Origin of the sequence: Streptomyces sp. NPDC087844 (assembly GCF_044742785.1) — a bacterium.
Taxonomy (GTDB): Bacteria; Actinomycetota; Actinomycetes; order Streptomycetales; family Streptomycetaceae; genus Streptomyces.
Genome location: NZ_JBIUVD010000009.1, coordinates 284,814 through 331,231 on the forward strand (window position 1 = coordinate 284,814; position 46,418 = coordinate 331,231).

The 46,418-nt window shown below is 70.2% G+C and carries 34 protein-coding genes (1 of these 34 only partly in view); 22 read left to right on the forward strand and 12 right to left on the reverse strand.

Annotation, left to right across the window (positions count from 1 at the left end):
- The 6 genes from gcvT to ACIOKD_RS20315 form a co-directional block, all read left to right on the forward strand.
- Positions 1 to 893, forward strand: partial view of a glycine cleavage system aminomethyltransferase GcvT gene (gcvT, locus tag ACIOKD_RS20290; protein WP_402085611.1) — the 3' portion only. It extends 235 nt beyond the left edge of the window; the window shows 893 of its 1,128 coding nt (coding positions 236-1,128); its start codon lies off the left edge, out of view; its stop codon occupies positions 891 to 893.
- A gap of 108 nt (positions 894 to 1,001) precedes the next feature.
- Complete coding sequence (gene gcvH, locus ACIOKD_RS20295) at positions 1,002 to 1,379, forward strand: glycine cleavage system protein GcvH (RefSeq protein ID WP_402085614.1); 378 nt, start codon at positions 1,002 to 1,004, stop codon at positions 1,377 to 1,379.
- Positions 1,380 to 1,409: 30 nt separating this feature from the next.
- Positions 1,410 to 2,672 (forward strand): serine hydroxymethyltransferase, encoded by a 1,263-nt coding sequence (gene glyA / locus ACIOKD_RS20300; protein ID WP_402085616.1) that lies wholly within the window; start codon positions 1,410 to 1,412, stop codon positions 2,670 to 2,672.
- Between the two features lie 126 nt (positions 2,673 to 2,798).
- A complete protein-coding gene (locus ACIOKD_RS20305; RefSeq protein WP_402085619.1) occupies positions 2,799 to 4,184 on the forward strand; it encodes an L-serine ammonia-lyase in 1,386 nt (461 codons plus the stop codon).
- A gap of 261 nt (positions 4,185 to 4,445) precedes the next feature.
- Positions 4,446 to 5,060: a type IV toxin-antitoxin system AbiEi family antitoxin domain-containing protein gene (locus tag ACIOKD_RS20310; RefSeq protein WP_402085622.1), complete on the forward strand. Its 615-nt coding sequence runs from the start codon at positions 4,446 to 4,448 to the stop codon at positions 5,058 to 5,060.
- Positions 5,060 to 5,959 (forward strand): nucleotidyl transferase AbiEii/AbiGii toxin family protein, encoded by a 900-nt coding sequence (locus tag ACIOKD_RS20315; protein WP_402085625.1) that lies wholly within the window; start codon positions 5,060 to 5,062, stop codon positions 5,957 to 5,959. Before ACIOKD_RS20310 ends, ACIOKD_RS20315 begins: the two co-directional genes overlap by 1 nt.
- Positions 5,960 to 5,979: 20 nt before the next feature.
- Here the strand turns inward: ACIOKD_RS20315 and ACIOKD_RS20320 are convergent, their stop codons facing one another.
- The 3 genes from ACIOKD_RS20320 to ACIOKD_RS20330 all read right to left on the reverse strand — a co-directional run bounded on the left by ACIOKD_RS20320 (position 5,980) and on the right by ACIOKD_RS20330 (position 8,302).
- Positions 5,980 to 6,258: a hypothetical protein gene (locus ACIOKD_RS20320; protein ID WP_402085628.1), complete on the reverse strand. Its 279-nt coding sequence runs from the start codon at positions 6,256 to 6,258 to the stop codon at positions 5,980 to 5,982.
- 102 nt (positions 6,259 to 6,360) lie between these two features.
- Positions 6,361 to 6,552, reverse strand: coding sequence for a transposase (locus ACIOKD_RS20325; RefSeq protein WP_402085629.1), 192 nt, complete (start codon positions 6,550 to 6,552; stop codon positions 6,361 to 6,363).
- A gap of 511 nt (positions 6,553 to 7,063) precedes the next feature.
- A complete protein-coding gene (locus tag ACIOKD_RS20330) occupies positions 7,064 to 8,302 on the reverse strand; it encodes a hypothetical protein (protein WP_402085632.1) in 1,239 nt (412 codons plus the stop codon).
- A gap of 123 nt (positions 8,303 to 8,425) precedes the next feature.
- On the opposite strand from ACIOKD_RS20330, the gene ACIOKD_RS20335 reads away from it, so the two are divergent.
- Positions 8,426 to 9,055: a hypothetical protein gene (locus ACIOKD_RS20335; protein WP_402085634.1), complete on the forward strand. Its 630-nt coding sequence runs from the start codon at positions 8,426 to 8,428 to the stop codon at positions 9,053 to 9,055.
- Positions 9,056 to 9,071: 16 nt separating this feature from the next.
- On the opposite strand, the gene ACIOKD_RS20340 is transcribed toward ACIOKD_RS20335, so the two are convergent.
- A complete protein-coding gene (locus ACIOKD_RS20340; RefSeq protein ID WP_402085726.1) occupies positions 9,072 to 9,980 on the reverse strand; it encodes a radical SAM protein in 909 nt (302 codons plus the stop codon).
- Positions 9,981 to 10,234: 254 nt separating this feature from the next.
- On the opposite strand from ACIOKD_RS20340, the gene ACIOKD_RS20345 reads away from it, so the two are divergent.
- The 6 genes from ACIOKD_RS20345 to ACIOKD_RS20370 all read left to right on the forward strand — a co-directional run bounded on the left by ACIOKD_RS20345 (position 10,235) and on the right by ACIOKD_RS20370 (position 19,723).
- A complete protein-coding gene (locus tag ACIOKD_RS20345; RefSeq protein WP_402085637.1) occupies positions 10,235 to 12,322 on the forward strand; it encodes a hypothetical protein in 2,088 nt (695 codons plus the stop codon).
- Positions 12,323 to 12,390: 68 nt separating this feature from the next.
- Positions 12,391 to 12,702, forward strand: coding sequence for a hypothetical protein (locus tag ACIOKD_RS20350; RefSeq protein WP_402085639.1), 312 nt, complete (start codon positions 12,391 to 12,393; stop codon positions 12,700 to 12,702).
- Positions 12,699 to 16,481, forward strand: coding sequence for a trypsin-like peptidase domain-containing protein (locus ACIOKD_RS20355; RefSeq protein WP_402085642.1), 3,783 nt, complete (start codon positions 12,699 to 12,701; stop codon positions 16,479 to 16,481). Before ACIOKD_RS20350 ends, ACIOKD_RS20355 begins: the two co-directional genes overlap by 4 nt.
- 101 nt (positions 16,482 to 16,582) lie before the next feature.
- Positions 16,583 to 18,046, forward strand: a complete 1,464-nt coding sequence (locus ACIOKD_RS20360; RefSeq protein WP_402085647.1) for a GMC family oxidoreductase — start codon at positions 16,583 to 16,585, stop codon at positions 18,044 to 18,046.
- 534 nt (positions 18,047 to 18,580) lie between these two features.
- Positions 18,581 to 19,138: a glycoside hydrolase family 25 protein gene (locus ACIOKD_RS20365; protein ID WP_402085650.1), complete on the forward strand. Its 558-nt coding sequence runs from the start codon at positions 18,581 to 18,583 to the stop codon at positions 19,136 to 19,138.
- A gap of 42 nt (positions 19,139 to 19,180) precedes the next feature.
- Positions 19,181 to 19,723, forward strand: coding sequence for an MOSC domain-containing protein (locus ACIOKD_RS20370; RefSeq protein ID WP_402085653.1), 543 nt, complete (start codon positions 19,181 to 19,183; stop codon positions 19,721 to 19,723).
- A 29-nt stretch (positions 19,724 to 19,752) separates the two neighbouring features.
- Here ACIOKD_RS20370 and ACIOKD_RS20375 read toward each other — a convergent pair whose 3' ends face one another.
- The 7 genes from ACIOKD_RS20375 to ACIOKD_RS20405 all read right to left on the reverse strand — a co-directional run bounded on the left by ACIOKD_RS20375 (position 19,753) and on the right by ACIOKD_RS20405 (position 26,206).
- Positions 19,753 to 20,412, reverse strand: coding sequence for an NADPH-dependent F420 reductase (locus ACIOKD_RS20375; protein ID WP_402085655.1), 660 nt, complete (start codon positions 20,410 to 20,412; stop codon positions 19,753 to 19,755).
- Between the two features lie 146 nt (positions 20,413 to 20,558).
- Entirely contained in the window at positions 20,559 to 20,771 is a 213-nt protein-coding gene (locus tag ACIOKD_RS20380; RefSeq protein WP_328499208.1) for an EF-hand domain-containing protein, read from the reverse strand.
- Between the two features lie 173 nt (positions 20,772 to 20,944).
- The gene (locus ACIOKD_RS20385; protein ID WP_402085657.1) at positions 20,945 to 21,559 is read right to left on the reverse strand and encodes an ADP-ribosyltransferase; all 615 of its coding nucleotides are present in this window, start codon (positions 21,557 to 21,559) and stop codon (positions 20,945 to 20,947) included.
- Between the two features lie 292 nt (positions 21,560 to 21,851).
- Positions 21,852 to 22,355 carry an ATP-binding protein gene (locus ACIOKD_RS20390; RefSeq protein WP_107021845.1) on the reverse strand — a complete coding sequence of 168 codons (504 nt, stop codon included), beginning with the start codon at positions 22,353 to 22,355 and terminating at the stop codon, positions 21,852 to 21,854.
- 302 nt (positions 22,356 to 22,657) lie between these two features.
- Entirely contained in the window at positions 22,658 to 23,425 is a 768-nt protein-coding gene (locus tag ACIOKD_RS20395) for an enoyl-CoA hydratase/isomerase family protein (RefSeq protein WP_402085660.1), read from the reverse strand.
- A gap of 124 nt (positions 23,426 to 23,549) precedes the next feature.
- Positions 23,550 to 24,794, reverse strand: a complete 1,245-nt coding sequence (locus ACIOKD_RS20400) for an Ig-like domain-containing protein (RefSeq protein ID WP_402085662.1) — start codon at positions 24,792 to 24,794, stop codon at positions 23,550 to 23,552.
- A 179-nt stretch (positions 24,795 to 24,973) separates the two neighbouring features.
- On the reverse strand, positions 24,974 to 26,206 hold the full coding sequence (locus ACIOKD_RS20405) for an Ig-like domain-containing protein (protein WP_402085666.1): 1,233 nt from the start codon (positions 26,204 to 26,206) through the stop codon (positions 24,974 to 24,976).
- 233 nt (positions 26,207 to 26,439) lie between these two features.
- On the opposite strand from ACIOKD_RS20405, the gene glgX reads away from it, so the two are divergent.
- From glgX to ACIOKD_RS20445, 8 genes are all read left to right on the forward strand, one after another.
- Entirely contained in the window at positions 26,440 to 28,755 is a 2,316-nt protein-coding gene (glgX, locus tag ACIOKD_RS20410; protein ID WP_402085669.1) for a glycogen debranching protein GlgX, read from the forward strand.
- A 122-nt stretch (positions 28,756 to 28,877) separates the two neighbouring features.
- Positions 28,878 to 30,740 carry an ABC transporter ATP-binding protein gene (locus ACIOKD_RS20415; RefSeq protein ID WP_402085672.1) on the forward strand — a complete coding sequence of 621 codons (1,863 nt, stop codon included), beginning with the start codon at positions 28,878 to 28,880 and terminating at the stop codon, positions 30,738 to 30,740.
- Positions 30,737 to 32,614 (forward strand): ABC transporter ATP-binding protein, encoded by a 1,878-nt coding sequence (locus tag ACIOKD_RS20420; RefSeq protein ID WP_402085674.1) that lies wholly within the window; start codon positions 30,737 to 30,739, stop codon positions 32,612 to 32,614. Before ACIOKD_RS20415 ends, ACIOKD_RS20420 begins: the two co-directional genes overlap by 4 nt.
- 56 nt (positions 32,615 to 32,670) lie before the next feature.
- Entirely contained in the window at positions 32,671 to 34,434 is a 1,764-nt protein-coding gene (locus ACIOKD_RS20425; RefSeq protein ID WP_402085729.1) for an ABC transporter ATP-binding protein, read from the forward strand.
- A complete protein-coding gene (locus ACIOKD_RS20430) occupies positions 34,431 to 36,239 on the forward strand; it encodes an ABC transporter ATP-binding protein (protein WP_402085677.1) in 1,809 nt (602 codons plus the stop codon). The genes ACIOKD_RS20425 and ACIOKD_RS20430 overlap by 4 nt, the downstream gene beginning before the upstream one ends.
- Before the next feature lie 275 nt (positions 36,240 to 36,514).
- The gene (locus tag ACIOKD_RS20435; RefSeq protein WP_402085679.1) at positions 36,515 to 38,551 is read left to right on the forward strand and encodes a M4 family metallopeptidase; all 2,037 of its coding nucleotides are present in this window, start codon (positions 36,515 to 36,517) and stop codon (positions 38,549 to 38,551) included.
- 318 nt (positions 38,552 to 38,869) lie between these two features.
- Positions 38,870 to 40,516 (forward strand): M4 family metallopeptidase, encoded by a 1,647-nt coding sequence (locus tag ACIOKD_RS20440; protein WP_402085682.1) that lies wholly within the window; start codon positions 38,870 to 38,872, stop codon positions 40,514 to 40,516.
- Positions 40,517 to 40,609: 93 nt separating this feature from the next.
- Entirely contained in the window at positions 40,610 to 41,116 is a 507-nt protein-coding gene (locus tag ACIOKD_RS20445; protein ID WP_402085685.1) for a DUF1990 family protein, read from the forward strand.
- 70 nt (positions 41,117 to 41,186) lie between these two features.
- On the opposite strand, the gene glgP is transcribed toward ACIOKD_RS20445, so the two are convergent.
- On the reverse strand, positions 41,187 to 43,805 hold the full coding sequence (glgP, locus tag ACIOKD_RS20450) for an alpha-glucan family phosphorylase (protein WP_402085687.1): 2,619 nt from the start codon (positions 43,803 to 43,805) through the stop codon (positions 41,187 to 41,189).
- A gap of 570 nt (positions 43,806 to 44,375) precedes the next feature.
- On the opposite strand from glgP, the gene ACIOKD_RS20455 reads away from it, so the two are divergent.
- The coding region (locus tag ACIOKD_RS20455; RefSeq protein WP_402085690.1) for an alpha-1,4-glucan--maltose-1-phosphate maltosyltransferase at positions 44,376 to 46,418 on the forward strand (2,043 nt) is incomplete at its 3' end.

Sequence of the window (46,418 nt, forward strand, 5' to 3'; positions counted from 1 at the left end):
GCAACATCGGCGGTGTGAAGACCGGCCGCGCCCGCTACACGATGATCTGCGGGGCCGACGGCGGCATCCTCGACGACCTGATCGTCTACCGCCTCGCCGACACCGAGTACATGGTCGTGGCGAACGCCTCCAACGCCCAGGTGGTCCTGGACGCCCTCGCGGAGCGCGCCGAGGGCTTCGACGCCGAGGTGCGCGACGACCGGGACGCGTACGCCCTGCTCGCCGTGCAGGGCCCCGAGTCCCCCGGCATCCTGAAGTCCCTCACCGACGCCGACCTGGACGGCCTGAAGTACTACGCGGGCCTGCCCGGCACGGTCGCGGGCGTCCCGGCCCTGATCGCGCGCACCGGCTACACCGGCGAGGACGGCTTCGAGCTGTTCGTGGCACCGGCCGACGCCGAGAAGCTGTGGCGGGCGCTGACCGACGCGGGAGCCGCGGCCGGCCTCGCCCCCTGCGGGCTCTCCTGCCGGGACACCCTGCGCCTGGAGGCGGGCATGCCGCTGTACGGACACGAACTGAGCACCTCGCTCACACCGTTCGACGCGGGGCTCGGCCGGGTCGTGAAGTTCGAGAAGGACGGCGACTTCGTGGGACGCGAGGCGCTGTCCGCCGCCGCCGCCCGCGCCGAGTCGCAGCCCCCGCGCGTCCTGGTCGGCCTGGCCGCCGAGGGCCGCCGGGTCCCGCGCGCCGGCTATCCCGTCGTCGCCGGCGGCAAGGTGATCGGCGAGGTCACCTCCGGCGCGCCCTCGCCGACGCTCGGCAGGCCGATCGCGATGGCGTACGTCGACGCGGAGCACTCCGCGCCGGGCACCACCGGGGTCGGCGTGGACATCCGGGGCAGTCACGAGCCGTACGAGGTCGTGGCCCTGCCGTTCTACAGGCGCCAGAAGTGATACCGGTCGGCGAACACCGGCCGTAGGAAGTGACTCTGGGCACATCCGCCCAGCTCACCCGTACTCCCCCTGCATCAGCACTCCCCCGCGTACAGGAGAATTCAGGCCATGAGCAACCCCCAAGAGCTGCGCTACAGCAAGGAGCACGAGTGGCTGTCGGGCGCCGAGGACGGCGTCTCGACGGTCGGCATCACGGAGCACGCGGCCAACGCGCTCGGCGACGTGGTGTACGTCCAGCTCCCGGAGGTCGGTGCCGCGGTGACCGCGGGCGAGACCTGCGGCGAGCTGGAGTCGACCAAGTCGGTGAGCGACCTGTACTCGCCCGTCAGCGGTGAGATCACCGAGATCAACCAGGACGTCGTGGACGACCCCGCGCTGGTGAACACCGCTCCCTTCGAGGGTGGCTGGCTCTTCAAGGTACGGGTCGCGGACGAGCCGAAGGACCTGCTCTCCGCCGACGAGTACACCGAATTCTCCGGCTCCTGATTCCGGCTCCTCGCTAAGGACCCCTGACCGATGTCGCTTCTGAACACGCCCCTGCACGAACTCGACCCGGACGTCGCCGCCGCCCTCGACGCCGAGCTGAACCGTCAGCAGTCCACCCTTGAGATGATCGCCTCGGAGAACTTCGCCCCGGTCGCGGTCATGGAGGCCCAGGGCTCGGTCCTCACCAACAAGTACGCCGAGGGCTACCCCGGCCGCCGCTACTACGGCGGCTGCGAGCACGTCGACGTCGCCGAGCAGATCGCGATCGACCGGGTCAAGGAGCTGTTCGGCGCCGAGTACGCCAACGTGCAGCCGCACTCGGGCGCCTCCGCCAACCAGGCCGCGCTCTTCGCGCTGGCCCAGCCCGGCGACACCATCCTCGGCCTGGACCTCGCCCACGGCGGTCACCTGACCCACGGGATGCGGCTGAACTTCTCCGGCAAGCAGTTCAACGTGGTCGCGTACCACGTGGACGACGCCGGCCTGGTCGACATGGCCGAGGTCGAGCGGCTCGCCAAGGAGCACCGCCCCAAGGTCATCATCGCGGGCTGGTCGGCGTACCCCCGGCAGCTGGACTTCGCCGAGTTCCGCCGGATCGCGGACGAGGTCGAGGCCTACCTGTGGGTCGACATGGCGCACTTCGCGGGCCTGGTCGCGGCCGGCCTCCACCCGAACCCGGTGGAGTACGCGGACGTGGTCACCTCCACCACCCACAAGACGCTGGGCGGGCCCCGCGGCGGGATCATCCTCGCCAGGAAGGCCTTCGCGAAGAAGCTGAACTCGTCCGTCTTCCCGGGCTTCCAGGGCGGTCCCCTGGAGCACGTGATCGCGGCCAAGGCGGTCTCCTTCAAGGTCGCCGCCACGGAGGAGTTCAAGGAGCGCCAGATCCGTACCATCGACGGCGCGCGGATCCTCGCCGAGCGGCTGACGGCGGCCGACGCCCGCGAGGCCGGGGTGAACGTGCTCTCCGGCGGCACGGACGTGCACCTGATCCTGGTCGACCTGCGCGAGTCCGAGCTGGACGGACAGCAGGCCGAGGACCGGCTCCACGAGGTCGGCATCACGGTCAACCGCAACGCCGTCCCGAACGACCCGCGTCCGCCGATGGTCACCTCCGGCCTGCGGATCGGTACGCCGGCGCTCGCCACCCGCGGCTTCACCGCCGAGGACTTCACGGAGGTCGCGGACGTCATCGCCGAGACGCTGAAGCCGGTCTTCGACGCGGCGGCGCTCAAGGCCCGCGTGACCGCCCTGGCCGAAAAGCACCCGCTGTACCCCGGTCTGGGCAAGTAGTTCCGATTCCTGGCAGGCAGTTCGGCTTCACGGGGTACCGCGCACACTGGAAGGTGCGCGGTACCCCTTCCGCTCATCCCGCTCCATCCCGCTCCACCCCGCTTCACCCCGTTTTGAGGAGTTCCCGTGGCCATCTCGGTCTTCGACCTGTTCTCGATCGGCATCGGCCCGTCCAGCTCCCACACGGTCGGCCCGATGCGCGCGGCGCGCATGTTCGCGCACCGCCTGCGCAACGAGGACCTGCTGGCCCCCGTCGCCGCGGTCCGCGCCGAGCTGTACGGCTCACTGGGCGCGACCGGCCACGGCCACGGGACCCCCAAGGCGGTGCTGCTCGGCCTGGAGGGCGCCTCGCCCCGCACGGTGGACGTCGAGGGCGCCGACGACCGGGTCGAGAAGATCAGGTCGTCGGGCCGCCTCGACCTGCTCGGCGAACACGAGATCGACTTCTCCTTCGACGACGACCTGGTGCTGCACCGCCGCAAGACACTGCCGTACCACGCGAACGGCATGACCCTGTGGGCGTACGACGCCTCGGGCGCCGAGGTGCTGTCGAAGACGTACTACTCGGTGGGCGGCGGCTTCGTCGTCGACGAGGACGCGGTCGGCGCGGACCGCATCAAGCTGGACGACACGGTCCTGAAGTACCCCTTCCGCACGGGCGACGAGCTGCTGCGGCTGGCGAAGGAGACGGGCCTGTCCATCTCCGCGATGATGCTGGAGAACGAGCGGGCCTGGCGCACCGAGGAGGAGATCCGCGAGGGGCTCCTCGCCATCTGGCGGGTGATGCAGGCGTGCGTCTCGCGCGGCATGTCCCGCGAGGGCATCCTGCCCGGCGGCCTGCGCGTCCGGCGCCGCGCGGCCATGTCGGCCCGCCAACTGCGCGCCGAGGGCGACCCGCTGGCCCACGCCATGGAGTGGATCACCCTGTACGCGATGGCGGTGAACGAGGAGAACGCGGCGGGCGGCCGGGTCGTGACCGCCCCCACCAACGGCGCCGCGGGCATCATCCCGTCGGTCCTGCACTACTACGTCAACTTCGTCGCGGGCGCCTCCTCCACCGAGGCCGAGAAGGAGGACGGCGTCGTACGCTTCCTGCTCGCCGCGGGCGCCATCGGCATGCTCTTCAAGGAGAACGCGTCCATCTCGGGCGCCGAGGTCGGCTGCCAGGGCGAGGTCGGCTCGGCCTGCTCGATGGCGGCGGGCGCGCTGGCGGAGGTGCTCGGCGGATCTCCCGAACAGGTCGAGAACGCCGCCGAGATCGGCATGGAGCACAACCTCGGCCTCACCTGCGACCCGGTGGGCGGCCTCGTCCAGATCCCCTGCATCGAGCGCAACGGCATGGCGGCGGTCAAGGCGGTGACGGCGGCGAAGATGGCGATGCGCGGCGACGGCTCCCACAAGGTGTCCCTCGACAAGGTCATCAAGACGATGAAGGAGACGGGCGCGGACATGTCCGTCAAGTACAAGGAGACGGCGCGGGGTGGGCTGGCTGTGAACATCATCGAGTGCTAGGGAAACGGGCCCTGAACAGCGCGTCCGTGTCTTTCAGCGCTGCCAGGGCCTTCCCTGCTTACGCGGCGGAAAGTCCCTGAAACGTCCCTGGGACAGGCTTGAAAGTCCCTGAAAAGTCCCCGGGAAATCCCCAGGGATGGGAGTCTGACCTGGGGGTTCGTGACATCCTCGATCACTGTTCTGATCCGCCCTGACCGCCGGCCGTCGCCAGGATGTATCAAATCGATCCCCTGGAACCTCCAGAGGGATACCATTCGATACATGAGTGCTGCGGAGAACTCGCGCCTGGAGCAGCGGCTGACCGGCCTCTCCCCCACGTTCACGACGGCGCAGGCACGTCAGGTCCTGCTCTCCCCTCGCGATCTGGCGTCCTTGGTCGCGGAGGGAGAGATAGACGAACTGTCCCGAGGGGTCTACCGGCAGGCAGACGCGCCGGAGACCGCGCACGCAGATCTGCTGGCCGTGTGCGCACGGGCTCCTCGCGCCGTCGTGTGCAGTGAGTCCGCCCTGGCCCTGCATGAGCTGATCGACGACATCCCCGCAGCGGTACACATCGCCGTGCCGCGCGGTGCACGCCGCCCCACGATTTCCTACCCGCCGACCGTGGTGGCGCAGTACGCCTCGAAGACCTTCACCCTCGGCATCGAACGGTTCGAAGCAGCCCCGGGAGAGACCATCCCCGTGTACAACGCCGCCCGCAGCGTCGTCGACGCGATGCGCCACCGCAGCCGTATCGGCGAAACCCTCGCCCTGTCCGCGCTCGGCCGCTACCTGCGCCGGGGCGGACGCAGCGACGTCGGCGAACTCCAGGAAGTCGCACGCGAGTTGGGTGCTCTCTCCGTCATCCGCCCCGCCGTTGAGGCGGTGCTCGCCTGATGGCCAACCCCGCACGCAGCACCACCGCCGGCCGCGTCTACAACGACCTGCGCAACCTGGCCCGCCGCACCAGCCGGTCCACGGACGAGATGATGGTCGAGTACGTCCTCGAACGCTTCCTCTACCGCTTGGCTGCATCGCCCCTCGGCCGGGAACACTTCGTCCTCAAGGGCGGCCTGCTCCTTGCCCAGTTCGGCGCACGTCGAATGACCCGCGACATCGACATTCTCGGCCGCTCGTTCCCAGGCACCGAAACCGAGACCATCCACAGGATCGCGGGCATCGCCGCCACCGAGATCGACGACGGAGTCGTATTCGATCCCACAACACTCAAGACCGTCCCCATCCGCGAGGAGGACGAGTACCACGGTCTGCGCCTGTCCATGGCCTCCTCCATCGCCCGGGCCCGGCTCAAGCTCCAACTGGACGTCAGCTTCGGCGACCCCGTCACCCCCGGCCCTCGAATCATCGACTACCCACAACAGCTCACGGCGGAGAGCTTCCAGATCCTCGGCTACCCACTCGCCACCGTCATCGCCGAAAAGCTTTCCACCGCCGTCTCACTCGGCGACCTCAACACCCGCGACCGCGACTACGGCGACCTCTACCGCCTGCTCACCCTCAACGACCTCGACGGCCAGGAACTCACCACGGCGCTGACCGCCACCGCCGCACACCGCGGCATCACCCTGAAACCCCTCAGCACCACCATCACCGACCTCGGCGACCGTCGCCAGACCTCCTACACCGCATGGCGCCGACGGCAAGGCTCGGCCGCAACCGACTACCCCGAACGCTTCACCGACGTCGTCCGACAGGTCACCGCCTTCACAGACTCGCTCCTCAACGGCGATGCCGCCAACCGCACATGGAGTGCAGCGACCCTCACCTGGTCATGAGCCAGGATTGGCCAGCCGCCTTAAAACGTCAGGATTCGAACCTGAGGTTCCCCCGGTGTTCGGGAGGTACTGATCAGCAGCTTCGCGTGGGCGGTGGTGGTGGCCGCGTAAGCGGCCGCGACCGGCTCGGGCAGGCCAAGGTGCTGCTCGCGCAGCGCGGTCTGACTCATAGCGGCCTTCGCCCTCCGGTTGTGCGGGCGGTGCCGGGCCAGGACGGCGGTGATCTGCGGGGATGCTGCCTTGATCAGCAGTTCCAGTGCGTCTGTGCTGGTCAGCTCCAAGTCCGCGTAGGCGTTCAAGGCGGCGGGGAAGTACTCGCGCAGGGTGTTGCGCAGCCGTTGGAAGGCGCGGGTGCGTTCCCAAATGAAGGTCTGGTGGGCGCGGGCGACGACCTTGACGGCCTAGGCCTGGTCGCTGTCGTCCGCGACGGGACGCGGTTGGGCGCGGTCGATGCGGATCATGTCGGCGAGCGCGTGGGCGTCGCTCTTGGCGCCGGAGGTGCCGTACCGCTCCTTCAACCGCGCGGCCTGCCGCGGGTTGATCGCGCACACCTGGTAGCCGGAGGCGATCAGGGCCTGTACCCAGGGGGCCACGGTCGGTCTCAATGCCGACGATCACCTCGCCCGGGCCGGGGTCGTCACCGCCGTACTTCGCCACGAGTTCGTGGAGCTTGGCGATACCCTCCACGCCCTCGGGCAGTCTCGCGACTGCCCGCTTGCGGCCGCTCTCGCCCTGGACCTCGACATCGTAGTGGTCCTCGGCCCAGGCGTCGCCGATCAGAAGCAACTCACCCTCCCGGTCAGGTAGCACTCGTCGTGCAGCCTGCGGAAGACGCGGCACGCTCCCTATTGGATCCAGTGCTCACGCTCTGCTCGGCGGGCACGCCACCCCATCAGCGGTCTGGCCTTCCGGCCGACCAGTAGGGGCACGGTCTGACCACAGAAGTCGGATGCTTCCGGGCTGGTGAGTGCTCACCTGCTGGCGGCTACGGCACCAAGTCTCTCCGCCCCGGCAGCTCCCATTAGGGCGGGGTGACGGGAGCCGACGCTGTCGACCGCCTTTCGGACTCCGGGCCGAGACCTATCGGCCGGGGTCAGCCCGTTGTCAGGTGTCCCGGCCGGCCAGTGCCACGACGGCCGACCTCGCGGGCAGTACGACCGTCTCGCCCGTACGGAAGAGAGGGGGTGCCCAGGCGTACGGGATGTTGAGAATCGCACGCGCGGGGGGTGCCGTCCATCGAATAGCGGTCTCGGCGGGTGACCAGTTCGTGAGCACGATGAGCCGGCTGGTGGGTGAATTGAGGGAAGAGCGGATGTAGCCGAAGCAGTCGGGGGCCAGGTCCGGGTCGGGGAAATATGTCGTGTAGTCCCAGTCGGCCAGGTCACCGAGGTGGCGCGAGACGGCCAGCAAGTGGTCCGTAGCCTCGGTTCGGTGTTTCTCAGGCGGGATGTCCTGCCAGTCGAACGGGATGTCGTTGAACAGGGCCAGGGCGTGGTCGCCCAGGAGTTCGCGCCTGCGCAGCAGCTCCGGAGTCGTGTCGAAGCCGAACTCCTTGTTGATGACGACGTTCGACCCCCATTCGGTGCCGCTGAAAACGAGCGGCACCGCACCCGGCAGGAACTCGTAGACGACCCGCAGGAGGGCTGCGGCCCACGGCAGGGCGGGCATCGTGTCGTGGTTTCCCACGCCAGCGAGGAAGGGGTGTCCGCCGGAGCGGTCCTGGAGGAGGGTGAGGTGGTGGGCCAGGGATTCCGCCAAGAGGGGGATGTTGTGGGTGTGTGCGCTGACGCAGTAGACCAGTGGTCCGCACACTGCGTCGAACTCCGCGTTGAACTCGGCGTCAGGAAGGTCGAATTCCCACAGCTCCTCGCTGATGAAGGTCATGTCATCAGCGGCGCCGGCGGCCCCCGCGGCGGTCGCTCGACGCAGATCCCGCAGGAGATCCTTGGCGTCGACCGCCGACAACTGCCCGGCCCCGAGGCAGCCGAGTCGCCGGGCGAAATCCGGACGCCAGGTCCCGGCAAGGTCGCGGGCTCGGCGGAGGAGTTCCGGGGGGACGCTCGGGCCCACGTCGATGAGAAAGACCCGCTCACCGAGCTCCTGATGGCGCCATGCAAGCAGGGCCGGCATCAGGTCCCAGGCCGGCTGTTTCGGGTCGCACGCCGCTGCGTCCCGCCGTCCTGCCGGCGGTGGAATCGCGCTGCGGCCGTAGCGGACGGCAGCGACATCGCTCCACGTATAGGTGGTGGCGTCACCTGCGAGTACATCCGGAAAGGCGTTGGCCAGTGTCACGACCATGCCGTCGGCCGCGGCGTCCTGAACGATGTAGTACTGCCCGGTCACCTTCTCGACGGTGCTCAGGACTTTCGCATCGGGCGCCAACACGAACCGGCCGGCTGTTCGCGTGTCGATATCCGGGGCGGACACATCAGGTTGCAGTGACGCCCCCTGCGCAGGGGGCGCGCAGTGAACGAGCTCTCCGGGTTCTGCCCGCCACCAGAACCCCAGTTCCGGGATCGCCTCGAACAGCGGACTGTCGATCGCGAGAGTAGACATCGGAACAATCGAGCCCGCGCGAATCCCGAGCAGGGCGCAAGCCTGGATCAGAGCCCGGTACTGAACGACGGCTGGGACCTCGGGGAGGAGCGAATCGCCGAGGGACGGATCGATGTCGAACGGATCACTGACAGCGAAAGGGGAGCCTCGTGCCCCTTTTCGATGGGTGCGGCCGATTCGGCCGACGGGGAGGCACACGAAGATGCTGATGCCGAGCCGGTCCCGAAGGAAGGGAAGGAAGGCGATCTGGGTGAGCGCGGTCCCGATGCGCCCGTTCAGGCCGGCGAAGGTGCGAGGGAAGCTCTGATAGATACGGTCCGCACGGTGGATTCCCTGCCGAGCACCACCAGGTCGGTTCTCGGCCAGGATCCTGTCGAACAGACTGGCGAAGAACGCGAACGGATCCCTTACGTCAACCAGTTCCGTATCATTGCTCGCACCGTCGCGGAGGAACGCCGGCACCATATAGCTGCCGCCCGGGTCTGCGGTTCGATTCCTGAGCGCGCGGTGGACGGTCTCGAAGTCCGGACATCCCGCTGAACTCCCGGAATTCATCTCAGATCGCCTTGCCGCCCTTGGCGTGCGCGCACCGTCGGCATAAGTAGTCCTTCGGTGCAACCTCCTCGCCCATCGTCCAGGAATGGTAGCGGAGCCGGTCCGGCGAAGCGACGAGCTGCATCAGATTGGAGTCGGGCACTCGACCGATTGGATACTGCTCGAAGTAGTCCTGGCAGCACAGGACGGCGATTCCGGTGGCATTGATGTGCAGCCACTCCAGTGTCCGATTCTGTAATCCACAGCCGTGCAGTGATTCGTGATGTATTTCCTCGCCGTACTCGTTCTCCAGCGACCCCGCACGATCGTTCGGTTCGTACCGATGGATAAGAAATGGAGTGTCCGCGAACTTCTCCTGAATTGCGGCGAAGGCCGCATTGTCACCCGGTGCGTCCCGGCCCTGCATGCTGATGTGCATTTCCGTTCGACGGGCGACCGGGGAGGCCGCGAGATCTTCAAGATTCCGCATTACCGTCGAGTAGAGCGGACTTTGATGGATGCGCTTGAACTCGACGGGATCTGCCGCCGAGAGATGTACGTCGAACTCGACATCGACCCCGGAGTCAACAATACGTTCGGCGAGTTTCCGCGTCAGCCGGGTGCCGTTGGTCAGCAGTGTAATCCTGGCCGACAGCGGCGACAGCAGTTCGAAAATCCTGGCCAGTTGTGGATTCGTGGTCGGCTCGTCGTATCCGTTGAGGTAGATTTGCTCAAGTGCCGGCAGTCCGGACAGCTCGGCGGCGAGGGTCTCGATGACCTCCAGCGGAAGGAATCCGCCACTGCGGGGATGGTAGGCCACGGGGCAGTATCGGCAGCGGTAATTGCAGGCGGTCCCGGTTTCCAACTGAACGTACCGGATGAGTTCATGTGGTTCGGCCTGACGCACAGCGAGCCTCCAGCCGCTGGTCATGATCACATAATCGAACCTTCCCTGACGTGAGGTACAACCTTGCCTGAGGCCGCCGCGCGGTGTCCATCAGTACATACGCGAGGGATCGCGGAATCGGCGAGTTCCGGCCGCGTCGACCGAAATGATCGTGTCCTGTCGCCGGTACTCACTCGCCGTGAAGATCCACGGCGGAGGCGCGTCGCACCATTGCGTGTGTGCACGCGGATACGCCATCATGAGCCACATCGGCCGCGGTCCGAGCACGGGAAGGTGTCATGCCGCCTAGCGAAACCCTGCTTGCCACGTCGCTGCGTCAGAACAACCGATCGATAGCTCAGGACTGGGCCGCGCATATGAACGTCGATGCGCACGGCCCCAATGCGGACGGACTGGTTCGCGTGGAGTTCACCGACCGCTATCTGCCAGCGATGCTGGACCTTGTCGCCCGGTTAATTGAAAAGCCTTCGCCGGAACTCGTCGCCATTTATCGGGACGAGTTTCAGCGATACCCCCTGCAGCTGGGGCATCCCCTCGACCCGGGCAGCGGCAACTTATTCGGATTCGGCGTGGCCGAATTAGCGGCCGGACAGCGCGCGGCGATCAGCCGCCAACTCGGCGCGTGCCCTGTACTCGACCTGCTCGACCTGCTCGACCTGCTCGACCGCCTACACGAACCGTTGCTCGCGCCGCCGGGACTGCGCTACGACATGCTGCTGCTCGGCGACTGCCTGATGAACGGGGTCCGGTGTTTCCTAGCGGACACGCTACGCCGCAGGGGCATCGACCTCCATGGCTACCACCACTACTTCAGCGGCGCGCTCAGCGCACCCCTCCACCTCGCCGCAGCCCGCGAATTCGCTGCTGACCACCCGGTGGGGCTGATCGGATTCAGCCCCTTCACCTACGACGCGCTGCCCGTTTTCCGGCAGCTTCTCGCCGAGGCGTCCGAACGCCCCCCACCTACCGCCGCTGTCGATGCGGTGGTGGACGTGGTCGGCCACGTGGTCGGCGAAATCCGGCTCTGGTCCGACGCGCCGATCCTGCTGCACAACGCCTGCGGTGCCCCAGTGGGCTCCGAGCGTGCCAGCATCACCAGTTTGCCGCCGCTGACGCCGGCCCGGCGGTCCGCGATTGACACGCTGAATGCAGCGCTGAAGGAACGCATGACTGCGTGGCCGGGAGTGCTGCTCATCGACGAGACCGACGTCGTCGAGCGGGTCGGCCTGCGGGAGGCGTCCGGGCCCGCTGCGGCGGGAGTCGGTCTTCCGGACGCGCTTTACCACGCCAGCCGACTAAGTCGCGAAATCGCCGGTTCCTACGCCGAGATCGTCGAAGCCGCGGCCACGATGATCCAACTACGCGCGCTGGCCGTCGACTTCGACGGCACCTTGTGGTCCGGTGTGATGGCGGAGGGCGCGGTCACACAGCACCGCGACAGGCAGACGCTGCTGCGGCGCCTCGCCCGCCAGGGCACTGTTCTGATCGGGCTCAGCAAAGGCACTCCTGATTCCGTTCGCTGGGCAGAGACGGACCTGGTCCCGGAGGACTTCGTCCTGGTCAGGCGCGGCTGGGAAGCCAAACCCATAGCCCTGGCCGAGTCACTGGAGAAGTTGAACATCCGGCCGGAGTACGCCGGCGTCCTCGACGACGACGCGAGCGAACGTGCCGTACTGGCCGCCGCGTTCCCCGATCTGACGGTCCTCGACGGCAGCGACCGCGACGTGTGGCGCAGGCTGTCGCACGCCGCGGACCTAGCCGCCGTCACGAGCGACGGCGCCCGTCGCGCAAAGCGCTACCGAACTGCCCTGCGCCGCAAGGACCTTGTGTCGCTCCAAGCCGGAGCGCAGGCTACGGCGACCGCGATGGCCTCCTTGGAACTGAGGCTCTCCAGCCGGCCCATGCGACTGGCCGACGTGCCCCGCACCCAGGAACTCCTGCGGCGTACCCACCAGTTCAACACCACCGGTACGTCGATCCCGAAGGAGGCGCTGTCGCGTATGGCGGACCCCGGCGCGGAGCAGGTCGTGCACGTGGCCTGGCTGCGGGACCGGATGGGTGACTTCGGCCTGGTCGCGGCGGTGGTCGTGCACCGCGAACGCCGGTCGATCGAGTCGTTCGTCCTGAGCTGTCGTGCGATGGGCTACGGCGCGGAAGGCGTGTTGTTGGACCTCGTGATTACCGAGCACGGGACCCCGATCGAGGCACGGCTGGTCCGGACCCGGCTCAACGAGCCGTGCCACGGCCTGTACGCGATGGCCGGCTTCCGCGAGTACGCGCCGGGATACTGGCGGCTGGACCGCCGGCGGCCGGCCCGCATCCCGGCATTCGTGACGGTGGAAACCGTCGATCGCCATGAGCCATGAGTGAGGTGCTGACGATGGGTGTAATGGCGTCACAGCCCGAACGGGGCCGGCCGTACGAGGTGGAGGTCGTGGAGTTGGACGGCCCGCTTTCGCCACTGCCGCCGCAAGCCACCGGCGAAGAGCGGATGACATCACCGACCGGCATCCGGGACCAGTTCAACGACGCGGTCGGTGAACTGGCCACGCTGCTTTCGCACATCGCCGGTGAGGTCGGCCGTGAACTGGTGACTATCCCGGCCGAGCACCGTCCTGCGGAGGTGGAGGCCGAGGTGTGCCTGGGGCTGTCGGCGCAGGGCGGACCGGTGTGGTTGGCGGTCAAGGGCAACTACACGCTGCGGGCGAAACTCACCTGGAAGAAGGCTGATGCGGCCGGGCTATGACCACCCAGGAACTCGCCGACCTGCTGAGCACGGCTGTCTGTGGGATCTCGGTCGGCGACGCCCCGGTCTCCGGCACCGGTTGGCTGGCGACGCCGACCGGTGTCGTCCTCACCGCTGGCCATCTACTCGCGGGGTCCGGCGACCTCCAGGTGACCTTCCCCGGCCACAGACCGTTACCGGCACGCGTCCTCATCGCCGCGTACGAGCCCGCCGAGGGCGTCGACTTCGCCGTGCTGGACGTGGACCTGGGCCGCCGTACGATCGCGGCGCTGCCCATTGCGCTGGCCCGCGCCCCGCGCGGCTCGTTCACCAGTGCCGGCTACGGCGTCACCCTCCGTACGATCAGCGCGGGCGCAGGCGACATCATCGGCCCGTTCGACCCCCGCAACGACGCCGCGCTCCGGCTCTTCCGCTGCCGTAGCCAGGAGCTGGCCGAGCCCGGCTACAGCGGCGCTCCGATCGTCAGCGCCGAAGTCGGCGCCGTGGTCGGCATCCAGGTTGAGGCGGTCACCGGGTCGCGCGGCGCACGTGACACCGTGCTCGCAATGCCGCTGTACCGGGTGGCCTCGGCGTGGAACCGGCTGGAGGAGATCGAGGCCGACCAAGCTGCGGGCAGTCGCTCGCCCACCGGCCGGCAGATCATGGTGGTGGCCACCGCAGCCGACGGCCTGGCAGGCCGGATCGCCGCCGAGCTGAACGTCCGGGGTCTCGCCGTGCGCAAGGTCTTCGTGTCGGCAGGCGAGATACTGGAACCGAACCTGGCCGACCTCGCGGACACCCAGGTGGTGGTGCTGGTCACCAACGGCATGGCCGGCACGCTGGAGTTCACCCGGGAACTGGTCGTGGCGGCGGTGGTGCGGCAACTCGCGCTCATCGTCCTGGCCGACGCAGGGATTGAACTCCCCGGCTATCTGCGAGGTTTCACCAGGGTCCGCACAATACAGGACGCCGTCGCCGCGGCGACCTCCGCCAGAGCCGACGCGGCGTTCGCGGCCCGGCCGGCGGTGCTGGCCGACGCCCTGGAGGAGATCCAGTCCTGCTCGCCCGACCCGGGCCGGTTCCAGTCCCGAATCGATGAGTTGCGCTCGACCGTCGGCGGCTGGTCATCCCGCCGGGAGCGCCAGGAACGCCGTATCGAAGTCCTGGCCAACGGCAGCCCGCCGGGGGCGGCTACGGCTACGGGCGACCTCGTGCCCGCTGTCGGCGTCCGACCGTTCGACCCGCAACACCTGTTCCGCAACCGCGTACGCGAGGCAAACGACATTAGCCAGGCGCTCGCAGACGACTCGGTCGGTCTGGTGTCCGTCATCGGCCGTACCGGGATGGGGAAGACCGCGCTGGCCGCCCGGGTACTGAACGCGCTGCGCTCGCAGCACTGGTTCCACAGCGGCCCGCGGCCGCACATCGACGGCGTCGTCTTTCTCTCCACGCGCACCAGCTCCGGCATCTCCAGCGACGAGGTCATCCTCAAGCTCGCCCAACTCACCGGTGCTGCGGACCTGTTCCGCACCTGGTCGACGCGTACGGTGCCGCTGCACCACCGGGTCTCGTCGGTGCTGGAAGCCCTCGGCGACCGGCGCGTGGTCGTCCTGCTGGACAACTTTGAGGACCTGCTCGACGACACCGGCCGCCTGACCGGCGGGGACGAACTGGGCGCGCTGCTGACCGAACTCATGCTCGTCGCCAGCCCGGTGTCGTTCCTGGTCACCTCCCGGGAGCAGGTACAGTTCCCCGCCGCTGTGCTGCCCAGGACACGATGCGTCGAACTGCGCGCCGGACTTCCGGACGACGAGTCCATCCGGATGCTGCGTGAGCTGGACTCGCAGGCGGAGTACGGCCTGGCCGTCTCATCAGACGAGGTGCTGCGGCGGCTGGCCACCGCAGTGCACGGCCTGCCCCGCGCGCTGCAGCTCATAGCGGGAATGCTGGCCAACGACCCGCTGCTGACCGTCGATGATCTCGTCGCGCTGGACATGCCGGCCGTGGACGAGTCGCTCAGTGAGCTGATCGCCGAGACCCTCGCCCGACTCGACCGGCCGGCCCGGTGGGTCCTGCTGGCGCTCGCAGTGGTCGGCCGTCCTGTGGCGATCGGCGCAGTGGACTTCATCCTGCGGCCGTTCGCGCCCGGCCTCGACGTGCCGTCGCTGGTCCGGCGGCTCGTCCGTACCCAGATCGTGTCCGGTGACCGCATCACCAAGCGCGTCGCGCTTCATCCGGCCGACCGCCGGTATCTGCTGCGCCAGGCCGCCGAAGAGCAGCAGGCCACCGTCGACCTGATCCACCGCCGGGCCGCCGACTTCTACCTACGGACCGGCAGGGCGACCGCCGACCCGCAGGACATCGAGGCGGTCCGGCCGATCCTGTTCGCCGTCGAGCACCTGCTGACCAGCGGCGATCACCATCAGGCCGCCGAAGTGCTCGAAGAGGTCGGCGGATTGCTGGAGAACATCGGCCAGTACCGGGCGACAGCCGACCTGGCGCGATCACTGGCCGAGGTCGCTGTCGGAGACGACTGGCTCCGCAACGCCATGCGGCTCGGCAGGCTGTGCTGGCTGATGGGCGACGCGGCCGCGTCGGTGGACTGGCTGGCCAGGGCAGAGGTCGCCGCCACGAACAGCGGCGACCACGGCACACTGCCGGCGATCCTGGTCGACCTCGGCGCGGCGCAACGGGACTCCGGAGGGCTGCGCGCCTCGCTGCGCACGTTCCGGCGCGCACTGGACGCCGCCGGACGGAGGGGCGACGGCACGCTCCTGGTCGTCGCACGCGGCCTGATCCAGGTCACACACACCCTGCGCCCCATGGGCTTCCTCGCCGCTTCCGTGTCGAGTGCGGAACGTGCCGTGTCGCTGGTGAGGCCCGAGCGGGACACCAACCCGACCGCCGCGTTCCTCACCTCGGGCGCCCTGATCAACGCCGCCGTCTCCGACAGCCTTCTCGGTGTGCCGGCTCAGGCCACGACGCGGGCCACCGCGGCGCGCGACCTCGCCCGCCGCATCGGTGACCGGGGCCTGGAAGCGTACGCGGACTGCGTACTCGCCGGTCTGGCACGCGTCACCGGCACGCCAGCCGCCGCCGTTCCGCTGCTGCTGGGTGCACTGAAGGCGTACGAGGAGATCGGTGACCGGTGGGGCCTGGCCGCGGGGCTGGCCACGCTGTCCTGGACACTCACCGACCTGTTCGACGCCGACGCGGCGGAGAGTGCCATCCGGCGCTGCCACACCGCTGCCGACGGCTGCAACCCCCGCGCGTCAGCCAGCGTGGTCCTGGCCGAGAGCGTCCTGGCCAGGCGGCGGGGAGACCTCACAGCTGCCGTGCGTCTCGCGGACGACGCCGCGTCGTCTTACGACCGTGCGGAGTTCCACCTCTACGGTGCGTGGGCGCGCTGCGAGCAGGCGACCGCGATGTTCCTGCTCGGCGAACCGATGCCGCCGGACGGGTTGTTCGTGCGGGCCACATCCCTGACCAAGGATACCTGGCAGGTGCTGCGGGTCTTGGGCCAACCTACCGGGGACGGGGCCGACCAGACGATCGAGACGGTTCGGGGGACGCTCGTTGGAGCCGGGCGGGGCGGCCATGCATGGCAGGCGATGCTGGCCGGCTGGCTCGCCGCAGTGGAGAGCAGCCGAACAGGCGCGGAGCCGGCGCCCGAGGTCACGCGGGTCTTCGAGGTCCTTGCCGCCGCACCCGGCGTCCTGCGCGACTACCGTCAGATCCTCGGCCGACTGGCCGACCACGACCTGCCAGGAAGTCCGGCGCTGCGACGCCTGCCGGTCTGACGGGCACCCACCTGCGGGAGGGGTGGCCTCGCCGCATGAAACCCGCGGAGCCCGGTGACCATCACCGGGCTCCGCCCTCGGATCTCTGTCGGAGGTATGCGTTGCGCACAGCAGATGTAGTCGTCCTCGGCGGCGGCACAGCCGGATGCGTCGCCGCCAGTGAGGCGGTGCGCGCCGGCCGGTCCGTGATCTTGGTCGAAGCGGGCCCTGACTTCGGCGCGCTGGCCGACGGCAACTGGCCCGCCGACCTGCTGGCGCCGTGGTCGCTGCCTACCAGCCACGACTGGCAGCTCACCGAGACACTGCCGAACGGCCGCACGCTCGCGCTGGACCGCGGGCGCGTCATCGGCGGGTCCTCGTCGGTCAACGGCTGCGTCGCCAGTTGGGGGAGCCGCGCAGACTACGACGGCTGGCAGCTCGCGGGCTGGTCCGCCGAGGTGATGCGGGTGGAACTCGCCGCAGTCAGCAAACGCTTCCGCGTGCGCACGACGACGCCCGAGGAGACCACGCCGTTCCAGCGCGCGTGCCTGGACGCCGCCATCGCGGCCGGATTCCCGTTCCAGCCCGACGTCAACGACCTGGACGACGACGAGGGTGTGGGGACCGTGCCGAGCACCACCCGGGGGGGCATCCGGCGTAACTCGGCCTTCTCCTTCCTCGACGACGTCCGCGATGCCGTCACGGTGCTGGCGGACCGTGTCGTCGACCGGCTGTTGTTGGCCGGTGACCGCGTTACGGGAGTGAGGCTGGCCGACGGTGAAAACCTCGGCGCGGACCTCGTCGTGCTGGCCGCTGGCACCTTTGGTTCGCCCGCGGTCCTGCTGCGCTCCGGAGTCGGCCCGCCCGATGCGTTGGCGGCCCTCGGTATCACGCCCGTGGTGCCGCTGCCCGGTGTCGGCGCCAACCTGCACGATCAGCCCACGGCCGATGTCGAGTTCACCGGCTCTCCCGAACTGGCCCGCGCCATGTGCCGCTGGCTGACCAAGGCCCAGGTCGCCGACGAGCCGGTGCTCGTCAAGGCGAGGTCCGGTCAGGCGACCGACGCGTTCGACCTTCATGTGTTCCCCGTGTCGGAAACGCCGTTCGAAGGCCGAGAGTGGCGCTGGGTGCTGCCGGTCGCCTGTCTGACACCGCGCTCCCGCGGCGAAGTCCGCCTCCGGTCCCGCGATCCCGCGGTCCCCCCGCTGATCCGGCACGCTTTCCTGACCGATGAGCGGGACCTGCGGGTCCTGCTGGACGGCATCGGCCTGGTCCGCACCCTGGCCTCGACACCGGAACTGCGCGCACTCATCGGCACGGAACTGTCACCCGGTCCGGTCGATCTCGCCGCGTGGGTACGCGAGTCCCACGGCCACTACTGGCATCCCGTCGGCACATGCGCCATGGGCACAAGTGAGAAAGCGGTCACCGACCCGGACGGTCGGGTGCGCGGTCTGGACAACTGCCTGGTCGTGGACGCATCCGTGATGCCGACTGTGCCTCGCGCCAACACGAACCTGCCCACGGCGGCGGTGGCCCGGCACCTGATCAGAACTAACCTACTTTCACACCACCACCGGACATGAGATGCGAGGGAATCAGTTCCGCCTGCCGTCACACTGACCAGACAGCGGAGCTCCTGGTTCTGAACGACTCGTCTTGGCGGACAGGCCGTTCTACCGGGGCCGCCGGTTCGATGGCCCGGGCGGATGCTGGCCCAAACGTCAACACCGTTCTAGATTCGCCCTGCACAACGGATGTCGCGCGCCACCAGATACCTTGCAGGTAAGCATCGGCAAGAAGTCCCCCGAAAAGTCCCCGGCGCCACGCGAGCCGCGCTTGTCGAGCAAAAACACCAGGTCAGCGCCATGACCACAGGAAGCCGACATGCCCGTCACGTACAAGGAGACGGCGCGGGGTGGGCTGGCTGTGAACATCATCGAGTGCTGAGGCCTCAGGGCCTGTCCTGGGGGGGCGCGTGCTCCGGCGCGGTCTCCCAGGCGATGGCGCGCGTGAGGGTAGTGCGGGCCAAGTGCGGGAACCACAAAGGGGATTGCCCCCCACAGGCCCCAGGAAGCACGATCCGTGTTTCCGGCCACCCCAGCACCAAGGAGTCACGCATGTTGCGCGGCATCGACGTAAGTGCCTACCAGTCGTCCTCGTACAGCACCGAGGGCCTGTCCTTCGTCTTCGTCAAGGCCACGGAAGGCCGGACGTACGTCAACCCGAAGCTGAGCGCGCAGACGAAGCGGGCCAGGGACGCCGGTTGCGTGGTGGGTTTCTACCACTTCCTGTGGCCCGGCAACCTCACGGCCCAGGCCGAGTACTTCGTCAGCAAGGCCCCGGAGAAGGCCGGCGACATCCTCGCCGTGGACTGGGAGACGACGGGGGAAGGAACCCACGCCAGCAACGCCGAGAAGGACCGCTTCATCCGCAAGGTGCGGGAACTGCGGCCGAACAACCGGGTCGTCCTCTATTGCAACCGGAACTACTGGCTGAATGTCGACGACACCTCGTACGCGGGTGACGGCCTCTGGATCGCCGACTACGTGGCCTCGGGCAAGCCCCGCATCCAGGCGAAGTGGCGCTTCCACCAGTACACGGACGACCCGCTGGACAAGAACGTCGCCGATTTCTCCAGCAAGGCGGCCCTGCGAGAATGGGCCGAGGACGCCTGAGGCGTGCGAACGAACAGTTCGGGACGAGGGGAGCCGCGCCGTATGGGCGGGAGCGTTGCTGCGGTCAGCAGTAAGGGGACGTACTCGTTCAGCAAGCCGAACCGGGAGAGCATCACGCTGCTCGCGGGGCTCGGGGTCGAGGGGGATGTGCATGCCGGGGTGACCGTCAGGCATCGGTTCCGGATGCGCAAGGATGCCTCGCAGCCCAATCTGCGGCAGGTGCACCTCATCCATGAGGAGTTGTTCGACGAGGTCCGCTCCGCCGGGTTCGAGGTCTCGGCCGGGCAGCTCGGGGAGAACGTCACCACTCGGGGCGTCGATCTCCTGGGACTGCCCGCCGGGACCCTGCTGCGACTCGGGGACGAGGCCGTGGTGGAGGTCACCGGGCTGCGCAATCCCTGTGCGCAGATCGACACCTTTCGGAAGGGGCTCATGAAAGAGGTCGTGGGGCGGGGCGAGGACGGAAGGCCCCGGTTCAGGGCCGGGATCATGAGTGTGGTCGTCGTCGGCGGGCCGGTGCGGCCCGGAGACCCCGTCGAGGTCGAACTGCCGGCCGGGCCGCACCTGCCGCTGGAGATCGTCTGAGCGAAGGGCGTGGGGGCGAGGGGCGGGGGTTATGCGGTGAAGTCCGGGGTGCGTTCCCTGGATGCCTCGGCCAGGGCCTTCGCCACCCCGTCCACACCCTCCTGGAGGCCGTAGACGGGCGTGCCGGGTTGCTGGCGCCAGGAGTCGTCGAGGTCGCCCGCGTCCACGGTGTCGAAGCCGAGTTCGTCGATGAGGGCGCGTACGACCTGCTTGGCGGTCGCGTCGTCGGCCGCCACCGGGAGGGCGACGCGGTCGGGGGCGCCGGCCGGGCGGGGGCGGTCCAGGATGTCCTGCGCGTAGGTGCCGTTGAAGGCCTTGACGACCGTGTGGCCGAGGTGCTGGGCCGTCCAGCGGGACTCCGTCAGCCCCTCGTCCAGGATCGCGGCGATCCTGCCGTCCCGCTGCGGGTAGTAGTTGCCGGTGTCGATGACGGTCACCCCGTCGGCCGCCTGGTCGAGCAGGCCGGACGGCAGGTCGGGGATCGCCTTCAGGGGGATCGTGACGACGACGATCTCGGCGCCCCGGGGGGCCTCCTCGACGGTGACGGGGGTGGCCCCCGTCTCCTCCGCCAGCGCGGTGAGCGTCTGCGGGCCGCGGGAGTTGGCCACGTACACGTCGTGCCCGAGTGCGGTGAGGCGGCGGGTGAGGTTGCCGCCGATGTTCCCTGCTCCGATGATGCCGATCTTCATGGGGGACTCGCCCTTCGAGGGGTGGGAAACTCCTGGTGCGATGGACCAACCCCTGGTCGTACCGGGCTATTCCGAGCCGCACTCGGATGGGCGAACACGACGAAGGGGCGCCCTCCGTGAACCGGTGGGCGCCCCTGCCGCTCACGTCACCTGTTGACGTGGGCCCAGAACTCGTCGAACGAGAGCAGCTTGTCGCCGTTGAGGTCCTGGGCGCCGATGACTGCCTCGGCCACCGACTCCGTGACGTTCCAGTCCCCGCCCTGGGCCAGGGCCTTCTTGAACTCGGCGGCGGTGATGTAGCCGTCCCCGTCCACGTCGATGCGCTCGAACGCCTTGCGTGCTTCCTCGATGTCCGCCACCGGACCCCGCCCCTTCGTGGTGCTTCACTGACGAGGTCAGATTAACGTTCCGCTCCGGCGCGCAGCGCGGCGACCACCCAGGCGAACTCCTCGGTGTGCGCGGGCAGCGGCCCGGTCGGCGTTGCCGAGGAGTCCGCTCAGTGCCGCAGGCGGCGCCGGGGTCAGTGCCGGGGTCAGTGCCAGGGCTCGTAGTGCGGGTTGCTCTCGCAGTCGCTCATGATCTCGGTCTTGGTCTTCTTGTCGACGGGGCAGACGCCGATGATGTACTGCCGCGCGATACCGCCCGGGAAGGCGACCTCGACCTGGTCGGCCCACTTGTGGGTGTCACCGATGGTCTTGTTGACGTCCACGCCGCCCGGGGCGTCGATGTAGTAGTTGTAGCCGCTCTTCCACCACGTCTTGTAGAGGTCGTGGTCGTAGCTCGTGGAGACGTACGGAGAGGGCTGGTTGACCAGGACGTACTGCTCGATGTCGTACTGGCCGTTGACGACGTCCTTCGGCAGGAAGCCCTGCTCGAAGACGACCGCCGGGCCGCGGCCGTCGCTGCGGTAGAGCGTGCCGCAGCTGGTGCGCCAGGCGGGGTCCGGTGTGATGCGGTCGATGTCCACGCGGTGGTCGGCGGCGGCGTGGACGGGGTCCGCGTACCGGGGGCAGGCGGGGGCGGCTGCCGCCTTCGCCGTGGGCTTGGTGGGGGTCTCGGTGGGGGGTGTCGCGGCGGAGGTGGTGAGGACGGCGGTCAGGGTGAAGGCGAGGGTGGTGGCGTGGCGCTTCCAGCGGGTTGTGGTCATGGGAGCACGATCCTGGTGGGGGTTGCTCCGGGGGCGGACCCTCACTCGTATGGCGGCGTGTCCGTGGGTGGGGTTGCCGCGGGGGCTTCCTCGCCCCCGCCGCCCCTACCCGTTCCCGTCCACGCATGGGGGCTCCGCCCCCGAACCCCCGCTCCTCAAACGCCGGAGGGGCTGAAAGACCAGCCCGTCCGGCGTTTGAGGACGAGCGCGCAAGCGCGATGAGGGGGGGCGAGGGGGCGCAGCCCCCATGCGGTGACGGGGAGGGTAGGGGCGGCGGGGGCGAGGAAAAGTCCTAGCGGTCCGCCACTCTCATTTCGAACCATGTCGTCTTGCCCCGCGGGAGCAAGTCGACCCCCCAGCGGTCGGACAGCTTGTCCACCAGGAACAGGCCCCGGCCACTGACGTCCATGTCCTGGACCGGCATCAGACAGGGCAACCCACGCGAGGGGTCACGGACCTCGACCCGGATCCACCCGCGCCGGCGGCGCATCCGGAGCCCGAAGACCCGCGCCCCGGTATGCCGCACGGCATTGCCCACGAGTTCCGAGACCAGTAACACGGCGTCCTCGGTCATCTTCGGCGAGAGGCCCCACTGGCGGAGCACCACGACCTGGGTCAGCCGGCGAGCCGTGGCCGCCGACTCCGGCCGGGACGGCAGCGGCACCTCCGCCTCGGTGGGGTTGCCGAACAGTTCCAGCGCCTTCAGCGCGTGTTCGTCCTCGACAGCAGGCGACCAGCGCGCCGCGGTCGCACTCCCGTGCCGCCGCGGCTGTTCGATACCCTCCAGCCCCGCCATGCCCCCATCATGGCCCCCGGAGGGGCTTCTCCGGGGGTGTTCCGGAGGAATGCGCCCTCCGGAGGCTATTGTTCCGCATCAGCCGATCGACATATGCCATCGGCATCACAACGGCCCATACACCCCATCTGGCCTGCTCCGACAGCGGTGTTCGGGGCAATCGCCCGCGCTCCCCGAGGGGACACCCGTAAGCCTGCCTCATGGGTCTGACAAACCGCCCCTGCGAGGGAACCTCCACGCTCACGGGTGATACATCGTGTCAACAGAAAGTTGACCGGGCCGGTTACGCAACATCCGCCGCTTCAGCGGAACTTCGCCTTGCCCGGTCCCTCCTCGACGAAACTCCGCATCCCCGACTCCCGGTCCTCCGTCGCGAACAGACCCGCGAACCAGTTGCGTTCGACCGCGAGCCCGGTCTCGATGTCCGTCTCCAGGCCGACGTCGACGGACTCCTTGGCCGCGCGCAGCGCGAGCGCCGGCCCCTTCGCGAGTTTCGCGGCCCAGGCGTGTGCCTCGGTGTACACGTCGGCCGCCGGTACGACCCGGTCCACCAGGCCGAGCGACAGGGCCTCGTCGGCCTTGACCATGCGGCCGGTGAAGATGAGGTCCTTCGCGCGGGAGGGGCCGATCAGCCGGGACAGGCGCTGGGTGCCGCCGGCGCCCGGGATCAGGCCGAGGAGGATCTCCGGCTGGCCCAGCTTGGCGTTGTCCGCGGCGATCCTGAAGTCGGCGCAGAGCGCCAGTTCGCAGCCGCCGCCCAGTGCGTAGCCGGTGACCGCGGCGACGACCGGCTTGGGGATACGGGTGACGGCGGTGAAGGAGTCCTGGAGGGCCCGGGAGCGTACGACCATGGCCGCGTGGTCCATGGCCTGCATCTCCTTGATGTCCGCGCCCGCCGCGAACACCTTCTCGCCGCCGTAGAGGATCACGGCCCGCACGTCCTCGCGGCGGGTGGCCTCCTCGGCGAGTTCCTTGAGCCGGTCCTGTGTGGCGACGTCCAGCGCGTTCATGGGCGGACGGTCGAGGCGGATCGTGCCGACGCCTTCGGCGACTTCGAGAGTGACGGTCATGGGAGGAGGTTAACGAAGGCTAACGGCAACGGCCCCGGTGTGCTCCGTCACACAGGAGCGCACCGGGGCCGTACGGCCTCGGGAAGGACGGCGCCGCGGTCGACGGCGCCCGGTCAGCGCGAGGTCACGCCGTCCACTTCTCCCACGACATGTTCCAGCCGTTGAAGCCGTTGTCCGGGTCGATGATCCGGTCGTCGGAGTTCTTCACGATCACCACGTCGCCGACGATCGAGCGGTCGAAGAACCACGCGGCCGGGGCGCCCCGGTCACCGCCGCCGCGCTGGTCGCGCAGGCCGATGCAGCCGTGGCTGGCGTTGTAGTTGCCGAAGGCGTCGCCGCCCCAGTAGTTGCCGTGGATGAACGTGCCCGAGTCGGACAGGCGCATCGCGTCGGGCACGTCCTTGATGTCGTACTCGCCGCCGTAGCCGACCGTCTCGCCGTTCATACGGGTCACCCTGAGGCGCTCGCTGATGACCATCTGGCCGTTCCAGGTCTCGTAACCCGCCTTGCCCGTCGTGACCGGGACGGTCTTGATGACCTTGCCGTCGCGCTTGACGGTCATCTTCTTGGTCTTGACGTCGACGGTGGAGACCTGGCTGCGGCCGATCGTGAACTTCACGGTCTTGGCCTGCTCGCCGTAGACGCCCGGCCTGCCCTCGACGCCGTCGAGGTTCAGGGTGACGGTGACCTTCGTACCGGACTTCCAGTACTTCTCCGGGCGGAAGTCCAGGCGGTCGTTGCCGAACCAGTGGCCCTCGACGTCGACCGCCGGCTCGGTCTTTATCCTGATCGCCTTCTCGATGTCCTCGGGATGCGTGATGCCCCGGGTGAAGCGCACCGAGAAGGGCATCCCGACGCCGACCTTGGAACCGTCCTCGGGTGTGAAGATCCCGACGAACGTGTTCTTCGGGGTCAGCGTGGTGAACGCGGACTCCTCGGCGGCCTCACGGCCCTCGGAGTCCTTCGCCACCGCGTGGACCTTGTACTTGGTCGAGGCCGCGAGATGCGCGGCGGGCGTCCAGCTCGCGCCCCCGCCGGTGATCTTCCCCTCGACCGGGTTGCCCTTGGTGTCCTCGACCTTCACCTCGGTCAGCTTGCCCTTGGCCGCCGTCACCTTCAGTGCGCCGCTGGTCCTGACGGCGTCGGCACCGTCCTTCGGCGCTATGGTCACCGCCGCCTGCGACACCTTGGTGTCCGCCCGGCCGGAATCCTTGCCCTTGTCCCCGCCGGACCCGGCGTCCGACTCCCCGCCTCCTCCGCCGCACGCGGTCACGAGAAGCAGCAGCACCCCCAGCACAAGTGCCAGGGCCCCCTTGCCGTTTCGTGTCCGCGCGCCAACCGACGCCCCCGATATCGGTCGCCCGTTCAAGTTCGTTCTCCCCTCGCACGGCCTGTTCAGGCCCGTACTACGGCGCGTCCCGCGCACGCATCGCGCTAATTAATCACACTGCCAGGAGAGATGACCTCCCGGGAATGTCACCGTTCAGTCCCAACCGCTGGAGCCGGGAGCGCGACCGGGGCCCTACCTGTGCGTACCCCTATGTCGGGCTACTTCACCGCTGAGCCCGCTTTCCAGGCTTTCCAGCCCATGTTCCACCCACCGAGGCCGTTGTCGGGGGCGACCTTCCTGTCGTTGCTGTGGACGACCTCGACGACGTCACCGATGAGGCTGCGGTCGAAGAACCAGCCCGCCGGGGTCGCGGAGCTGCCGCCCTTCACATCGCGCAGTCCCACGCAGCCGTGGCTGACATTGGCCGTGCCGAACACGCCCTTGGCCCAGTAGTTGCCGTGCAGGAAGGTCCCGGAGGAGGTGAGGCGCATCGCGTGCGGGACGTCGGGGATGTCGTACTCGCCCTTGCCGTCGGCCCGTTTGAAGCCGACGGTGGCCCCGTTCATCCGGGTCACCTCCAGCATCTCGGTGACCACCATCCTCCCGTTGTACGTGGTGTTGCCGGGGGCTCCCGCGGTGATCGGCACCGTGGACAGGAGTTCTCCGTCGCGGCTCACCCGCATGGTGTGGGCGGCGGCGTCGACGACGCTGGTCTGGCTGCGGCCGACCGTGAAGGAGAAGGTCCTGTACTGCAGCCCGTACACGCCGGGGGCCGCCTCGACGTCCCGCAGCCGCAGGTCGACGGTGACCCTGGTGCCGGGCTTCCAGTAGGTCTCGGGCCGGAAGTCGAGGCGGTCCTCGCCGAACCAGTGCGGGGCGATCTCCGCCTTCGGTACGGAGGTCACGCGGATCGCGCGCTCGACCGCCGCCCGGTTCTCGATCCCGCGGTTGAACTCCAGGGACACGATCATGCCGGTGCCGACCGTGGAGCGGTTCTCCGGCATGACGTATCCGATGAACCGCTCGTCGGGGACGTACGTCGTGAACGTCACGTGGCGGGCCACCCGCCGGCCGTGGGCGTCGAGCGCGACCGCGTCCACCGTGTACTTGGCGGCCAGCGCGAGCTTCGCGTCGTCGGGCCGCCAGGTCGCGCCGTCCTGGCCGATCGAGCCGGGCACCGGGGACTCCTGCGCGTCCTGGGACTTCACGACCTTCACGGACTCCAGGCGCCCGGCCGGCACCCGGACCTTCAGGCCCTCCTCGGGCTGTACGGCCTTGCTGCCGTCGTCCGGCGAGACCCGGATCGCCTCCTCGGGCGAGCGGGGCTTGCCCAGCATCTCGTCCACCCCGTGCGAGGTGCATCCCGCGGCCGCGGCCAGCAGGCCCGCCCATGTCAGTACGGCGGCCAGCGCGGCCCCTGCGCGCCCCGCGCGCCTCTGTGCGTGCATCACGTGGGACCCAACGACGGAGCGGGCCCCGGGGAAGTGGGTCCGTTCGGCGGGTGCCGGGCGACGCCGGGCGCGCGCCTCACATTCCGTGCCCCGGTTCGGCCTCCGCCTCAGGAAACGTGAGTGCGAGCCCGGCTCTGGGCAGAACAGTGGGGAGGACGCCACGACAGGAGACCGCGGCCGGGACGCCGCGGTCCTCCTCGTGCCGCTCCGACCGAGCCGCGGGAGGGCCCAGGGTGTCGAGCGCAGCCGAGCAGGAGGCAGTACGGGAACCGGTGCGGGAGGGGCGCGCCCTCGGCGGAGGGCTGCCCGCACAGGCGGCCCCAGCCGTGAACGGCACGGCGCGCACGGCGCCGGGCGTCTGCGTGTGGCCGGGTGCGCCGACCCCCCTCGGGGCGCGCTTCCGGACGGGGCCCGACGGGGTCTCGGGCACCAACTTCGCGCTGTGGGCGGGCGGGGCCGAGTCGGTCGAACTCTGCCTCTTCGGCACGCCGGACGACACCGGCGGCAAGGGCGACGGTGTCGAGATCCGGGTGCCGCTGACCGAGCTGACCCATGAGATCTGGCACGGATTCGTGCCCGGCGTGCGCCCCGGACAGCGGTACGGCTTCCGGGTGCACGGCCGCTGGGACCCGTGGACCGGCGCCCGCTGGAACCCCGCGAAACTGCTCCTGGACCCGTACGCCCGTGCCGTGGACGGCGCCGGACGCGACGAGTTCGGGAGCCTGCCGCCCGAGGTGTACGGGCATGTGCGCGACTGGCCCCAGCAGCAGGTCGCGGACACCGTGCGCGACGACCGGGACTCCGCGCCGTACGTCCCCAAGGGGGTGGTCGTCCATGACGACACGCCCGGCGACGAGTGGGCCGACGACCGGCGCCCCAAGACGCCGTGGGCGGACTCCGTCATCTACGAACTGCACGTCAAGGGATTCACCAAGCTCCACCCGGGGATTCCGGAGGAGCTGCGGGGCACGTACGCCGGGCTGGCGCATCCGGCGGCGATCGAGCACCTGGTGGCGCTCGGCGTGACGGCCGTCGAGCTGCTGCCGGTGCACCAGTTCGCGCACGAGGACCATCTGCTGCGCCGGGGCATGAAGAACTACTGGGGCTACAACTCGATCGGCTACTTCGCCCCGCACGCCGGATACGCGGCCTCCGGGACCAACGGCCGGCAGGTCGGCGAGTTCAAGCGCATGGTCCGCGCGCTGCACGCCGCCGGGATAGAAGTCATCCTCGACGTGGTCTACAACCACACGGCGGAGGCGAGTGAGCTGGGTCCCACGCTGTCGCTGCGCGGGATCGACAACCGCGGCTACTACCGGCTGCAGGACGACGCCCGGCGGTACGCGGACTACACGGGCTGCGGCAATACTCTGCACGTCGTCCAGCCGCACGTACTGCGGCTCATCACGGACTCGCTGCGCTACTGGGTGACGGAGATGGGCGTCGACGGCTTCCGCTTCGACCTCGCGGCGGCACTCGCCAGGTCCATGCACGACGTCGACATGCTGTCCCCGTTCCTGGCCGTCATCGCGCAGGACCCGGTGCTGCGCCGCGTGAAGCTGATCGCCGAGCCGTGGGACGTCGGTTCCGGCGGCTACCAGGTGGGCGCCTTCCCGCCGCTGTGGACGGAGTGGAACGACCGCTACCGCAACGCGGTGCGGGACTTCTGGCGGGGCGCGCTGCCGGACGTACGGGACCTCGGGTACCGGCTCTCCGGGTCGAGCGACCTGTACGCGTGGGGCGGGCGGCGGCCGTACGCCTCGGTGAACTTCGTGACCGCCCACGACGGTTTCACGCTGCGGGACACGGTGTCGTACGAGCGCAAGCACAACGAGGCCAACGGCGAGGGGAACCGGGACGGCACCGACGACAACCGCGCGTGGAACTGCGGCACCGAGGGAGAGACCGAGGACGCCCGGATACGCGCTCTGCGGCGCCGCCAGCTGCGCAACCTGCTGACCACGCTGCTGCTCTCCACGGGCGTCCCGATGCTGGTCGCGGGCGACGAACTGGGGCGCACCCAGGGCGGCAACAACAACGCGTACTGCCAGGACAACGAGATCAGCTGGCTCGACTGGAGCCTGCTGGACGACCCCTGCTGGCGGGCCCTGTTCGACCTCACGTCCCGGCTGATCGCCCTGCGCCACGCGCATCCCGTGCTGCGGCGGCGCGCCTTCTTCTCCGGCCGGGCGCACTCGGCCGACGGGTTGCGGGACCTGGCGTGGTTCACCGCGCACGGCACGGAGATGACGGAACGGGACTGGTACGCGCCCGCCGGCACGCTGGGCATGTTCCTGTCCGGGCGGGACATCCCGGGGCGGGACGCGCGGGGCGTGCCCGTGACGGACGACAGCTTCCTCGCGGTGCTGCACGCGGGGGACAGACCCGCCGGCTTCGTGCTGCCGGGGCCGCCGTGGGCCCGGTCGTACGAGGTCGTCGTCGACACCTCGCGGGAGGAGCAGTCGGCCGCGCCGGGCGTGACGCACCGGGCGGGCGCGACGATCACCGTGCCGGCGCGGGCGGTGCTGCTGTTGCGGGTGGTGGGCTGAGGGGCACCTCCACAGGAGGGGTGCAACCCGCTGCCGCCGACTCCCGCGAACAGGCCGATCCCGCGCCGGACCGGCCAAAACTCGGTGGGTGTTGTCAGTGCCGAAACGTAGGCTCGCTGCTGATGTCCACCACACCTGCGCCCGCCGAGGGAACCGAGAAGACCGAGCCCGCCGAGAGCCGTTCCGCCGTACGCGGCCTGCTGCGGCTGTGGCCGTACGTGAAGCCCGTGCGTGGACGGCTGGCCGTCGCGGCCGTCGTCGCGGTCGTCGCCTCCTGTACGGGGCTGGTGATCCCGCTCGTCCTGAAGTGGATCGTGGACGGGCCGGTGGCCGACCGGAGCACGGGCGGGGTGTGGCTCGGTGCGCTGTACCTGCTGCTGCTCGGGGCCGCGGAGGCGGTGCTCTTCGGGCTCCGGCGGTGGCTGGTCGCCCGGCCGCTCGCCGGGGTCGAGGCGGCGATGCGGGCCGATCTGTACCGGCATCTGCAGCGGCTGCCCATCGCCTTCCACGACCGCTGGCCGTCGGGGCAGTTGCTGTCGCGGGGTACGACGGATCTGATGCTGCTGCGGATGTTCCTCGCGTTCCCGCTGACGTTCCTGCTGGTCAACTCGGTGACGATCCTCGTGGGTGTCCTGATCATGCTGGCCCAGGACTGGACGCTGGGACTGGTCCTGCTCGCGCCGGCCCTACCGGTGATGCTCGTCTGCTGGCTCTTCGAGAAGCGGTACTCGCGGGTGGCGCGGCAGGCGCAGGACCAGGTCGGTGATCTGACGACGCTCGTCGAGGAGAGCGTGCTGGGCATCCGGATCATCAAGGGGTTCGGGCGCCACCGCAGTCAGGCGTCGGCGTTCCGGGAGCTCTCCCGGACGCTGCGCGGCACGGAACTGGCGAAGGCGCGTCTGCTCGCCGGCATCTTCGCCGCCATCACGACGCTGCCCGAACTCGCCATCGGCGCGGCCCTCGTGCTCGGCACGGTGCAGGTGGCCGACGGTTCCCTGTCGGCCGGCACGCTGGTCGCGTTCCTCTCCACGGCCCTCGCCCTGCGCTGGCCCGTCGAGTCGATCGGCTTCCTGCTGGCCATGAGCCAGGAGGCGGCGACGGCGACGGAACGGTACTTCGAGGTCATGGACGCGGCCCCGGAGTCGGAGTCCGGGGCCACCCCGATGTCCGGGCCGGAACCGACCGAAGTGCCGGCGGCCGGTGCGGTGCGCGGTGTCGTACCGCGCGACGGTGGGCTTCGGTTCGAAGGGGTGCGGTTTCGGTATCCCGATGCCGAGACCGGCAGCGTTCCCGTGCTCGACGGGGTGGACCTGCACATCCGTCATGGCGAGACCATGGCCCTCGTGGGCGGTACGGGCTCCGGCAAGACCACGCTCACCGCGCTCGTTCCCCGGCTGCACGAGGTCACCGCGGGCCGGATCACCCTGGACGGCGCGGACATCACCAGGATGCCCAGGGAGGAACTGCGCGCCCTCGTGGCCGTCGCCTTCGAAGAGCCCACCCTCTTCTCCGCCGGGGTCGGCGAGAACGTCCTCATGGGGGCGCCGGACTCCGCGGGCGAGGGCGAGCTGGCCCGTGCCCTGGCCGTCGCGCAGGCCGACTTCGTCCACGCGCTGCCCCACGGGACGGACACCCAGGTCGGCGAGCAGGGCCTCAGCCTCTCCGGCGGCCAGCGCCAGCGCCTGGCCCTGGCGAGAGCGGTCGTCGGCAACCCCCGCTTCCTCGTCCTGGACGATCCGCTGTCCGCCCTCGACGTCCACACGGAGGCCCTGGTCGAAGCGGCCCTGCGGCGCGTCCTCGCCGGGACGACCGCCCTGGTCGTGGCCCACCGCCCGTCCACGGTCCTGCTCGCCGACCGCGTCGCGCTGCTCTCCGGGGGCCGTGTCACCGCCGTGGGCACGCACCACGAACTGCTGCGTACGAGCGCGGAGTACGCCTGGCTGATGTCGGGAAGGACACAGACGACCGAGAGGGAGAATCGATGACGGCGCCCACGACCACCGCGCCGGCACACGGCGACGCGACGCGGCCGGCGGACCCGCCGCCCAAGGACGGCGATCTCTTCGACCGCGACGCCCTGCCCGCTCCCCCGCGCGCCACGTCCACCCTCCTGCGCTCCCTGCTCGCGCCCATGAAGCCCCGCGTCGCCCTCGCGGCCGTCCTCCTGCTGCTCCAGCAGGCGGCGGTGCAGGCGGGCCCGATGCTCGTGGCGTACGCGATCGACCGTGCCGTACCGGCCTTCCGCGTCGACGACCACGGCCCGCTGATCGCGGTGGCGGCGGCGTACGCGCTGTGCTCGGTGGCGGCCGGCGCCCTCCAGTACGGCTTCGTCCTCACCTCGGCCCGCGTCAACCAGGACGTCCTGCTGGATCTGCGCGGCAGGATCTTCCGGCACGCGCAGGCGCTCAGTGTCGACTTCCACGAGCGCTACACCTCGGGCCGGCTCATCTCGCGCTCCACGACGGACGTCGAGTCGCTGCGGGAACTGCTCAGCGAGGGCCTCCAGGAGCTCATCACCGTCATCCTGTCGTTCGTCTACATCTCCACGATGCTGCTCTGGCTGGACCTGGGTCTCGGTGCGGTCGCGGTCGCGTCGTTCCTACCGCTGTACCTCCTCATCCGGCTCTACCGGCGCCGCGCCGGGCGGCTCTTCGCCGTCAGGTCGACCGCCATCGCCGCGGTCATCGTGAAGTTCGCGGAGACGATGAACGGCATCAGGCCGGTCCGCGCCTTCCGCCGCGAGGCCGTCAACGACTCGGCCTTCCACGCGCTCAACAGCCGCCACGAGCGCGTCAACGGCGACGCCATCCTGGAGATGGCCCGCTATGTCGTCGGCTCCCGCCTGGTCGCCAACACGGCGGTCGCGGGGATCGTGCTGTGGGGCGCGTACCGGGTGGCGTCCGGTTCACTCGCGCTGGGTGTGCTGGCCGCCGCGGTGCTCTACCTGCGGCGTCTGTACGACCCGATCGACCGGCTCGGCATGTTCCTCAACGCGTACCAGTCGGCGGCGGCCTCGATGGAGAAGATCGCGGGTCTGCTGGCCCAGGTCCCCTCGGTGCCCGAGCCCCAGCGGCCTCGTGCGCTGCCCGCTCCCGCCTCCGAACTCCCGGGCCGCGAGGTCGTGTTCGACGACGTGCGCTTCGCGTACCGGACGGGCGGGGAGGTGCTGCCGTCGTTCTCGCTGACGCTGCCGGCGGGCCAGACCGTCGCCGTGGTCGGTTCGACGGGCGCGGGCAAGTCGACGCTCGCCAAGCTGCTGGCCCGCTTCTACGACCCCACGACCGGCCGCGTCCTCCTCGACGGGGTGGACCTGCGCGAGCTGTCCGTGCCCGAGCTGCGGCGCGGTGTGGTGATGGTGACGCAGGAGGCCTTCCTCTTCTCGGGCACGGTCGCCGAGAACATCGCCATCGGCCGCCCCGACGCCTCCCGCGAGGACATCGAGCGGGCCGCGAAGGCCATCGGCGCCCACGACTTCATCAGCTCCCTGCCGGACGGCTACGACACGGACGTACGCAAGAGGGGCGGGCGCATCTCGGCCGGTCAGCGCCAACTGGTGGCGTTCGCGCGGGCGTTGCTGGCCGACCCGGCGGTCCTGATCCTCGACGAGGCCACCAGTTCGCTGGACGTGCCCGGCGAGCGGGCCGTCCAGCGGGCCATGCACACGGTCCTGCGCGGCCGTACGGCGGTGGTCATCGCCCACCGTCTCTCGACGGTCGAGATCGCCGACCGGGTCCTCGTCATGGAGCACGGCCGCATCGTCGAGGACGGCACTCCGGACCGGCTCATCACGGACACGGGCCGGTTCGCGGACCTGCACCGGGCCTGGCGGGACAGTCTCGTGCAGGGGCACACCGAGTGACCTCGAAGCGGGTGGGCCCGAAGCGGGTGAGCCCGGAGCGGGTGAGCCCGGAGCGGGTGAGCCGCCTGGAGCGCTTCGCGTACGACGATCCCGGCGTGCCCGACCTGCGCGGCGGCGGCCGGTATCTGTGGTGGCTGGTCACCCGGCAGCCGGGGCGGTCGGCGGCGGGCGCGGTGCTGGCCACCACCTGGCTGGTGCTCATCGCGCTGACGCCGTATCTGCTGTCCCGGGCGATCGACGACGGGCTGGAGCCGGGTGACCGGGCCGCGCTGGCCGGCTGGTGCGCCGCGCTGCTGGGCCTCGGGGTGTTCAACGCCGTGGTGGGCGTCCTGCGCCACCGCACGATGACCAAGGTCCGGATGGACGCCAACTTCCGTTCGGTGAAGCTCGTGGTGGGGCAGGCGACCCGGCTCGGCGCCGGGCTGTCCCGGCAGACGGGGACCGGGGAGGTCGTCACGATCGGCGTCGGCGACGTGCTGACGATCAGCTGGGCCCTGACCGTCGTGGGGCCCGGCGTCGGCTCGGTCGCCGCCTATGTCGTCGTGGCCGGGCTGCTGCTGTCGGTCTCGCCGCCGCTGGCCGCGGTGGTCCTGGTCGGCATCCCGGTGATCGTCGTACTCGTCGGTCCCCTGATGGGGCGGCTGCGGGGCGCGGAGACGGAGTACCGCGAGCGGCAGGGCGCGCTGACCGCGCGGATCGGGGATCTCGCGGGCGGACTGCGGGTCCTCAACGGCCTCGGCGGGAAGGGCCTGTTCGCCGACGCCTTCCGCCGGGACTCGCAGCTGCTGCGGGAACAGGGGTACCGGGTCGGGGCCGTGACGAGTTGGCTGCAGGCGCTCGGTGTGGGGCTGCCGACGGTGTTCCTGGCCGTCGTGACCTGGCTGGCGGCCCGGCTCGCCGCCCAGGGCTCGCTGACCGTCGGCGAGCTGGTGTCCGTGTACGGCTATGCCGCGGTCCTCGTGGGCCCGGTGGCGTTCTTCGTCGAGTGCGGCTACCAGATCAGCCGGGGCGTGGTGGCCGCCCGACGCGTCGTACGCTTCCTGGCCCTGGAGCCCTTGATATCGGACGACTCCCCTGCGAACTGCGCCGCGGACACCCCGCTGGACGCCCCGGCGGAGCCCTCGGTGCTGCACGATCCGCAGTCCGGTGTCCGGGTGGTGCCGGGCTCGCTGACCGCGCTGGTCGGTGCCCGTCCGGCGGAGTCCGCCGCCGTGGTCGACCGGCTCGGCCGGTACACCGGGTCGGCCGCGACCTGGGGCGGCGTACGGCTCGACGCGATCGCCCTGCCGCGGATACGGGAGCGCGTCCTGGTCGCCGACAACGAGGCCGACCTGTTCGCGGGCCCCCTGCGCGAGCTGCTCGCCGGCCGCCTGGACCAGGACGGTACGGACGACACGGCCGTCGGCAGGGCCGTGCACGCGGCCGCAGCGGACGACATCGTGCTCGGGCTGCCCGACGGGCTCGACTCGGCCGTGGACGCGCAGGGCCGCAGCCTGTCCGGAGGCCAGCGGCAGCGCGTACGCCTGGCGCGGGCCCTGCTCGCCGACCCCGAGGTGCTGCTCGCGGTCGAGCCCACCTCGGCGCTCGACGCGCACACCGAGGCCGCGGTCGCCGCCCGGCTGCGTGCGGAGCGCGCCGGCCGCACGACCCTCGTCACCAGCACCTCGCCCCTGGTGCTCGATCAGGTGGACACCGTGTACTACCTGGTCGACGGCGAGGTCGCGGCCGTCGGCGGACATCGCGAGCTCCTCGAAAGGGAGCCGGGGTACCGGGCGCTGGTTGCCCGCGACGCGGAAGAGACGGAAGGGGCCGTGCGATGAGCACGCAGTTGCCGGTCGCCGAACCGGCCGATGTGCGTGCCGCCGCGGCCCGGCTGATCCGCGCGGACGGCCGCGCCTTCGCCGCCGTGCTCGTCCTGAACGCGCTGGCCGCCGCTGCCGGTCTGACCGGCCCGTGGCTGCTGGGCCGCATCATCGACGAGGTCGGGGCCGGTGCCGGTGTCGCCGTCGTGGACCGGTTGGCGCTCGTCATCCTGGTGTGCGCGCCCGCCCAGTTGCTGCTGGCGCGGGCCGCCCGGTTCGTGGGGCACCGGTTCGGGGAGCGGACGCTGGCGCGGGTGCGCGAGGAGTTCGTCGACCGGGCGCTGGCACTGCCCGCGTCCGTGGTGGAGCGGGCGGGCACCGGCGATCTGACGGCCCGCGGCACCGCCGACGTCGCCGCGGTGGGCACGACCCTGCGCGACGCGGGGCCCGAACTGCTGATCTCCTCGGTGCAGGCGCTGTTCCTCATCGGCGCGGTCTTCCTGCTCGATCCGCTGCTCGGCGTCTGCGCGGTGCTCGCCCAGGGCGGTATCTGGTTCGCCGTGCGGTGGTATCTGCGCCGGGCCCGCCCCGCCTACCTCGCCGAGGGCGCCGCCACCTCGGAGGTCGCCGAGATCGTCTCGGCCACCACGTCCGGCGCGCGCACGGTCGAGGCGTTCGGGCTGCAGCGGCGGCGCGTCGCCGCGAGCCGGGACGCCCTCGACACGTCCCGCCGCACCCGCATGCGCACGCTGAACCTGCGGTCCGTGTTCTTCCTGACCGTGGAGATCTCGAACGTCCTGCCCGTGGCCGTCGTCCTGATGGTGGGCGGCGCCCTGCACGCGCGGGGCGCGATGAGCGTGGGCGCCGTGGTCGCGGCGGCCCTGTATCTGCGCCAGCTGGAGTCGCCGCTCGACACGATCCTGATGCGGGTGGAACAACTGCAGAGCAGCGGCGCCTCGTTCGCCCGGGTGGAGGGCCTCGGCCGGGCCCCGCGGACCGTACCGTCAAGATCACCGTCGAAGTCCCCCGCGCCGGTGGACGACCGCATCGACGTACGGGGGGTGCGGTACGCCTACGACCGCGGCGGGGAGGTGCTGCGCGGGGTCGATCTGACCGTGCGGCCCGGGGAGCGGCTGGCTGTCGTAGGCCCCTCCGGAGCCGGGAAGACGACCCTGAGCCGGCTGCTCGCGGGCGTCGACGTGCCGGGCTCCGGCACGGTGACGGTGGGCGGGGTGCCGATCGCCGGCCTGGACCCGGAGCAGCTGCGGCGGCAGGTCGTGCTCGTCACCCAGGAGCACCACGTGTTCCTTGGCACGGTCCGCGACAACCTGCTGATCGCCGATCCGGCGGCCGACGACGCCGCGTTGTGGGCGGCGCTCGCGGTGGTGGGCGCCGACGACTGGGTCGGCGAGCTGCCGGACGGGCTCGACACGGAGCTGGGCCCCGGCGTCCGTCTTCCGGCCGCCGACCACGCCCGGTCGCCGGGAGGCGCGCCCGTCGCGGACGGCTCGCGGGCCCAGCAACTGGCGCTGGCCCGGGTGGTGCTGGCCGACCCGCACACCTTGATCCTCGACGAGGCCACGGCGCTGCTCGACCCGGCCACCGCACGCCACACGGAGCGCGCGCTGGCCGCCGTGCTCGAAGGGCGCACCGTCATCGCCATCGCACACCGGCTGCACACCGCGCACGACGCGGACCGGGTGGCCGTGATGGAGGAGGGCCGGCTGACCGAACTCGGCACGCACGAGGACCTCGTGGCGGCCGACGGCGCCTACGCGGCTCTGTGGCACTCGTGGCACGGCGAGTACCCGCGACCCTCCTGAACGCGGTGCGGCGGTACGGCAACCGGTCCGTATACCGAACATGACCATCCGGACAACGAAGTCTTTCCGGCCAACTTCCTGATGCGCACCTGACAGAACAGCCGATCTCCTGCCACTCTTCCCACGACCGCTTCACAGCAACCTCACAGCAACCGCTGTGGCGTGTCACAAGTCCAAGCACGAGGTTCTGCGTTCCGTCTTGTTCTGCCCGGACGGCTCTCGATCGTCCGGTCCCCCCTGGCCACGCGTTCGTGGCCACGCAGAAGGAGTCCGTGTTGAAGCGCACCTCCCACAGACCCACCGCCCGCTCCGTCCCCCGCAAGGCGGCGGCCGGCGCGCTCGTCGCCGTCGCCGCCCTGCTCGCCGCGGCCGTCCAGACGGGCGCCGCGACCGCCGACGCCCCACCCGCCCCGGGCAGGCTCGACAAGGGTTCCCTGTCGGTCGAGCTCTCCCCCGCCCAGCGCGCCGCGCTGATCCGCGACGCCGACTCCGCGAAGACGGACACCGCGGCGGAACTCGGCCTGGGCGCCAAGGAGAGGCTCGTCGTCCGTGACGTCGTCAAGGACGCGGACGGCACCGTCCACACGCGCTACGAGCGCACCTACGCCGGACTCCCGGTCCTCGGCGGCGACCTGGTGGTCGACACCGCCAGGTCGGGGAAGACGGAAGGCGTCACCCGGGCGGTGAAGGCCCGGCTCACGGGGCTCACCACCAGCGCCGCCGTGCAGCCGTCGGTCGCCGAGAAACAGGCACTGACGGCCGCCTCCGCGGAGGGCTCGAAGAGGACCGGGGCCGACGGCGCCCGCAAGGTGATCTGGGCGGCGAGCGGCAAACCGACTCTCGCGTACGAGACGGTCGTCGGCGGGCTCCAGCACGACGGCACCCCGAACGAACTGCACGTCATCACGGACGCGGCCACCGGCAAGAAGCTCTACGAGTACCAGGGCGTCGACAACGGCACCGGCAACACCCAGTACAGCGGCTCGGTGACGCTCGGCAGCGCGCAGTCCGGGTCGACGTACAACCTCACGGACACCACGCGGGGGAACCACAGGACGAACAACCTGAACCGCGGTACGTCGGGCACCGGCACGCTCTTCTCGGGCCCGGACGACGTGTGGGGCAACGGCGCCGCCTCGAACCTGGAGACGGCAGCCGCGGACGCCCACTACGGGGCCGCGCTGACCTGGGACTACTACAAGAACGTGCAGGGCCGCAGCGGTATCCGCGGTGACGGCGTCGGCGCGTACTCCCGCGTCCACTACGGCAACAACTACGTCAACGCCTTCTGGCAGGACTCCTGCTTCTGCATGACGTACGGCGACGGGTCGGGCAACGCCAAGCCGCTCACGTCGATCGACGTGGCCGCGCACGAGATGACGCACGGCGTGACCGCGAACACCGCGGGGCTCGTCTACAGCGGTGAGTCGGGCGGCCTGAACGAGGCCACCTCCGACATCTTCGCGGCGGCCGTCGAGTTCTACGCCGGCAACAGCTCCGACGTGGGCGACTACCTGGTAGGCGAGAAGATCGACATCAACGGCAACGGCACGCCGCTGCGCTACATGGACAAGCCGAGCAGGGACGGCGCGTCCAAGGACAGCTGGTACTCGGGGATCGGCTCGGTGGACGTGCACTACTCCTCCGGCCCGGCGAACCACTTCTTCTACCTGCTCAGCGAGGGCAGCGGCGCCAAGACCGTGAACGGCGTCGCGTACGACTCGCCGACCTCCGACGGTCTGCCGGTCACCGGTATCGGCCGCGAGAAGGCCGCGCTGATCTGGTTCAAGGCGCTCACCACCAAGTTCACCACCACGACCAACTACGCCGCGGCACGCACCGGAACGCTCGCGGTCGCGGGTGAGCTGTACGGCACCACCAGCGCCGAGTACACGGCCGTGCAGAACGCCTGGGCCGGCATCAACGTCGGCGCCCGGCCCGGCGGCGGAGGCGGCGGCACCTCGTTCGAGAGCACGACCGCGGTATCGATTCCGGACAACGGAGCCGCTGTCACCTCCTCGATAACTGTTTCCGGCCAGGCCGGAAACGCACCGTCCAACCTGATCGTGACGCCGAACATCACGCACACCTGGCGCGGTGACCTGGTCGTCGACCTGGTGGCTCCGGACGGCTCGTCGTACCGCCTCAAGCCGTTCAGCTCCTCGGACTCGGCGGACAACGTCACCGAGCCCTACACGGTCAACGCCTCGACCGAAGTCGCCAACGGCACCTGGCAGTTGAAGGTCCAGGACCAGGCGGCGCAGGACGTCGGCAGGATCAACGGCTGGAAGATCACCTTCCCCCAGAGCTAGGCGCGCGACCCCGGCCCACAGGGGTGCCGTCCCGGGACGCGACTCCCGGGACGGCACCCTCTTTGCTCCGGCTTTGCCGCCGCCTTGCTTCGCGCTTTCCGTTCCATTGCCGGGCCTTTGCGGGCGATCAAGTCCGCAATGCGTACGCCGATCTTCGGGCAGCGGACGATTTCCGGCCAACCTCCCTTTGCCCCGCTGACATGTACGCGACCTACCTGGCACTGTTCACCTCGCACGGCAGGCACACCCGCACCGCAACTTCACAGCAGCCCGACCGTCCCCCCATACCGGTCGGACACCCCCCACGAAGGAGCTTGTGTGACCCCCCTCTACGCGCGTCGCAACCGCACCACCCTGGCCATCGCCACCGCTGTCGCGGCCGGTGCTCTCCTCACCACCGGTCTGACCACCGGTGCCTCCGCCCAGACCCCGGTGGAGAAGTCCGACGCGACCCTCGCCGCGGCGCCGGTCCAGCTCACCCCGGCGGCCCGTACCAGCCTCATCGCGAAGGCCGACGCCGCCACCACGGAGACCGCCGACGAGATAGGCCTCGGCGCCGACGAGAAGCTGGTCGTCAGAGACGTCCTCAAGGACGCCGACGGCACGACCCACACCCGCTACGAGCGCACGTACGCGGGACTCCCGGTCCTCGGCGGCGACCTGGTCGTCCACGAGACCAAGGCCGGGAAGACCACGGGCGTGACCAAGGCCACCAAGGCCACCGTCAAGGTCCCGGACGTCACCCCGTCCATCGCCAAGTCCGCGGCCGAGAAGCAGGCCGTGTCGGCCGCGAAGGCCGAGGGCAGCAAGAAGTCCGCCGCCGACAAGGCGCCCCGCAAGGTCGTCTGGGCGGCCGACGGCAAGCCGGCCCTGGCCTACGAGACGGTCGTCGGCGGCTTCCAGCACGACGGCACCCCGCAGGAGCTGCACGTCGTCACCGACGCCGAGTCGGGCAAGAAGCTGTACGAGTGGGAGGCGGTCAAGACCGGTATCGGCAACAGCCAGTACTCCGGCAAGGTCACCATCGGCACCTCGCTGTCGGGCTCGACGTACCAGCTCAACGACACGACCCGGGGCGCGCACAAGACGTACAACCTGAACAAGGGCACCTCCGGCACCGGCACCCTGTTCACCGACGCGGACGACACCTGGGGCACGGGCGCGGCGTCCAACACCCAGACCGCCGCGGTCGACGCGCACTACGGCGCCCAGGTCACCTGGGACTTCTACAAGAACGTGCTCGGCCGCAGCGGCATCAAGAACAACGGCGTCGCGGCCTACTCCCGCGTCCACTACAGCACGGCGTACGTCAACGCCTTCTGGCAGGACTCCTGCTTCTGCATGACGTACGGCGACGGCGCGGGCAGCGTCAAGCCGCTCACCTCGCTGGACGTCGCGGGCCACGAGATGAGCCACGGCGTGACCGCGAACACCGCCGGTCTCAACTACAGCGGTGAGTCCGGCGGCCTGAACGAGGCCACCTCCGACATCTTCGGCACGGCGGTCGAGTTCTACGCGGCCAGCACCACCGACGTCGGCGACTACCTCATCGGCGAGAAGATCGACATCAACGGCAACGGCACCCCGCTGCGCTACATGGACAAGCCGAGCAAGGACGGCGCGTCCAAGGACAGCTGGTCGTCCAGCCTCGGCTCGGTGGACGTCCACTACTCCTCCGGTCCGGCGAACCACTTCTTCTACCTCCTCTCGGAGGGCAGCGGCGCCAAGACCATCAACGGCGTCAGCTACAACTCCACGACGTCCAACGGCACGACGCTCACCGGCATCGGCCGCGACAAGGCCGTCAAGATCTGGTACAAGGCGCTCACCGAGTACATGACGTCCACGACGAAGTACGCGGGCGCCCGTACGGCGACCCTGAGCGCGGCGTCGGCGCTGTACGGCTCGACGAGCACCGAGTACAAGGCGGTGGCGGCGGCCTGGTCCGGCGTGAACGTCGCCTAGTCCGGCGTGAACGTGGCATAACAGCCACACGGCCGTACGCGGGCGGTACCCGGGACGAGGTCGGTCCCGGGTACCGCCCTACTCTTGGTTCCCATGCCCTTCACGTACGAGGATGTGGGCGCGACCCGCGACGGCCGGTGCCCACCCGGCTTCCACCCCCTGCACGTCCGCACCCGCATAGGCGAGGGCCACGGGGTCTTCACCTCGGCCACCCGGGCGGTCATGACCTGGGAACTGCACAGGGCGGCCGGTGTCACGATCACGACGGACGCCGCCGAGGCGGCCCCGGGCGTCGACGTGACGGTCGGCCTGGGCTCCCTCATCCAGGCGCCCTGCCGCGTCGTCTGGACCCTTGACGACCCTCGCCGCGCCGGCTGGGCCTACGGCACCCTCCCCGGCCATCCGGAGTCCGGCGAGGAGGCCTTCGTGGTCGACCGCACGGGCGACGGCACGGTCTGGCTGACCGTGACCGCCTTCAGCCGCCCGGCGAAGTGGTACACCCGCGCGGGCGGCCCGGCGACCCGCGGCCTGCAGCACGCGTACGCGCGCCGGTGCGGGGCGGTCCTGCGGCGGATGTGCGCGGAGTTCGACGAGGCGTAGGACCCGGCCGCCCGGCCGCCCCGCCGCACGCCACCTCACCTCGCCTCACCTCACCTCACCTCACCTCACCTCACCGCATCAGCACCCCCGCCCCCTCCACCAGCTCCTCCGCGGGGACCGCCACCAGGCCCAGTTCCGCGTTGGAGGCGAGCAGGCGGTGGGCCGGGAGGATGCGGACCGTGTAGCCGAAGGGGCCCGTGCGGTCGAGGGCGAGCGGGCCCTCGTAGAGCCGGCGGCCCTCCGCGTCCGGGCCGCCCGCCGGTTTCAGCGGGAACGTCGTGCCGTCCGTGATGCGGTCCTCGGAGTCGACGCGCCCCGAGACCGCCTGGACCTCGACGTCGTCCGGGGCCAGGTCGCCGAGGCCGACGAGGACCCGCAGGGAGAGCGTCGAGCCCAGTTCGGCCGTGGCGGTCGCGGCGGTCGTCTCGACGTGGTCGACCGTGATGTGCGGCCAGGCCGCCCGCACCCGGGACTTCCACACCGCCAGCTCCCTCGCGGCGGAGTGGTCCATGGAGCGGTGGGCCAGGGCGGCCGGGGTGTAGAGGCGTTCGACGTACTCGCGGACCATGCGGCCCGCCAGGAGCTTCGGGCCCAGGTGGGACAGGGTCTGGCGGACCATCTCGATCCAGCGGTCGGGCAGGCCGGCCTGGCCGAGTTCGTAGAAGCGCGGGGCCACCCGCTGTTCCAGCAGGTCGTAGAGGGCGGTGGCCTCCAGTTCGTCGCGTCGGTCGTCGTCGACCGCGGTGCCGTCCGCCGTGGGGATCGCCCAGCCGAAGTCCGGTTGGAACCATTCGTCCCACCAGCCGTCCAGGACCGACAGGTTGAGGCAGCCGTTCAGCGCGGCCTTCATGCCGGAGGTTCCGCACGCCTCCAGGGGGCGCAGCGGGTTGTTGAGCCAGATGTCGCAGCCGGGGTACAGCTTCTGCGCCATCGCCATGCCGTAGTCGGGGAGGAAGACGAGGCGGTGGCGTACGCGCGGATCGTCGGCGAAGCGCACCAGTTCCTGTACGAGGCGTTTGCCGCCGTCGTCGGCCGGGTGGGCCTTGCCCGCCACCACGATCTGGATCGGCCGCTCGGAGTGCAGCAGCAGGTCCATGAGCCGGTCGCGGTCCCGCAGCATCAGCGTCAGGCGTTTGTAGGAGGGGACGCGGCGCGCGAAGCCGATCGTCAGGACGTCCGGGTCGAGTACGCCGTCGATCCAGCCCAGTTCGGCCGTCCCCGCGCCCCGCTGCCGCCAGGACGCGTACAGCCGCTCCCGTACCTCCGTCACCAGTTGCTCGCGCAGGGAGCGGCGCAGTTCCCAGATGTCCTGGTCGGGGATGTCGGCGACGGCGTCCCAGGTCTCGGAGCCGCCGACGGTGAGGGCGTCCTCGGTGCGCTGCGCGCCGATCTGCCGGGCGCCCAGCCGGAACACCTCGGGGGCCACCCAGGTGGGGGCGTGGACGCCGTTCGTCACGGAGGTGATGGGGACCTCGGCGGGGTCGAAACCCGGCCAGAGCCCCGCGAACATCTCCCGGCTGACCTGGCCGTGCAGGAGGGAGACGCCGTTCGCGCGCTGGCCGAGCCGCAGTCCCATCACGGCCATGTTGAAGAGGTTCGGCTCGCCGCCCGGGTAGGTCTCCATGCCGAGGCGCAGGATGTGTTCGACGTCGATGCGCGGGAGTTCCGCGTCGGGGCCGAAGTGGCGGGCCACCAGCTCCCGGTCGAAGCGGTCGATGCCGGCGGGCACGGGGGTGTGGGTCGTGAAGACGGTCCCGGCCCTGACGGCCTCCAGGGCCGCCTCGAAGTCGAGGTCCTCGTAGGACAGTTCATGGATGCGCTCCAGGCCGAGGAAGCCCGCGTGGCCCTCGTTCGTGTGGAACACCTCGGGCCGCGCGTGGCCGGTGAGCCTGCAGTACGTGCGCACGGCCCGCACGCCGCCGATGCCGAGCAGCATCTCCTGGAGCAGCCGGTGCTCGCTGCCGCCGCCGTAGAGCCGGTCGGTGACTCCGCGCTCGCCGAGGTCGTTCTCCTCGACATCGGAGTCGAGGAGCAGCAGGGGGACCCGGCCGACCTGCGCCAGCCAGACGCGCGCGTGCAGGGCCGTACCGCCGGGGAGGGCCAGGGAGACCTGGGCGGGGGTGCCGTCGGGTTCGCGCAGCAGGGAGACGGGCAGCTCGTTGGGGTCCAGGACCGGATAGTGCTCCTGCTGCCAGCCGTCCCGGGACAGGGACTGCCGGAAGTAGCCGTGCCGGTACAGCAGTCCGACACCGATCAGGGGTGCGCCGAGGTCGCTGGCGGCCTTGAGGTGGTCCCCGGCGAGGATGCCGAGGCCTCCGGAGTACTGCGGCAGCGCGGCGGTGATGCCGAACTCGGGTGAGAAGTAGGCGATGGCGGCGGGGAGTTCCGACGGCTGGGACTGGTACCAGCGGTCCCCCGTCACATAGTCGTGGAGATCGTCGGCGGCGGCGGCCAGCCGCCTCAGGAACCTTCGGTCGCCGGACAGCTGGGCCAGCCGTCCGGACGACACGCTCCCGAGGAGCCGTACCGGATCGCAGCCGGAGGCGGTCCAGCGCTCGGGGTCCACGGACTGGAAGAGGTCACGGGTCTCGGCATGCCAGGACCAGCGCAGGTTGCGCGCCAGATCGCTGAGGGGGTGGAGGGCTTCCGGGAGTACGGGACGCACGGTGAACCTGCGGATGGCCTTCACGAGCTTCCACCTTCACAAAGGGCGTATCGCCAAGGACGTACGGACGTCACCCACGACGGTAGCGGCGCGGGTGGCTTCGCAACTACGGCGCACGGCGCCGCGCGGAGCGCGGTGCTTGCTCCGCGGGCCGGCGGGGGCGGGCCGCGCAGTTCCCCGCGCCCCGTTCGGGGCACGTGGGCGGTATGGCCGATTCCGCACCGGCGTGCGGCCTTGTGGGGGTTCGCGCCGCACGAGAGGCTGCCGCATGTCGACGAGGGGAGCGCACACGGGGCCGCGTCCCCCGACCGACTTCCACAGGTCGACAATTTTCGACCAAGTACACATTCACCGACCGGTCTCGTCCCGCGAATCCCGGGTAGATGCTTCACGGATCAGTGGACGCTTTGCAGATCAGTGGCGGATTCCCAGCGGGCGGGGCCGGTCTTGTGTGTGGACATACGCGCGAGTAGTTAACACAGTGCCGGATTGCCCACCCGAAAGGGGAGGGAAGGCTCCCTCGGTAACACACCACAGGAACCACCTCCCCACACTCTCATCCGCCCACCCACGTTGACGCGGACAGGAGCGGTCATGCCCGCCATGCACCACCAGCCGTCACCACCCCCGACACCCGGCACCACACCACCCCCGGACCCGGGGGAGAAAGCAGACCGCCCACCGGCATCGAAGGCCCGAACCGCCGAGAAGGCGACTCCGGCGGCACCGACCGGGCCGACGGCCCGCACCCCCGAAAGTGCCTCCGTGCGTGCCCCCGTGATCGGCCGCATCCCCGTCCTGGACGTACGTCCTCTCGTCGCGGGCGGCCGGCGCCCTGCCAAGGCCGTGGTGGGAGAGTCCTTCGAGATCTCCGCGACCGTCTTCCGGGAGGGCCACGACGCGGTCGCCGCGAACGTCGTGCTGCGCGGCCCCGAGGGCCGCACGGGCCCCTGGACACCCCTGCGCGAACTCGCACCCGGCACGGACCGCTGGGGCGCCACCGTCTCCGTACCGGAGCCCGGCCTCTGGACGTACACCGTGGAGGCCTGGGGCGATCCGATCACCACCTGGCGCCACCATGCCCGGATCAAGATCCCGGCGGGCATGGACACCGAGCTCGTCCTGGAGGAGGGCGCGCTGCTGTACGAGCGTGCCGCGGCCGGGGTGCCGAAGAGCAAGGGCCGGCGGGAGGCGATCCTCGCCGCCGTGGCGGCCCTGCGCGACACCGGCCGTCCCGCGGCGGCCCGGCTGGCCGCCGCGCTCACCCCGGATGTGAACCATGTCCTCGCCCGCCACCCCCTGCGCGAGCTGGTCACCGCCGCCGACCCGTTGAGTCTCCAGGTCGAGCGGGAGCGGGCGCTGTTCGGCTCCTGGTACGAGTTCTTCCCGCGCTCGGAGGGCGCGGTGGTCGAGCCCGGCAAGCCACCGGTCAGCGGTACGTTCAGGACCGCGGCCCGGCGGCTGCCCGCGATCGCCGGCATGGGTTTCGACGTCGTCTATCTGCCGCCGATCCACCCCATCGGCGCGACCTTCCGCAAGGGCCCCAACAACACGCTGGACCCCGGCCCGCACGACGTCGGGGTGCCGTGGGCGATCGGCTCGCCGGAGGGCGGGCACGACGCCGTCCATCCCGATCTCGGCACGATCGACGACTTCGACGACTTCGTGCGCCGAGCCGGGGAACTGGACCTGGAGATCGCGCTCGACTTCGCTCTTCAGTGCTCACCGGACCACCCGTGGGTCGAGAAGCATCCCGAGTGGTTCCACCACCGCTCCGACGGCTCGATCGCGTACGCGGAGAACCCGCCGAAGAAGTACCAGGACATCTATCCGCTCGCCTTCGACAAGGACATGCCGGGCCTGGTGCGGGAGACGCTCAGGGTGCTGCGGTTCTGGATGAGTCATGGCGTGCGGATTTTCCGTGTCGACAATCCGCATACGAAACCGGTCATCTTCTGGGAGGAGGTGATCGGGGAGATCAATCGCACCGATCCTGATGTGATCTTCCTGGCCGAGGCGTTCACCCGCCCGGCGATGATGCACACGCTCGGCGCGATCGGTTTCCAGCAGTCCTACACGTATTTCACCTGGCGCAACACCAAAGAGGAACTGACCGAATACCTCACCGAACTCTCCGGTGACGCGGCCTCCTACATGCGGCCCAACTTCTTCGTCAACACCCCCGACATTCTGCACGAGTTCCTTCAGCACGGCGGCCGGGGGGCCTTCGAACTGCGCGCGGTGCTGGCCGCGACACTGTCCCCGACCTGGGGTGTCTACAGCGGATTCGAGCTGTGCGAAGGCGTGCCGGTGCGCGACGGCAGCGAAGAATACCTGAACTCCGAGAAGTACCAACTACGTCCGCGGGACTGGGAGTCGGCAGAGCGCGAGGGCCGTAGCATCGCGCCCCTGATTGCCGAGCTGAATGCGATCAGGCGCCGCAGCCCCGCCCTTCGACAACTGCGTGATCTGCATTTCCATCACACGGACAAGGAGGCGGTGCTCGCGTACTCCAAGTCGGCCACGGACGCACGCGGATCGAACACGGTTCTGGTGGTCGTGAACCTCGACCCCCACCACACCCAGGAAGCCACGGTCTCGTTGGACATGCCACGACTCGGGCTCGACCGGCACGCG

Excerpts from the sequence above, each read along its gene's own strand:
- gcvH (WP_402085614.1), top strand. The coding sequence starts at position 1,002 with ATGAGCAACCCCCAAGAGCTGCGCTACAGCAAGGAGCACGAGTGGCTG.
- glyA (WP_402085616.1), top strand. The coding sequence starts at position 1,410 with ATGTCGCTTCTGAACACGCCCCTGCACGAACTCGACCCGGACGTCGCC.
- ACIOKD_RS20310 (WP_402085622.1), top strand. The coding sequence starts at position 4,446 with ATGAGTGCTGCGGAGAACTCGCGCCTGGAGCAGCGGCTGACCGGCCTC.
- ACIOKD_RS20315 (WP_402085625.1), top strand. The coding sequence starts at position 5,060 with ATGGCCAACCCCGCACGCAGCACCACCGCCGGCCGCGTCTACAACGAC.
- ACIOKD_RS20340 (WP_402085726.1), bottom strand. The coding sequence starts at position 9,980 with ATGACCAGCGGCTGGAGGCTCGCTGTGCGTCAGGCCGAACCACATGAA.
- ACIOKD_RS20345 (WP_402085637.1), top strand. The coding sequence starts at position 10,235 with ATGCCGCCTAGCGAAACCCTGCTTGCCACGTCGCTGCGTCAGAACAAC.
- ACIOKD_RS20355 (WP_402085642.1), top strand. The coding sequence starts at position 12,699 with ATGACCACCCAGGAACTCGCCGACCTGCTGAGCACGGCTGTCTGTGGG.
- ACIOKD_RS20365 (WP_402085650.1), top strand. The coding sequence starts at position 18,581 with ATGTTGCGCGGCATCGACGTAAGTGCCTACCAGTCGTCCTCGTACAGC.
- ACIOKD_RS20370 (WP_402085653.1), top strand. The coding sequence starts at position 19,181 with ATGGGCGGGAGCGTTGCTGCGGTCAGCAGTAAGGGGACGTACTCGTTC.
- ACIOKD_RS20375 (WP_402085655.1), bottom strand. The coding sequence starts at position 20,412 with ATGAAGATCGGCATCATCGGAGCAGGGAACATCGGCGGCAACCTCACC.
- ACIOKD_RS20385 (WP_402085657.1), bottom strand. The coding sequence starts at position 21,559 with ATGACCACAACCCGCTGGAAGCGCCACGCCACCACCCTCGCCTTCACC.
- ACIOKD_RS20390 (WP_107021845.1), bottom strand. The coding sequence starts at position 22,355 with ATGGCGGGGCTGGAGGGTATCGAACAGCCGCGGCGGCACGGGAGTGCG.
- ACIOKD_RS20395 (WP_402085660.1), bottom strand. The coding sequence starts at position 23,425 with ATGACCGTCACTCTCGAAGTCGCCGAAGGCGTCGGCACGATCCGCCTC.
- ACIOKD_RS20415 (WP_402085672.1), top strand. The coding sequence starts at position 28,878 with ATGTCCACCACACCTGCGCCCGCCGAGGGAACCGAGAAGACCGAGCCC.
- ACIOKD_RS20420 (WP_402085674.1), top strand. The coding sequence starts at position 30,737 with ATGACGGCGCCCACGACCACCGCGCCGGCACACGGCGACGCGACGCGG.
- ACIOKD_RS20430 (WP_402085677.1), top strand. The coding sequence starts at position 34,431 with ATGAGCACGCAGTTGCCGGTCGCCGAACCGGCCGATGTGCGTGCCGCC.
- ACIOKD_RS20445 (WP_402085685.1), top strand. The coding sequence starts at position 40,610 with ATGCCCTTCACGTACGAGGATGTGGGCGCGACCCGCGACGGCCGGTGC.